This window comes from Peribacillus sp. NPDC056705, from assembly GCF_043656335.1.
The window spans coordinates 1-50499 of sequence record NZ_JBHTYI010000032.1 but is presented as its reverse complement, the minus strand read 5'-3'; the positions used below and the strand labels follow the sequence as shown (position 1 = coordinate 50499).

Here is a 50499-nt window from a genome sequence, read left to right as displayed (position 1 = left end):
ACTTTATTTTTTTATGAATAATTTCAATAATTACATGATTATGAAATAAATAAAAAAGGACGATTCATTTATTGAATCGTCCTTTTTTATAATCCAGACCGATATGCTGATGGTGTACACTCTTCAAGCAGTTTGAATTTGGCATTGAAATAAGTTTGATGTGAATAGCCGGCTAATTGTGAGATTTCCTCCAATGATAAATCCGTTTCCTTTAATAAACGTTTAGCTTCCCTAATTCGAACTTGATGCAGAGTATTTCGAAAAGACTCGCCGGATTCTGCCGCAAAACGACGGCTGAGTGTGCTTTTATTGATACGCAGAGTATCTGCACAACTCGCTAGATTCCACTGGGCGTCCCAATAGTTGGACTCAATCAGCTCCCTTGCTTTTTCGCTAAGTGTGCGTGCCCCTTCCTGTAATCGTCCATGATCCTGCAGAAGCATATGGGTGGTGAACGCATGCAGCTCTTTTACTATTTGATGGATGACAGGTTTATGTACAATTTGCTGAAATACATCATAGTATATTGCTTCTAGAGAAGCATTTTGCAAGTTGTATGATTTCATATGCCTACGAATCTGTGCGAGTACACTTGTAAGGCGGATACGAACGATTTCCGGGTCGGGGTATGGTCGTTCAAAAGTAAGGAATTCACGCTCAATCCAGTTCCTAATGGCTTTCGCATCCCGCCTTTCGAGCATTTCTATCCAAAGTCTTTGTTCAAGAGGAGTGAGGAATGGGTCCATCTCTTGAGGAGAAGTCTGTTGACTTTCGGCTAAAATGATATCATATCCATCGAAAAAGATTTGTCTCGTAAATTCACGTGTTTGCTGATACATCCTTTTTAAAGACTCATTTGCAGTTGCCGCTTTTATTATGATGGCAAGGGGCTCATCCATTCTTTCTTTCCAATGAGCAAGGAACGCTTGGTACTCTTCCTTATATACCTCATTTTCCTTTATTTCCTGGACACATAAAATAAAATCCGATAAAGCGAAGATTTGATTCTTCCCAGTAAAAGAATATCGTTGCAGTTCATCATAAACTAAAGGAAGGGTCCTGTTATCAGGTGTCAAAAAAGCGACCATGGTTATTCGACTTTCATGCCCCCGGTCTGTCAAGAAGAAATCCGGATATCCAATATCCAGAGCATGCCCATCATCTATTGTGTTTGTCGAAAGAACTGGGCCATTTCTCAATTGAAAACGCAATTGTTGGATATGTTTTACCAAATCCGCCGAAGAAAAAGGACGGAATAAAACATCTTCAGCACGAAAGCGTAAGGCTCGATAAGCCGTTTGAAAGATTCGCTCAGAGGAAATCCCTAACCATCGAATTCCCCTCCGCTTTAACGAAACACCCATTGCCTCACTTTCATCCGTCCAAATATCCATATCCAAAATAACGAATTCCGGTTGCTGATTGCGCATGCCCTTTTCAAATTCTTCAATCGTTTTCCATAAGATCAGTCTAACTCCCGTTAGGTGGGACTCCACTATCCAACGAATTCCTTGAGCCTCAATCTCATCTTTCGCCACCAAATGAATTTCCACATCATCACCTCATTTCCGCTGTTATTCCTGTAATGAATAAATTGAAGTCAGTACATGAAAAGAAAAGGACTCCCTTATCTTTTCGAACGCACTTATATCTCATCTCCATTCTAATCCCGCCGAAAACCACAAACAAGCCTTATTGGGCAGAACCTTCGATTTAGATTGAATTTTGACTTGCTCAACCGGTATTTTCATCCCATATATATGTACTTCCTATATGAAAATATAAAAAACATCATGGAAACCTTATGATTTCCAATGATGTTTCGTTTATAGTCACTTTTAATCTTCCATACTTTTACGACCTTTAAAATTCATTATTGACTTCAACTTCTTTTACGATGTTTTCATCTGAAGCACTTGTCAATTTTAATGATAATAGGGTGATGACACCCATCACAAGTAATCCGGATAAAATAAACATCCCTTGAGTGAATGCCACGGTTCCGAGAATCATCGGTCCTACAAAACCGCCTAAAGCCGCAAATGAATTGACTATGGCTATTCCAACTGGCGCAGTGGACTCAGTGAAGAAAAATGTCATATAGGCAAAGAAACATCCAGTGAACCCGTATAACCCGAATGATGTAATCGTTAACATAAGCACCATCATAAAGACACTATTTGAAAAACCGCACCCGATAAATCCGACAACTGCTATCATGAGGCAAACGAGCAAGTGTGATTTATGTTCATTGGTCCGATCTGAATTCCAGCCTACAAACATAATGGCAGGTATACCGACTAACGATGGAATCATCGCTAACCACCCAATTTCCAAATTCGTTGTGGCATTTTCCGATAAAGATTTTATGATGGTTGGCATCCAGAATGATAATCCATAGATTGATGTGTACCCTGCGAAATAAAAAAGGGCCAACTTCCAGATTTTCGTATCTTTCAGCATATCAAGCTTAGTAACTTTATTTATACTCGAGCTAACTTTTCTTTCCGCACTCAATTCCCCTTCAAGCCAATCACGTTCTTCCTTAGACAACCATTTAGCGTTGGCCGGTCTATTAGTTAAATAGAAAACAACAATGAATCCAATAATAATGGCCGGAATGCCTTCAAGGATGAACATCCATCTCCACCCTGCCATACCCAACCAGGAGATATTGTCAAGAATCCATGTCGATGCAGGCGCACCAATCAATCCGCCAATCGGCAGGGCTAAAAGCAAAACCGCTGTGGCCCTTCCCCTTTCGCGGGCCCTAAACCAATATGTTAAATACAAAATTATACCCGGAAAAAAACCAGCTTCGGCGACACCTAATAAAAAACGGAGAATATATAAGTGCATAGTTGTTTGCGCAAAACCTGTCAATATTACCACGAGTCCCCACGAAATCATTATGCGGGCAATCCATATCCGAGCTCCCACTTTATGCATGATCATGTTGCTTGGAACTTCAAAGAAGAAATAACCTATAAAAAAAATGCCAGAAAGCAATCCAAAAACTTCAGCGGATAAGGCTAATTCTGCATTCATTTGTAAAGCAGCATAGCCTAAATTGACCCTGTCCAAGTAAGCAATGATGTAAAGGAGCAAGATAAATGGAAGAATGCGTTTCATCGTTTTACTGATCGTTCTTTTCTCTATTTCACCACTGGAATGATTCATGATTATTACCTCCCTTTTCATGCTACTATCTCCCACAAAACAATCCGTTACCTCACATCTCTATTCCTGCATCCCGAATTCCTAGAACCATCAATTTATCCTTATACCACTTCCCTCCGTTTTACATATACTGAATCAAACAACATCTTTGTAAGCGCTTTCCAATTATACGAAATGAAATTAAGAAAGCGTTGTGATTATTGATGATCTACGTTAGATTAAATAGACCACCAATCATTTAACTAGACTGTAGTCTGATATTAAACCACGCAGGAATATTCTGTCAATTATCATGTGGAGGTTATTATGATTGAACACAGAAAGAAATAGCTTTGGGAGAAAAGACATTTCACAACTTATCACCCTTAGTCTGATGGGGATCATCTATCATTGGGGATTAAATAACTCAGAACAAGCTTGGAATCGCTATTCATACCGCTAACTAAAACAATCATTGATGGGCTGAAAAACTAAGAACTAATACATAAATCAAAAAGATTCATTTTCAAACACACTGTATGGTCAGGGTAACTCCATTAATCTATAAGTTCATACATTTGCATTATTTCAATTGAGTGTCAGACATATTAAACGAGGAGTCGAAAGCCAGATATCATGAAACAATTTTTCTTTATCATCCTATATGCACTATTATTTGGATTATCACTGCAGGCTTTTAATTTCAAGCTTCACCACCCTATTGCAGAAGATATCAGCCGTCTGATGCCAGTTAAAATGAAAGCGATAAAGGCAGAAGATAGTGAAAAAGCAATCAAAATGGTCGTTTTGGATGCCGAAAAAAACGATGATCCCATTTCCATTGCCGGAATGCAACATAGCCAAGGAGGTCAAACATTATATCCAAATGGGATCCTGCTCGATATGAAGCACTATGATAAAATACTTGATTTGGATGTAAAAGAAAAACGAATCACGGTCCAAAGCGGAGCAACCTGGGCTGCTCTTCAGGAATATATCAACCCATATGGACTTGCACTGAAGGTCAGTCAATCTCAAAACATTTTTACCATCGGGGGTTCTTTGAGCGTTAATGTCCATGGACGCGATATCCGTCATCATGCCTTGATAGAAACCGTGGAATCTTTTAGGTTGCTTAACTCAAAAGGCCAAATCCTTACAGTGAGCCGCGAAGAAAATTCGGAGCTCTTCCATTTGGTTATTGGCGGGTATGGTTTATTTGGAGTAATACTAGATGTAACACTCCACCTTACCGATGACGAACTTTATAAAATTAAAACTAAATCACTCCATTATGATGAATATACTTCGTACTTTAAAAGAGAAGTTCTTCAAAACGATGATGTTAAAATGCATCTTGCAAGAATATCTGTGGCCCCTGGCTCCTATTTGGATGAAATGTATGTAACGGATTATTATAGAGCAAATGACCAAACACAGCTATCTAACTACAATACTCTCAAACGGGAAACAATCATTGCCGTGCCTAAATTCTTTCTAGGTCTCTCACGTTATAATGACCGGGGTAAAGTAAGGTTTTGGGAAACTCAAAAAACCTACACGGCCAATATTGATGGTAACTTGGTTTCGAGGAATAATGTGATGCGGTCGGACTCTGCCTTTATGGATTACAGCAACCCCACCAAAACTGAAGTGCTGCAAGAATACTTCGTTCCGATTGATCAATTTGCTGATTATATCGATGATTTAAGAAAAACCTTATCTGATGAAAAAGATTTTAACTTATTAAATATTACAATTCGTTATGTGGAGCATAACGATGAATCACTCATGTCCTATGCCAAGGATGATATGTTCGCTCTTGTAATGCTCATCAATCAAGGGACGGATAACGAAAGTAAGGCAAATACGGAAAGGGTCATCCGAAACATGATAGATGTGACGCTTGACCATAACGGCAGCTACTATTTGCCCTATTATGGGTATCCAACCAAGACACAATTATTTGAAGCGTATCCGCATACTGAGGAATTCTTTCAATTAAAAAAGAAATATGATCCTGATAATCGCTTCATGAATCTTTTCTATGAGGAGTATCATCCATGAATTATAAATGTTTCGTTTTTTACCAAGGCACTGTGGGAATGGCTGCAAGCATGATTTTCCCTTTTTATATTTTGCTAATCAAAAATGTAGGCACCAGTTATTCACAATTCGGGTGGGCATATGGAATATTCTCACTGACTGCAGCACTTAGCTATCCTGTAATCGGAAAATTCACTGACAAAGCCGGTGACAAAGCATTTCTCCTTATCTATTCATGGGGGATGGCACTAATCCTTCTTGCCTTTCCTCTCGCATATGAAATTTGGCATGTCTATCTCCTGCAAATCATTATGGGGGTATTTGGGGCAGTACAAAAAAATACAGAAAAAACGGTGCTTGCAAGATATGTTACGAAGAAAACAGCGGGTGAGGAAATTGGAAACTACCATGTTTGGACATCCATCGGTGCTGCAGCTGCGGTGATTGCAACCGGATATTTAGTCGACTTTTTAACGATCGGCAGCATCTTTTACATTGCATCCTTAATGTTTGCCTGGAGTGGATTTATTTTAATGAAGATGGAAAACATCACACCACAGACGTTGGAGGAATGAATGAAAACACGCCATCCTTCTTGCCAAGACAGGAAACAGCAAAGCAACAGACCCTCTTAACTAAAAGATTGCCTGTTGCTTTGTTTTTTATAAAGTTTGACCCGCCTATGTAAAATCTCCTACTTTTGCAGAAAAGCACTCGGAAAATGATTTTAATATAAGTATATCTTATGAAAATACTAAGGGGTTAAAGCCCTAGTGAATATGGTGACACTCTCTTTGATAAAATCATCCAGTGATATGCTTGGAAAGTCTGCATTGGATTCTATCTCGTTCATATATGCACCAAAATGCATCATCATAAATGATAAGGCTTGCAATTCAGGATTGGACCGAATGACTTTTCCTTTTTCCGACATACCCCTTAAATAATTGGATAAGATCATCAATAATTGTTGGGGATGCTTTTGCATTTTTTCGTGTAAACTTGGCAAATTAGCTTGCTCTTTCATTCCAATTTGGATCAGTTTTCGGTTATGGTTCATAATTTCATGATACTTTCGACTGATCAGAAACAAGTCCTGGGACAAATCAAAAACGAGTTTCCCCTCAAAAAGGCTTCTCATCTCTTCAGCATAATGAAATCGGTCAAACGCGGTTTCAAGAAGGTTTTGTTTGCTGCCGAAATGGCGAAATAGCGTCTTTTCGCTTAAACCCGCCGCATCAGCTATTTCTTGGGTGGACACGCCATTGTATCCTCTTTCTGCCATAAGGTCTATGGCAGCGATCATAATTTTATCAGAAGTGTCTTGTTTTCTATTACCATTCATTTAAATACCCTCTATCATCAATCTCATGTCAGTATCTACTGACATAAATATATAATATGACATAGTCATTGTCAAGATATCGCGGAACAACGAAAAAAAGAGCCAATCAGGGTTGGCTCTCTGTAGAAATTTTTAGCATCTCACTCATTTATAAAATTTTATACGATCCTCAAGTGGTTTGAATTCTTTATCACCTGGTTGAGCTGCTGGATTTCCAAATGGCATTTGCGCAATCAGTTTCCAATTACTCGGAACATCCCATTCTTTTTTCACATCATCATCAATTAGTGGATTATAATGCTGTAAAGTTGCTCCCAATCCTTCTGCTTCAAGTGCTGTCCAAACAACTAATTGATGCATGCCTGATGTTTGTTGTGACCAGATTGGGAAGTTATCCGCATACGTTGCAAATTGTTCTTGAAGTGATTTCACAACAGATTCATCTTCAAAGAATAATATTGACCCATATCCCGCTTTAAAGGAATCCATTTTTTGTTGGGTGCCAGAGAAATCTCCCTCACCAACCGCTTTCCTTAAAGCTTGCGTCGTAATATCCCATAATTTATCATGGGCCGAGCCAGTCAAAACAACAAGGCGGGAAGATTGGGAATTAAAAGCCGATGGCGTGTGTTTTACCGCAAATTCAACAATCTCTTTAATTTTCTCATCCGATACTTGGATCTCTTTATTGATTCCATAATATGATCGTCTTTCTTTAATAGCCGTGTAAAAATCTTTTGTCATGATTCATTCCTCCAGAGCATGTTTTCTATTTCAAATGATTATTCCATTTTTCATTTCTACCTGTTTTAGTATGGGCATAAACCAATATATCATTCGCTAATGGTTATTCTTTAATGAATTCCTTTGTGCTTCTTACTGTTTCAATGGGACGGACCAACTTTTCGATTTGATCCCTTTTCGGTTCCAAGAACGGTGGTAAAGATAACTTTTCCCCGAGCGTTTCATACGGCTCATCCCCCATGAATCCTGGACCATCCGTGGCAAATTCGAATAATATTTGCGGCGCCACCCGTACATAAAGCGACTCAAAAAAGTGACGATCAACATAACCGGACGTATGAAATTGGAAGCTTTCCATTCGTTTGATCCATTCTTCCAGAACGGAACGGTCTTCAACACGGAAGGCTGTATGGTGAACAGTCCCAAAACCCTGCCGTGCCTGAGGAAGGATCGAATTATGCTCAACAATCACTTGTGCACCATTCCCACCTTCCCCTACTTCAAATAGGTGAAATGATCCTTCCTTGTCTATTTCATTGAATAATAGTACCTTTTCCATCATTTCTTTAAAATAATCGAAGTTGGCGATCCGAATGAAAATTGGCCCTAATCCTGTAATGGCATATTCGAGGGGAATCGGTCCTTTTTGCCAAGGAATCCCCGCTGCAACCCCTTTATTGTTTTCATCGGAAATCAATTGATATTGCTGATCATCAAAATCCACAAATGAAATGGTCTTTTTACCAAACTGTTCCTGAATTCCTTTATTACTTACTTCTAAACGGTCGAACCGCTTAACCCAATACTCCAATGCCGCATCATTCGGTACACGGAAGGATGTTTTTGAAATCTCATTTGTCCCATGCACTCCTTTGGGAATACCAGGAAAATCAAAGAATGTCATGTCAGTACCTGGACCGCCAACATCGTCGGCAAAAAACAGGTGATAGGTTTGGATATCATCTTGGTTAACTGTTTTCTTGACTAAACGCATGCCTAATATATTTGTGAAAAATTCATAGTTCTTTTCTGCACTACTAGTTATGGCCGTGACATGGTGAATACCTTTTAATCCATTCATAAATTATTCCTCCCATTAAAACGATCAATTTTTGGATGTTCAACATTTGAATTAATCCGCTATATTTTCCCTTCAAGAAGAGTGGCTATTCATTAAAGGGGTTGGAAAAGATTTTACATAATTTTTATTATCTTGAATTAATATATCTTTACTTAAAGATAATTTATCATGAATAAAATTCACTGTCAACAACTTATCTCAAATTAATATATCTCAAAGTCGAAATAACCTCTGTGAATTTTCATTTATTTCTATATATCTTTCGAAAGAATTATGGAAACAGAATATCCTTTCTAAAGCAAATGCCATTCCGAATATGGGTTACTATCTATAGGTATAAGTCGCAGCAATGACGATCAATCACTTTTCTTGCTAAATTGATTCAATACGAAAGCCCCCCAGGTAAAGAGAAAACCTTGGAGGGCTATTTCGGTTTGGTTCCTTATTTTACATGATGCAATTCCCCTTGTTTTCCGGATGAAGAGTCAGCACCATCGTTTTCTTTTGACTTCTTGGAAGAAAGATAAACCCCTGCGAAAATGATCAGCAGGCCAATAATTACATGAGGATTAATCGCTTCTCCAAGCAGGACATAGCCCCAAACCATAGCGCTTGCAGGAATAAGGTATGTAACCGTTGCGGCTAGCTCTGGGCTGCCATTTTTATTGATGTAGAAATAGATCAGCTGGCCGATCCCAGAGCCAAAGCACCCAAGACCGATTATGGAGAAAATCGTTAGCGGGTCCATCAACATCACTGGATTAATCGGCCCTGTTATAAGCATCCCGATCAAACCGATAATGGCACCCGTGAGCAGCGTAAATGCAGTAATGACCAATATGCTTGTACTGGAAAGAAATCTTTTCGTATATTGGCCGGCAAACCCATAACAGGTGGACGCTAGCAGCATTGTACCAATTCCAATGAACTCCTTGCCGAAAAGCTGACCGACTTGAAAATCCATCAATACTAAAATTCCCAAAAAACCGATAAGAATGCCCATCCATTGTCGGGCGGTTAAAACATAAGAAAAAATGATAAATCCAATGATCCCCGTCCAGATCGGGGTGGTTGCATTAAGAATCGATGCCGTGCTGCTGTTAATCTCTGTTTCACTTAAAGCTATTAAACCCCATGCTAATCCGCAATTGAAGATTCCGACAACGACCAGCGCTGTCCATGGTAATTTCCAGTTGATTTCACTGCGCTTCCACCATAAAATGGGAAGCAGAACAACAGCACCCGCCAAACAGCGGAGAAACACAATCCCCCAAATGCCCGCTGGCGGGAGCAGCCATTTCATGAAAACGAACGATAAACCCCATATCAAACTAAGACCGATTAAAGCCCCGTATAAACGAAGCATGATATTCCCCCTTCCTACTTTCTTATTATGACAAACATTGTTATGGACTTCATATAAAATCTTGCTATTTAAGTACTGAAAGTTATTTTCCGCCAAGGCAGCAGCATGTATCGTTCGAACAATCTTTTGCAATTGTAAAGAGCATGGCTAAACTAATCATTCATTGGCTTCCAAACCTGTGGCATTTTTATCCTGCCTTTATAAGGCTACCAGTCTGTTGGTCTCCTAGCGGTTGCAGGTCAATGAAAAGAGGAATCTTCAGTGCGATTTCTCCTATTATTTTAGCTCGGATACGTTTTAAGTTTATTTCATGTCTAAAAAAACTAAAAAAGCTGGAGAGCATTAAAGAAGGCAAGCCAGTCAATAGGCTTGCCTTAATCTGAAAAATGAGAAAGGACGTATTATTTCTTTTGGGGTAATACTTTCACACCGAATTCCTCTCCATCCATAAGCAGTCCAAAGCTTGTTTTACCTTAATTGACTACTATATTTTTACATTGGCATCAGAATTGACCATTATTTTCATGTTGGCTATGGCTACAGTTTCTCCGTTTTGTTTTTTTATTTCCTGGATGACTGTTACAACACCTTGATAGCCCTTTTCAAAAAGGTCAATCACCTTTAATTCTACATGTATCGTGTCCCCAATAAAGGTAGGGTTTATAAATCGAACTTTCTCCAAGCCGTAAAATGCAACAACGATTCCCGGTTCAAAATGAAATAAGCCGGTTGCAACCGAAAGTATAAGCATTCCGTGGGCTATCCGTTGCTTAAATTGTGTATTTGCTGCATACTCTTTATCAGTATGGAGGGGAAACCAGTCACCGCTAAATGCAGAAAACATTACTAAATCAGCCTCGGTTATAGTACGTCCTTTCGACATCCATGTTTCTCCGATTTCATATTGATGGAAATATTTATTAAACATTATTTCATCTCCTTTATTTGTGATCGAATTACAAGTCTGAATATTCAGATATTAAATACTGAAGACTATATAATTTAGTGATATTCCTTAAAATCAACACGAATAAAAACTTTTTTCATTTAGGAGACGTATTATTCCATATAAAAAGCGGGTAAAGCAAGAAATAGAAATGTTTTTTCCTATGTTCAACGGGAAATGGTTAAACGATGGCAAACAAGCTGAATATACCAATTACAAAGAATACAGCAAGTGTCTTTATAATGGTAATAACAAAAATGTCTTTATATGCCTGGCGATGTGTGAGTCCCGTAACAGCTAAAAGAGTTATTATAGCTCCGTTATGTGGCAAAGTATCAAATCCACCTGCTGACATAGAAATGACACGATGTAAAACTTCCAACGGAATGTCAAAATGAGCAGCAGTTTGTATATACGTATCCGCCATTAAGCTCAACGTAATGCTCATCCCACCAGATCCTGATCCAGTAATGCCACACAAAACATTTGTCATGATCGCCCCATTAATTAAAGGATTCGAAAACATTCCAGTGAGATAATCTTGTACCACAGAAAAGCCGGGTAAAGCTGCAATCACACCCCCAAAGCCATATTCGGTTGCCGTATTCATGGTTGCTAGCAATGCCCCACTAATGCCAATATTAATACTCGAATTGAAATTTAATTTGACAGCTTTAAAATTTAATAAGACGATTGCCATTATCCCGAGAATAAGAGCCATCTCCACAGACCAGACACCAATAACTTTAGACATATCGACAATACCATAATCTTTTAATCCAATCGTGGCAAAATCGAATCCTTTGGCATACCAAAGAGGAAAAGACTCAGTAAAAAACTTATTCATCACTCCGACTAGCACCAACGGAATAAAAGCAAGCCAGTCTTTTCTACTTAGAGCTTTTTCAGAATCCATTCCGAACTTATTAGTCGTTTCCAATGATATTGCAGAACTGGCTGCCAATTCTGCTTCGGCAGCTTCCTTATCAATAGCTTTATCGCCAATTCCAAAATACCCTTCACCATTTCTAGCTGCCTTATGTCGACAATGATTTAAGTATAATAGGCTTAAGGAAATGATAAATATTGCCCCAATAATCCCCAATGTCGGTGCAGCATAAATGTCTGTTTTAAAGAAACCAGTTGGAATGACATTCTGAATTTGTGGAGATCCTGGAAGTGAATCCATGGAAAAGGTAAATGCACTAACTGCGATTGTCGCAGGAATTAATCGCTTTGGAATATTAGCCTCGCGAAATAGCTGAGCAGCAAATGGATAGATGGCAAACACTGCAACAAACAAACTAACGCCGCTATATGTCAGGATTGCGCCCATTATCACAATGGCTAGAATGGCTTGTTTAGCCCCGATAAATCGGACAATTATTTTTGCTATGCTCTTTGCTACACCGCTTATTTCTACCAGTTTCCCAAAAATAGCACCTAGCAGAAAAACCGGGAAATATAATTTAACAAATTCAACCAACTTAACCATGAATATATTAGAGAAGAAAGGTAAAACATGTCCAGGATCCGTTAAAAATACAGCAAACAAAGCGCACAATGGTGCAAAAAGTATAACAGAAAATCCTCGATATGCTAGAAACATAAGTAATCCTAGTGAAATAATAATGATCATTACATCCAATTCGACTTCCCCCTTTTTCTCCAAATATATATGTTATCATTTGTTGCTGGTTTGAATGCTTTTCCCCAAGACTTATTGGGCATGATAGGACAGTTTTCCAGTGCACATTTAGTAAAGAACCCTAATTAATTTCCCGAGTGAATCCTTAAACGACTTTGTATATTAACAAAGATGAGTTACTTTAGAATCTGCCATTTTTACGATCACGGCATCAGGATCTTTTTCAAAAATCGGACTTGCCACTGGTTTGGTCATGAGGCTTACTGATCAATGAAGTTTGGCTCCCTTTTATTGATAAAGGCTTCAACTCCTTCCTTTACGTCTCTAGTCTGAAAAACATGACCAAAATTTTCAGCTTCAATCACAAGTCCATCTTCAAGTGTTTGTTCATAACCAAAATCAATAGAATGCTTTGCAAAAGTTAAAGATTGGAAAGAATAATTGCAAATACATTTTGCAATTTCCATTGCTTTTTCTAAAGATTCACCCTTTGGCACAACATGATTAACAAGCCCTATTTGTTTGGCATCTTCTGCATTCAGTGGCTCTCCAGTAAAGATCATTTCTTTTGCTTTGGCCTTACCTATCAGTCTAGGAAGTCTTTGAGTTCCCCCTGCACCTGGAAACAATCCCAATTTAACTTCAGGGAGCCCAATCCTAATATGTTCCTCCGCAATTCGAATATCACAACTTAAAGCAAGTTCACATCCTCCACCTAGTGCTAATCCGTTGATTGCAGCAATAGTTGGTCTTGATAACCGTTCAATTTTATTAAGTGGTTCCTGAAGCCAAAGTGATTTCCCCTTTCCTTCTTCCACTCCTTTTCCAATCCATGCTGGAAAATCTTTAATGTCTCCTCCAGCAACAAAAGCTCTTTCTCCTTCACCGGTAAGTATAATGACCTTAACGTTGTAATCGCTTTCAATTTCATCCACCACAAGATTCAATTGTTCTATAACATCTGCGCTTAATACATTAACTGGTGGATTATCAATAATAATCGTTGCAATATTCCTCTGTTTCGACCATGAAACTACTTGGTCCTTCTTCTTCATCGGCTTTCCTCCTAAACCTAAAGTGTACTTGTGGGTTCCAAATACTCTGGCATTATTGAAAAACGGGAATCTGTGGGTGACCCCAGATATCTGTGCTAGAATTCTTTGTGGTTATGTGATTTTAAAACAAAGTGAAATAATGTATTAACAAAGCCTTTTTCAACCTTCCATAAATCCCTTATTTATCCATACCGCTAAATTGTTTACGAAGAATAAACTTTTGGACCTTTCCGGATGGGGTACGTGGTATTTCATCAACAAATGTGACCTTTCTAGGTTTTTTATAGCTAGCAAGATGTTCCTTACAGTAATTAACAACATCTTCCTCCGTAAGTTTGGCTCCTTCTTTTTTAACAATAACAGCACATACAGCCTCAATATATTTGGGATCAGGAATACCAATTATAGAAACTTCCTTCACTTCCTCATGGCGGTATAAGACATCTTCAATTTCCGCTGAGTAAATGTTTTCACCACCGCTCCGAATCATATCTTTTTTTCTGCCTGCAATTGATAGATACCCATCATGATCGAACTTTCCCAGGTCTCCTGTTTTACACCACCCATTCACGAATGTTTCCATTGTGGCATCTGGTTTCCTCCAATACCCCTCAGAAACCGCTGGACTCTTAATAGCGATTTCACCAATTTCACCAACTGGCAAAGGCGTTCCATCCTCATCGATAATATTTATTTCTGTAAGTGGCATCGGCTTCCCAACGGTATGGCCTTTTGTAAAAGCATCCTTTGGTTCAAGCGAAGCCGCAATTGGCTGTCCTTCAGTTAACCCGTAAACTTGAACAACTCCAATTTGAGGAAACCTCTTTTTTAATTGTTCCAGTGCCCATGGCATTAGCGGGTCACCACCTGTATAAATGGTTTTTAAAGATTTCAGCTCATACTTTTCAATTTCAGGCAAATTTAGCATTTCATAAATCATGAAAGGGAATAAAAAAGAATCGGTCACATTTTCCTCTTCAATAACGGAAAGGATTCTTCCAATCTCGAATTCTTGGCTTTTTGTAATTATTACCCTTCCGCCCATCAGTAGAATGGGAAGTGCGATATCTTCCATCGCCCCAACATGGTATAGAGGTCCTGTCGTCATCGCAACTTCTTGCCCTGTAAATTTCCATTTCAGTGCTTGTATCGTGGAAAACCAGAAAGTTGTATCATGTGTCCAAATCGCACCTTTAGGTCTTCCCGTTGTTCCTGATGTGTACATAAGCATGACTGGATCGTTTAATTTAATGTTATCGACTTTGACCTCATCTACCGAACCACTTTCTAATACACTCCATGACTCAGACCATCCTGGGGTTGGGCCATTTCTATGAGGAAGACAAAAATAACGCTCAACAGAAACATGATTACTAATTGATTTCAGCTGATTGGCTAAGTTAGAATGGAAGCACAATATTTTTGTCTGTGAATCATTTAATGCATACTCAAGCTCTGCACTTGAAAGCCTAAAATTAAGTCGAACTGCAATTGCACCGATTTTCGCAATGGCAAAATATAGACTAAAATATTCGAGACAGTTGGAAAGTAAAATACCGACACGATCGCCTTTACGCACTCCAATTTCGTAAAGCCTGTTTGCATACGCATTTGATATAAGGTGGAGATCCATGTACGTCATCGACTTTCCTGCTTCTTCTTGTATTGCTATTTTTCTAGGATTTATATTATTTAAATCATTCGCCATTTTTCTTGTGATAATACCGACATCCAATGAAATTCCTCCTTTTAAGGCCGCTAAATTCATTAATGTTCAAATCAATTCTCAAACTTCAAAACATTCCCTCTTACATGCCTTTAAATTGTCCACTCGCCTTTATCGTTTTCTTTCCTCCTTTCTTCTAATTTTGAATGCAAGATTCATTCCAAAACGAAAAAAAACCCTTACAGACTTACTGTCCTTAATAATCGAGGAAAAGTCGATGGCTTATTTTCTGATTTTCCGGAAAATAACCAAGAAAAAATCAACTGAAGTAAGATCAGCTGATTTTTCATTCATTGTTTTTCATAATTTATAGCCTTGTTTCTCCTGTAATGTGAACTATATCAACATTAATACGGAAATTAAAAAATAAATCCGGAATTTCGGAATAAATTCTGAAATCCCGGATTTATTTTTATTGGTCAGAAATCTTATATTTTCTAATTTTATCGTAAAGGGTAGAATTCCCTATCCCGAGAGCTTCCGCAACCCTTTTTTTATCAAACTTAAACCTCCTTAACGCTTTTTCGATTTCCTTCTTTTCTGTTTCCTCTACACAATCCTTTAAACTTAATTCTTTCATATTCACATTATGAAGTTTAAGATACTCAGGTAAAGCATCCTTTCCCATTACCTCTTCATTAGATAGGTGAACACCTGCATCAATTACATTCTCTAGTTCTCTGATATTCCCTGGCCAGTTATATTGCTCTATTAATGAAATCACCTCTGGGTGTATGGAGGTTACTCGTTTTCCTATTCGAGCTGTGATTTTATTGAAAAAATAATCAACAAGTAAAGGGATATCTTCCATTCTATCTCTTAAAGGAGGAATAAATAATTGGACAGCGTTAATTCTATAAAATAAGTCTTCACGAAATAGCTTTTCTTCAACCAATTTTTCTAAAGGGCGATTTGTTGCAGCAATCACTCGAACATTTAGTTTTTTTGGGTAAAGCGAACCTATAGGCTCAAACTCTTTCTCCTGAAGGACCCTTAATAACTTGACTTGCATTTGCTGAGGCATATCACCAATTTCGTCAAGGAAAACCGTTCCACCATCAGCAAATTGAAACTTTCCTATTTTACCTCCCTTTTTTGCCCCTGTAAAGGCACCTTCTTCATAACCGAAAAGTTCAGATTCTAACAAGTGTTCGGGAATTGAACTACAATTTATTTTCACAAGCGGTTTGTCGCTTCTTCCACTTAGCTGATGAATGCTATGTGCTATTATTTCCTTGCCTGTACCGCTTTCTCCTCTAATTAGAACAGAGATATCACCTCTAGCCAACCTTTTCACACGTTCTTTTAACTGTTGTATTTCTTGAGAATTTCCAATTAAGTTATGTAAGGAATATTTCACTCCATTTGTAACACCTATTTCATTTTTGTATAAATTATGTTTTGTCAGGATCTCCTTAATGTGACTATTCATTTTATTCCAATCATCAAGATCACGAAACATGATTGTCCCGATTGCACCAATTATTTCATTATTCTCAATGATAGGAATGCGATTTGCGATTACAAAATCACCACGAAGAAAATGTATATCAGCAATCTCGGATTTACCTATTTGCACTACAAGGTGTAGCCTTGTATTTTCAATTATATTCGTCACATGCTCACCAATCACTGTGTCGCGTTCAACATTTAAAAATTCACAATATTTATTGCTAATGTATTGAATTTTCCCATTACTATCGACAATTACAATTCCATAATATGTACTCTCAAACACCATATCTAATAGTTTATTATTGGATAATTGTCCAGTATTCATCTTAAGCTCCTTTAACTAAAATCCCTTTACCATATAATACCACGCATTTCAAATGGCGTTTCAATGATTTTTTTATTCATGCGTACTTTTTGGCCAAGTTCACGGACATCCTTGGCGATTTACTTAATTGTTTTTTCATCTGTATGATCCATTACAGGAACAAACAAAGCATCCCTCCAGATGGGGGATGCTTTGTTTGTTCTATTTTAAGATTCGTTCAATAGGCAACAAGGTCCCTCAGTGCCTTTTCCACTTTTTCAGGATTCACCATGAAGGATTTCTCCAATGATGGTGAATATGGCATCGCTGGGACATCCGGGCCTGCAAGTCTCATGATTGGGGCATCGAGATCGAAGAGGCAGTTTTCTGCAATGATCGCCGATACTTCACTGATGATGCTTCCTTCCTTATTATCTTCAGTAACCAATAGTACTTTTCCTGTTTTAGATGCAGCTTCCATAATGGCTTCTTGATCTAATGGATAAACGGTTCGTAAATCAAGAATATGAACGGATATGCCATCACTGGCCAGCCTTTCAGCTGCCTGGAGCGCAAAATGAACACAAAGGCCGTAAGTAATCACTGTAACGTCATCGCCTTCACGTTTTACATCCGCTTTACCAATCGGTAAAACATAATCATCATTCGGAACTTCTTCTTTAATAAGGCGATAGGCACGTTTATGTTCAAAGAAAAGGACCGGATCTTCATCGCGAATGGCTGCTTTCAATAAACCTTTCACGTCGTAGGGTGTAGAGGGCATGACAATTTTAAGTCCCGGTTGATTGGCAAAAATGGCTTCAACGGATTGTGAATGGTATAACGCCCCATGTACACCCCCGCCGTATGGAGCTCTGATGACGATAGGGCAATGCCAGTCATTATTGGAGCGATAACGGATTTTTGCAGCTTCCGAAATGATTTGGTTGATTGCGGGCATGATAAAATCAGCGAATTGCATTTCCGCAATCGGCCTCATCCCATACATGGCCGCGCCGATGCCGACTCCTGCGATTGCGGATTCAGCAAGCGGGGTATCAATGACACGCTGTTCCCCGAATTGTTCGTATAACCCTGATGTCGCTTTAAACACACCGCCCTTTACCCCTACGTCCTCACCTAATACAAATACACGGGGATCACGTTCCATTTCTTCCCGCATCGCCATTATCACGGCATCTATATAAGATATCACTGCCATCTTCTTTCCTCCTTACTTACCTGCGTAAACGTAATTTGAGAGCGTGTCTTCATTTGCAAATGGAGCATTTTCCGCATAATCCGTCGCTTCGTTCACAACTTCCATTATTTCCTCGTTCATTTGTTTCTCCATTTGATCATCCATGATTCCAGCTTCTTTTAAATAGGCACCGAAAGTGATGATCGAATCTATTTTTTTGGCCTCCGACACTTCATCAGACGACCTGTATTGACTATCATCATCATCGCTTGAGTGTGGCGTTAGCCTGTATGAAACCGTTTCGATTAAGCTTGGTCCTTCACCACGCCTGCCTCTATCGGCCGCTTCTTTCACCACCCGGTATACTTCGATCGGGTCATTTCCATCCACTGTCACCCCTGGCATGCCATAACCAATGGCCCGGTCTGACACTTTCCCGCAAGCCAATTGCTTTTCAATCGGTACGGAAATGGCATACTGATTATTCTCGCACATCAAGATAACCGGAAGTTTATGTACACCTGCGAAATTCGCTCCTTCATGGAAATCGCCTTGGTTTGATGAGCCCTCTCCGAATGTAACGAATGAAACAATATCTTTTCCTTCCATTTTTCCAGCGAGTGCAATCCCCACTGCATGTGGCACTTGGGTGGTAACTGGCGAAGATCCCGTCACGATGCGATTCTTTTTTTGCCCAAAATGCCCAGGCATTTGACGCCCGCCCGAATTTGGATCTTCTGCTTTTGCAAAACTGGATAACATTAAATCCCTTGCGGTCATCCCAAACGCAAGAACCACACCGAGATCCCGGTAATAAGGAAGGACATAATCCTTTTCACGGTTCAATGCAAATGCAGCTCCCACTTGAGCTGCTTCCTGCCCTTGGCAAGAAACGACAAAAGGAATTTTTCCAGATCTGTTCAACAGCCACATCCTTTCATCTATACGTCTTGCCAATAACATTATCCTATACATCTCAAGCACCTGCTCATCACTTAGACCTGCCCGTAGATGACGGTTATCAACCATATGTCATCATCCCTCCTAAAAATCAAAACATTTTTCTGTTAATACAAACTTAAATCCGGTTATTTATCTAAGGGAGAAAAATCTCGTTTATGTATGCATGCTTGCCATATAATACCCTCAAATGCGTTATCATCTAGTATTATTACCTGGTACTAACTCAATGCAATATTATCCTACCACTTTTTATCTCAAATTTCCAACTAATTTCACTCTGTTAAAAGGACATTTTGATGTCTACTGAATCAAGTACATGAATAAACGAGTGTTTTCACGCGAAAACACTGATAATCGGCAAGACCACTCAGATTTTTACTGGGGTTTAATGTACGACCAAAGTCTAGGTAAACACTGAAATCATTTGATCGTTTTTTTTGTTGACTATGCGGAAGAATAGCTGTAAATTAAAATGATTCATAAAATTAAATGTTCAAAATGGAACAGTTCATAACAGAAAGAATGGTGATGTTGAGTGGAGAATGAAAAACAAATGCGTTCCGTACAACTATTGCGTTCATTTTGGAACGTGCAGAAAAATATTATGCGGTTCGTTCAAAAGACAGCCGCAGAAAATGGATTAACAGTTCCTCAATATTCCATTTTGATGACCATTACCCTTTACAAAGAGACCACTCAAAAAAATGTCGGGGAGAAAACATTTCTTCCAAAAAGCACCCTTAGCCAAGCGGTCGATGGTCTCGTTCGGTCAGGCATGCTCCATCGTGAGCATGTGGAGGGCAACCGGCGTGAGATTCAGTTGTCAATCACCGATCAGGGGAAAAATTTATTAAAAACGATTCATTTTCACGAAGGAAGCATTCACCAAGTCTTTCAAACGGCCATTGAAATGCTTTCCGAAGAACAGTTTGAAGAGCTGCTAGAAACGAATCTTCAAATTTCAAACTTTTTAGAAGCACAAGCTACCGAACAGGGAGAGTGTTCAAAATGATGAAAATACTGAAACATTTATCCGTTTATAAGTGGATTATTTCAGCAGTTATCGGTCTGGTTTTTATTCAATCCATGTCGGACCTTTTTTTGCCTACACTAATGGCTGATATTATTGACAAAGGCGTCGTCCGAGGAGACACTCCCTACATTTGGAAAATCGGTGGTTTGATGCTGTTGGTTTCCGCACTTGGCGCTTGTGCATCCATAATCGCAAGTTACTATTCGTCCAAAGCGGCAATGGGAATGGGACGCGATCTCCGCCTGAGAGTCTTTGATCATGTTGAAAAATTTTCGTTACAAGAATTTGATGAAGTCGGTACGGCGTCATTGATCACACGGACGACCAATGATATAACGCAAGTCCAGCAAGTGGTTATCATGATGCTTCGTATGGTTATCAGTGCACCTATCATGTTAATCGGCGGAGTGATCATGGCTGTATCCATGGATGCAAAATTATCGCTTGTCATTGTTGTCACAATGCCTTTATTGATTGGCTCGATTTTGCTTATTCTATATAAAGGTGTACCGCTCTTTCAAACAGTGCAAAAACGATTAGACCGGTTGAACCTTGTATTACGTGAAAATTTAACTGGCATTCGCGTCATTCGAGCCTTCAATCGTGAAACACAAGAGAAAGAACGTCTAAAGAAAGCGAATAAAGAATTGACGGATGTCTCGATCAAAGTCAATAAAATCATGGCCTTCATGATGCCTGTAATGATGCTTGTAATGAACTTGACGGTTGTTGGCATCATTTGGTTTGGTGGAGTTCGTATTGATAACGGCGGTATGCAGATCGGGGACTTAATGGCATTTATCCAATATGTTATGCAAATCATGTTCGCTCTCGTTATGGCATCCATGATGTTCGTTATGATTCCACGAGCGGCCGTATCGGCAACAAGGATAAACGAAGTCCTTGACATGAAACCTTCATTCCTGGATGAGGGGACAGAAAAGGCAGATCGTGAACACGGTACAATTGAATTTGATCATGTGACGTTCAGTTACCCAGGAGCAGAAGAACCTGCATTATCGGATATTAGTTTTTCTGCAAGTCCTGGTGAAATCACCGCAATAATCGGCGGAACAGGCTCAGGGAAAACAACGCTCGTCAATTTGATCCCTCGCTTCTATGATATTTCAAGTGGAACGATTCGCGTCAATGGTGTTGATATTCGTCAGTCATCACAAGAAGAAGTTCGTTCAAAAATTGGCTTTGTACCACAAAAGGCCGTCCTCTTTACAGGTACGATTGCTGAAAACATTCGCTTTGGAAAACAAACAGCCACACAAGATGAAGTTGAGCATGCTGCTCGGATCGCGCAAGCGGAAGATTTTATCAGCAACCTGAAAGACGGCTATCAGGCAGAAATCGAACAAGGCGGTTCAAACCTATCAGGCGGGCAAAAACAGCGGCTTTCGATTGCGCGGGCACTCATTCGGAAACCCGATATTTATATATTCGATGATAGTTTTTCTGCACTTGACTTCAAGACGGATGCCAACCTTCGCGCAGCCTTGAAAGAAGAAACGAAAAATTCGACAGTACTACTCGTTGCCCAGCGTGTCAGTACGGTGGTTGACGCTGATCGAATCATTGTGTTAGACGAAGGACACATTGTAGGTATGGGAACACACCAAGAGTTGCTAAGTACAAACGACATATACCGTGAAATCGCCTTATCACAGCTCACGGAGGAGGAAATTGCATGAGTAATCAAAAAAAACCTCAAAGCGGCGGTCATGCTGGGCATGGTCCTGGTGGCGGTAACATGATGATGATGGGTCAAAAAGCAAAAGATTTTAAAGGAACACTTAGACGTCTTTTGACCTATTTAAAACCTCGGCGCAACAAATTGATTGCCGTGTTCTTTGCTGCAATCATGAGTACGATTTTTATGATTGTCGGACCAAAAATCATGGGAACGGCAATTACGGAATTATTCGAAGGAGCATACGGGAAATTCCAAGGAGTACCAGGAGCAGCCATTAACTTTGATAAGATTGGCCATATCCTTCTACTCCTTGCTGGACTGTATGTCTTAAGCAGCCTTTTCAACTATGTACAACAATACATTATGTCAAGTGTTGCACAAGATACGGTATATGATCTTCGAGAAGATGTTAACGAAAAACTCGAGAAACTTCCACTCAAATATTTTGAAGGACGTCCAAACGGAGAAACACTTAGCCGAATGACAAATGATATTGATACAATCGGGAGCACCCTTCAGCAAAGCTTAACGCAGTTCATCACATCAATCGTAACGATTTTGGGGATTATCATCATGATGCTTTCAATTAGCCCGTTATTGACATTAATCTCGATAGTCAGCTTACCTTTATCAATATTTGCAATCCGGCCTATTTTAAAAAAATCCCAAAAGCACTTTGCCGATCAACAACGTAAACTCGGACAATTAAATGGGCACATTGAAGAGATGTATACCGGCCATCAAGTCGTTAAAGCCTTCGGACATGAAAAACAGGCGAGTGCCCAGTTTACTGCGGTTAATGAAGAATTGTATAAAGCGGCAAGCAGAGCACAGTTTATATCCGGTATCATCATGCCCCTGATGTTCTTTATCGGAAATTTGAGCTATGTCCTCATCAGTGTTGTCGGAGGAATATTGGTAACTCAACGTTCGATTTCAATTGGTGATATTCAAGCATTCATCACTTATTCAAAGCAGTTCACCCAGCCAATCACACAAACGGCTAACATCGCAAACATTATTCAGTCAACGGTTGCAGCAGCTGAGCGTGTTTTTGAACTACTTGATGAAGAAGAGGAAATGAAAGAACAAACCACAGCTCACATAAAAAGGGCAAACGGTGCTGTCTCTTTCGAACATGTGGACTTTGGATATGGGGAAGAAATGTTAATTGAAGATATGAACATCGATGTCTTGTCTGGACAGACGGTCGCAATTGTTGGACCGACTGGTGCTGGAAAAACGACCATGATAAATCTCTTGATGAGATTTTACGAACTCAATGGCGGAAAGATTACTATCGATGGTCTTGATACACGGAGTATGTCCCGTAGTGATCTTCGAAAGAGCTTTGGTATGGTTCTTCAAGATACTTGGCTCTTTAATGGCACGATTAAAGAAAATATCGCTTATGGCAAAAATGGAGCAACTGATGAAGAAATTTTCGCAGCTGCTCGTACGGCACATGCAAACCATTTCATTCGGACACTGCCAGATGGTTATGAGACAGTCTTAAACGAAGAAGCTTCGAACATCTCACAAGGCCAAAAGCAGCTTTTGACAATCGCACGAGCTGTTCTAGCAGATCCACCAATCATGATATTGGATGAAGCGACGTCTAGTGTGGACACGCGGACCGAAGTCTTTATCCAAAAAGCCATGAACCGACTGATGGAAGGAAGAACGAGCTTTGTCATTGCCCATCGGCTCTCAACGATTAAGGATGCAGATTTGATTCTTGTTATGGATCAAGGAAAAGTGATAGAGAAGGGAACGCATTCTGACCTTTTAAGGGTGAATGGTTTCTACGCAGATCTTTACAATAGTCAGTTTACTGAAAATGCAGCTGGATAATAAGAAAGAGGCTCAATTACCAATCGGAATTGAGCCTCTCTCTTTATAAATCTATCAACAACCGTTCCGTTGATGCTAACCAATTAGACATCCATGAGTCAGGGATAACTTATAAGCTGCATCAATATCCCCTTTTATTTCCCTTTTTCACAAATTCCCAATCTACCTCAATATTTTTTCTGACCCTTTGAAGAAGATGCAACATCGTCTCCGTTTCCTCCAAAGAAAATCCAGATAATGCAATCTTGTCGGTATACTCTCCTTCTTTTTTCAAAAAGGGATAGACCTTTTCACCTTTATCAGTAGCATAAAGCTTTTTAATTTTTTTGTTGCCCTCATCATTTTTCTTTTCAATAAAACCTTGAATTTCAAGTTTTTTAATGGCACGAGCCGCTGTCGTTCGGTCAACCTTTATCATTTCTGCTAACTTTTCCTGAATGATTCCTGGATTTTCACATATTCGGACAAGATACAAATATTGCCCTTTTGTAAGGTCAAATTCTTTAAATTCAATATTACTTATAGAGTCCAATGCCCTTGCTATCATTCCAATTTCACGGAGTATTTCTTTCATTCAAAGTGCCCCTAACTTTTTTGTTGTATTTACAACAAAAATAATTTCGTTTATACTAAAAAAGAATATACATTTATTATGACTTGTCTTATTACATAAATCTAGAAAAGGAATGAAGAACATTGGAATCAAAAAGAATTACTACAGAAAATGATTTAAAAATAGCCTTTCAGATCAGAAAAGAAGTATTTGTTGAGGAACAAGGTTTCCAATTAGAAACTGAATTTGATGAATTTGATGCACTTCATGCTTCTTCTGAACACATATTAGTCTATTATAATGAAAAACCAGTCGGAACTGGAAGGTTAAGAGTTGTTGATGGTTTAGGTAAATTGGAGAGAATTTGCATCTTGGAGCCTTACCGTAAATTTGGCCTTGGAAAAATAATAATTAAAACGTTAGAAGAGATTGCAAAGGAAAAGGAACTATCCAAGGTTAAATTACATGGACAAACACAGGCAGAGGGTTTTTATAAAAAACTCGGCTATCAGACTTCATCCGATGTCTTTATGGAAGATGGCGGTCCACATCTTTTAATGATAAAAGAATTAATATAGTGTTAAATGTGAGTAAAACAAACATTACCCTGTATTTGATGGGAAGATACTATTAATCTTAGGAAACAATCAGACCTTGGAACATCATCACCATTTGATGCTCTTTTGGTCGATTTTTCCCACACGATACTTTTAAATTCGCTTTTAAAAAGAAAAAAACCAAAATTCATGGGTCTACTACCTGCTTTACTAACAAGTTAAACATTCTTTTGACTCTTCCTGCAAGGATCAGGTTTATACTCAGCAGCAAAAGTTCTGCGTCTTTCACAGTCATTGGGGAAGTGATATTTTTCATTTTGGCGAGGACAATTTTTTAACACTCCAACATTGGTCATTAGGAATAAGCACGAACAAGCCCTTAATAACCCGAAATGTTATTAAGGGCTTGAAATTTATTACACAACGGGTGCTGTTTCATGAACAAGCGGGTGAAGTGCCTGAGTTTCATCCATGTAAATAAAAGCATCATATCTTTCTGACATTACAGAAGGTACATAGTTTCCATATTGTTCATATTCCGGTTTGTATACAACTCCAATCGCCCGATGTCCAATCCTATCTTGGAATAGCTGCCGATTTTCATCGGTGAAAATGAGCAACTTATCATAAGCCCCCGAAAGGTGCATTGCCTCCTCCCAGCTTCCATTCATTGCAGGGGGTAGTGTTTTTATTTCAAGATCCACACCCCACTCATCTGCTGCAATGACAGTTCCCGTATAGGTTCCGAAACCTGTGATAAATACATCTTCAGCTGGGTTTTGTTCACGAATGACCTGCCCTACGTTAATCATCCCGGAATCTCTCATATCAGTAGCGCTGGCATCCCCAACATGGGTATTATGTTCCCATACAATCGCCTTTCCTTTTGAACCGTAAAAATCCATTATTTCATTTAGCACATCCACCATATGCATATCTCGGATATTCCATGATTTATCATCATGAACGACCATTGTCCTGTAATAATTTTCTGCATTATACGCTACTAATGCATTCACTTGAAGGTTCAAATTCAATTCTTCATGATTGGGGTATTTTTCTTTTTTCCGTTGAATAGTTGTCAGTAATTTGGCTACTTCCTCTATACAGTCTTCTGAAAAAATGCCTGCGGAAACTGCGTACTCTTCATTATTCCGATTGAATGGTTCAAAACATGTGAACGCCCGTCTTGCAGCCTCGAGGTCAGGTGAATCAATTTGTTTTAAGTAATGGATAACTTCATCCATAGATTCCCAAAGACTGTAAATATCTATCCCATAAAATCCAACTTTCGTTTGATTTTGTCCAGACTCATTGTATTCTTTCATCCATTCAATCAGGTCGATCATTTCCTCGTTTGCCCACATCCAGGTCGGCCAGCGGTCAAAAATCTTAAGCACATCCCTCGCCGAATTAAATACTTGGTCATAGCCTTTAACATACCTATTGATTGCCTGGCATGCGGGCCAATCGCCTTCAACGGCTACAAAGGTGAACCCTTTTTCTTGAATCAGTTTTTTTGTTATTTCAACTCTGGCCGTGTAAAACTCGGATGTTCCATGCGATGCCTCACCTAGCAATACAAATTTTGAATTTTTAACTTGTTGAACGAGCTTATTCCAATCTGCTTCACTTTTAAGCATGACTGATTGTTCGATTATTGACTGAACCAGATTATGATGCACTGTTTTTCCCCCTTGTTCTCGACCATTAGCGTTTGTACTCAGCATTGTAAGAATTTGATCCTGCGTGTACGGACAGTAAAGTATCAGCGTACCCCACTAGACGATTTATAAGTTCATCACAAATAGAATATACCAGCTGAAAATTTTCCACCTCAAATAGAACAGGATCATCCAGAATGACCGTCGTGTTAACGAACATATCTTTGTTTCCATATAGATTGTAGTGAACTATAGCCTTTCCAGCAGCTCCTTCAGTAACTGGATCATTAAAGCCGGGAATGAAAACAAACCATTCTTCAGCAGTAGCTGATCTGAAGTTTTTTGTGAAAGACATTCGCTCGGTTACCTTCATGATCTTTTTTTGCTCTTCCGGATTTATATCCTTGACCTTGTTCATTCCATTGCCACCTTAATAACCTTCCGTTATATATTTTCCTTAAGGTACCCATCCTATAAATAATTATTATGAAATAGTCGAACACGGAAACTGAAAAAAAAGGTCATTATATACATGAAGCTTGACCTTTAATAACAGCCGATAATCATGGGACTGCTGCATATAAAAATTATTATTGGGGTATCAAAAGAGGGAAGATAATATCCTGGATTGGGTTGGACTGGTCTGGAGTGGAGGAGTTGCTCATGGAAAAGATGAATCGGGGAATTTTAACGGCGCTGTCAGCAATCGGGATTGCGCAAGGGCTGAAAATTTTTACACATTATAAGCTGACGGGAAAGTGGGACTTGAAGCAGGCTTTCACAACAGGTGGAATGCCTAGTTCGCACTCCGCCGGTGTGGCCGCACTGGCATCATATGTGGCAGCGAATAAAGGCTGGCTGCATACGGAAACAGCGCTTGCCACAGTGTTTGGCGTGATTGTGATGTATGATGCTCAAGGGATTAGGCGCCATACAGGGGAAATTGCCAAGCTTGTGAATGATCTTGAAGATAATATGGCGAAATTTTCGGGAGAGTTTCCGAGCTTTGAGTATGTGGAGCGTGAGAAAGAACTGAATGAACTGCTCGGACATCAGCCTGTGGAAGTTGGAGCAGGTGCGTTGCTTGGAGTGGTACTTGGGCTTATTTCGGCTAAATTGGAGGATGGCAAGCCCTCTAGAATCAAAGGCTGATTACGTCGTGCAAGCTTTGATATTCCAGATCTTGAAGTAAGGTATGTAAGGAACAAGGTAAAGAAGATCAACATATATATAGATGTTTTTAACATGAAAATATCTAAAAAAATATCTCAGTAAGGAAAAATTACAATCAAAATATGTCTATGTTATTAACATAGACAAGACTAATAATTTATTCTGTTTTACTTATAGAAGTTTCAACTAAATTGTCTTAAGATGACCCGTTTATTCGTATCTCTCTCATAGGTGTACTATTGATATTTATTAAAGTGACACTGTTTCTTCGACTAAGATTAACTTTAGTTGAAGAAACAGCATTAAAGGATCTCCACATTGAAGATCCTTTTTTCATTAACGATAAAATCGATCTCTTAAGTAAGCTTGCAAAGTTTTTCGCCAAACCACTTCCGTTCTGCGATTATTGTTTCACTAACACACCTTTGATTCAATAAGAAAATAAAAAAACAAGATTTTTTTGTTTTAGTCTTTCACTTTTTTTGTTTCATTTAGGTCTTGTAGCTCTAATTTTTTCACTTTCACCTAGCTCACGAGAAAACTCTTCATCAACACGATCCGGTTCTATTTTTAAGTTTTCGGGAGTTTGAGGTAAAGCCTTTTTGCTGCTAGATGGTTTATGGTTGTTTGATCTTCCCATTATATTTCCTCCTAACGAATTTTAATCTTTATTAGTATGGCTAAGAACCACATTTATATATCTTTAGATTTGCTCATGAACGAACATTTTTATCTTAAGAACAGTTTTTTTGAATAGCTCCTTCTTATACTTAACGCACGCACCTGAGTGTTGAATAAGAAATCCTTTTCTTTGATGCAGATTGTCTTCAAACTACACTGCCTCTACTTCACATCATTTTAAAGATTCATGCAAGATTTACAAAATAACTACAGTCTATTCGTCACAAAAGTTCATTTATTTGTTTCATAAGCTCTTTAAATTTCTTGTCGAGTTCTGTGTACGCTTCTTCTTTGGTTTCCTTTTTTACTTGTTCCAGAAAATCAAAATATAAGAGGACAATCAGATGATATAACGTCCGATACCATTTATAAATTTTCTCATTTTTTTATCCCCCCTCCTATAACGCTTCTTGTACCTCTATTTCCATCTCCAATAAGGCGTAACTCAAGCTTTTCCCATGCGTATCCATACCGAGTGATATTGTAACTCCGCCAAGCAAAGCTTGATGGCAAACGAACTGAAGTGCAGCGATATTTGGAACCTCATATCTAAAAATTTCACCAACAACAATGTCCTTAAAATGTTGTTTTACTCTCTGTATTGTTACTTCTTTGCATAAAAGGGAATAGTCTTTTTCATGATATGGAATAAGCGAAAGCATCAATATATTCCCTTTATCACCGGCACGACTGTGGGCAAGCTCATATAGTTTTCTCTTCATGCAGTACACTCTCCTTTATTACAACACGCACTTCAATTTCTTCACGAGGAAGTAGAGAAGAAACAATTCCTAAAACTTCGTGTGTATACTTTCTTGCCCCTCCTCCACCGGCTGGGCCATTTGTGTAAAGAGATTCAACCTCTTCACCAATTTTAGCGGCTTCGCTTAGACTTTGTGCTTTAGCTGCGACTCTTAGTCGGACTTCGTATGGTTCATTCCATTGCCCAAACGTATTCCGGTGTGTGGATGAAACACCGATATAATCAATCCGCAACTCATCAAAACTCTTCTCAAGTCTCGTTCTCATAATGTCTCCAGCTAGTTGTGCCCGTCCCCATGCATTTGAACCTGCATATGAAATTTCTCCTTCCCCTATAAACCCTGCATGGTAACCGACGCTTACTTTTAACGTTTCCGGCCGTTTCTTTCCTTTCCCTCCTGTTACTTCAATTCGATTCGGTCCTGCCTCTCGAAGCTTTACTGACATGAAGTCTGCAATTACATCAGGTGTAATGTATTCGTTCGGATTTGTGACTTCATATAAAAGCTGTTCTTTCGCCGTCATTAGATTGATAACTCCACCTGTATTTGAAACTTTTGTAATCAAGGCAGAACCGTCTGCTCGAACCTCCGCATACGGAAATCCTAAGTTCTCCAAGTGTGGAACATCCTTTTTCCCAGGATCTGCGTAATAACCACCAGCAATTTGACCTCCGCATTCCAAAAGGTGGCCAATAATGGTTCCTTTTGCAATCAAATCTGTCTCGTCAACCGACCAGCCGAAGTGGTGAACCATTGGCGCTAAAAATAAAGATGGATCCGCCACTCTCCCGGTCAGAATAATGTCTGCTTCTTTTTCTAACGCAGGTAAAATAGCTTCAACACCAAGATAGGCATTTGCCGATAAAATTGGGCCATATGAATTTAGAGGCTTATTTGTTTCCATAGTCTGTGCATCTGTTTCCAGGAATGACGATACATCATCCCCTGTCACAGCCGCCACTTTGATAGAAAGACCTAGTCGTTGGGCAATTTCAATTACTTTTTCAGCACCACTGACCGGGTTGGCTGCTCCCATATTTGTAATTAAGCGCACACCATTTTGAATGAGTGTTGGAAGTAATAGCTCCATACGCTTTTCAAGCAGCGGATCATAGCCCAATGAAGAATTCTCTTTTTTTCGCTTATGCGCCAGCGCGATTGTCCGTTCAGCCAAACATTCCAACACTAGATAATCCAAATTCCCTTTTTCTGCAAGGAGCAGTGCGGGTTCCAACCGATCACCTGAAAATCCTGCACCTGATCCGATTCTAATCAACATAATCACCTCAAATAATAGTAATAGCTCCTGTTAGCAGGGCTACAATAGTCATGATAATTGTTGTTCCAAATGCCCATTTAAAAATAAAACGCTGATGATCCCCTAAATCAACGCCTGTCATTCCTATAAGAATAAACGTAGAGGCTGTTAATGGACTTAATGGGAAGCCGGTTGTCATTTGCCCCAGTATAGCTGCCCGGCCAACTTCGATGGGATCAATTCCAAAAGTAGAAGCGGTTTGACTAATGATAGGTAAAACTCCAAAATAGTAAGCATCCGGTGTAAAAACTAAACTTAGAGGCATGCTTGTTATAGCTGTCAAAATAGGTATGTAGCCCGCCATCGCTTCAGGAATAACCGACACCATTGAAAGCGCCATAGCATCAATCATTTTTGTTCCGGTCAAAATACCGGTAAAAATCCCCGCCGCAAAAATCATGGTCGAAACCATTACAACATTGTTTGCATGACTTGTGATACGCTCCATCTGTTGTTTTTGGTTTGGGTAATTCACCAATAAAGCAATTGCAAAAGCAATAATAAATAAAGTAGGTAGTGGAAGCCATACTTTGATTAAAGCGATGAGAAGAATCAGCGTCAAAATAAGATTGAACCAAAAAAGTTGGGGTCGCTTAAATTCTAACGTCGTTGCCGCTAATTCTTGAAAAGCTATGTTGTCCTTTTCCCCCATATCTATAATCCCTAATCTTTCCCTTTCTCTTTTTCCAAGCAAATAGGATGAAAACAACACCCATAGGACACCTGCAACCATAGCAGGTAGAATAGGATTAAATAGTTGAGCAGAAGTGACATTCAAAGTTGCCATCGCCCTTGCAGTTGGACCGCCCCAAGGTGCAAGATTCATGACACCTGCGCCCAAAGCCACTACACCTGCTAAAATGAGAGGGTTCATCTTCAATCTCTTATAAAGAGGAAGTAGGGCGGAAATAGTAATCATAAAAGTAGAAGCACCATCCCCATCCAAGGATACAAGCATCGTGATAACAGCCGTGCCCACCACCACTTTTAAGGGATCTCCTTTCACGATAAGAAGCATCTTGGATACGATTGGATCAAACAAACCCGTGTCCATCATCAGTCCAAAATATAAAACAGCAAAAGCCACCATAATTCCCGTAGGAGCAACCTTTACGATACCAGCTAACATCATTTCTCCTATCCCCAAGCCAAATCCGCCAATCAAAGAGAAAACGATTGGCACCAACACCAGAGCGATTAAGACTGATAAACGTTTTGTCATAATGAGGTAAAGGAAAACCCCTATTGTCAAGAAACCTAAAATAGCTAACATATAATCCCTCCCAATGAGTCGTAAATTGAATGTTTACTGACATAGTTCAGATGAAATTTTTTCCCCACGAGGCATATTTACCAAGGATTTCATTGCCCTTTCTATAAGAATTTTGCTGTGCACTATACTTTTGCAAGAACCATGCCTAAACAATATTTAAATTATTATTGCAGTTTGATTTTCTTAGGTGTTTGTTCACTCTAATGCTGATTTATCAGTTATTTAAGTACTCATTTAAAAATTTTAAAAACAAAAAAAAGAAAGCACTTTGTTGCTAGCGCTTTCATTTATAGTGGATTCAAATTCTAATTTTTTAGAAAATATCTCTAAGATTCTCAAATAAATTACTTTATCCCCTAATTCTATAGCCTTGGTTGATTTCTAATTTTTTAGAAATCAATGGATATTATTCTAATTTTTTAGAAATCACTTTAAATAATACGGTATTTTTTCATTTTATTATATAAGGTGGCCAAGGACACCCCTAGAGAATTTGCGGTCTTTTTTCTTCCTTCCATATCATTTCCAAACCGCCCCAAAATTTCTTGGATGAATTTTGATTCTGCTTCTTCCGTTATATCCCTTAGTGTTTGACCGTTTGGTTTTAGAGTAGAATCTAAGCGATTCAATTCGAGCTTCATCAATACATCAGGTAGGTGTTGGATCTTTATCTCCATACCTTCTGCCATACAAGTTGCATAGTCAATCACATTTCTCAATTCCCGAACATTGCCAGGCCATTCATATGACCGTAAAAATTCTAAAGTTTGTTCGTCAATAGTGTACATAGAATCCTCCTTAACAGATGGAGTTAATGACGAACGAAGCAATGAATGAACCAGTTCAGGGATATCCTCTCTTCGTTCTCGAAGAGGTGCTATCTTTAAGCCTATAACATTAAGTCTATAAAACAAATCTCCGCGAAAATGATTTTTATTTACAAGCTGTTGTAGATCACGATGTGTAGCGGCAATAATCCTGACATCAATATTTCGCTCTTCTGTTTCTCCTACTCTTCTGATCTTACTTTCTTGTAACACCCTAAGTAACTTAGCCTGAAGATCATATGACATATCACCAATTTCATCCAAAAAGAGCGTACCCTGGTCTGCCATTTCAAATAAGCCGATTTTACCGCCTTTTTTTGCATTGGTAAAAGCCCCATCTCCATAACCGAATAACTCACTTTCTAATAAAGAAGGTGGAATTGACGCACAATTAACTGGAATAAAAGGCTTATTACCACGATGGCTTTTATGATGAATAGCCTGTGCGAATAACTCTTTTCCTGTCCCGCTCTCGCCGATAATTAAAATTGGAAAGTTGGAATCGGAAACCCGTTTTGCCACATACACAACGTCCTTCAACCCGCCATCTTTTCCAATGATGTCATCAAAAGTGTATTTTACTTGATAAAGCGAATTCATCTGCTTTTTAAGCTGCCGGACTTTCTCGTTTTGTTTTTGAAGTTCAATTGACAATTTATGAACTTCAGTTAAACTTTTGCAGACGGACACAGCGCCAACAACCTGTTCATTGAGAATAATTGGAGCCATATCGACCACATATTCTCGGTCTTTTGTCTTTCGGTAGACTCCAACACGACACCGACAATCTTTTAGTGTTTTTGTAAGTTGCGCTCCGGGCCGATATTTTACCAGTGGCTTCCCTATGATTTCAGCAGTAACACCTGTAATACGTGTATATTCAGGATTGATCATCCTTACATACCCATTATGATCAATCACTAAAACACCATCATTGATTGATTCTATAATTGCTTTCCACCAGCCTATGCTATTTTCACTAATTGAAGCATTGTTTTTATTATTTGATTGCTCTTTCAAGGAAATAACTCCTTTCACGGCTTATAGTCCATATTTCACCTTTTTTCATCTGGATCATTTCTTTATTTTTATCTCTAAACTGCCCATTCGTAATAATTTTCTTTGTGGTTTTTATGTGTCGCTTGGCATGTCTGGAGAGGTTAGTTGCTGCAACGACGTTGTGCGTCTACTTATCATTGTGTGCAACCTTATTGACTACCTATGTTTTCAAATCGTTTTATCTTAGTGTACGAGTATGCATAAATAGGCATTTAAGGATTTGACTTGGAGCGCCTGGGGGGACGATTGTCTTGAAAGACTGAAGAAGCCGTTATTTCATGAAACAGCCAATCCTATCATAAAGTCCAATCAATGTGTACGTTGAATATTATAGATTTACTTTAAATATTGTCTCAACTAAATCAGCCATTTTTCTACCCTAAAACTACGTTGAACCCGGTGGTAAATCCTATTATAGCTAATCTGGTTTTAATAGAAAGTTTTGACTGGCGTTTTAATACGGTTCAAAATCAACTAACTCAATGATATAGAAGCGAAAATGACCTAAGCCTCTCTGCTTCTTAGAAAGGCTTAGGTCACTTTAAGTGCAAAATCAATTCTTCCGAGACATTTTCATTGCGAATGAGTACATATCCGATCGGAATAACCCTTTATAATATTCTACTAAGTTACCATCAGAATCAAAAATCATTCGTTCTGTAATCAGCAAGCACATCGTTTCGGCTATTCCTAAATGTTCTGCATCTTCTTTTGTTGGAAAGCCGCAGGTTATGATTTGTTCCGCTTCACAAAAGTCAATGTTTAGATCACCTTCAAGTGCATCATACAATACGGTTGTACTTAAATCGAATTTCGTCAATTTTTTTCCTAGGTCCAATGAATAATAATGCAATTCTATGGCTATTGGGACATCCCCCTGCAACCGCAGCCTTTTAATATGGTAAGATTCATCATCAAACCCATTTGCATCAGCTATATTTTCAGGTGTCATTACACGGCCATGATCCAGTAGTTCAATTCCCATGCTTTTAGTGGTTTCCGTAAAACTTATCATCTTAAGCCATTCTTGTACAGGTTTAAGGGAAACGAACGTTCCCTTCCCATGCCTTTTTTCCAATATCCCCTCACGAACCAGGATGGATACGGCTTCCCGTACAGTGCTTCTGCTGACAGAATACATATCCATGAGTTCCCTTTCACTCGGGATTTTATCTTTATAATAACCTTCCAAAATCTGATTTTCCAATATGGTTTTCAATTGCGCATGTAAAGGGATTGGATTTTTAAAGTCTAACTCCATAAAATTTCCTCCAAACAGAAAAAGACATCATAATGTTCGTATCAGTTCTTATATTATTGTAAACCAAATAATTATAATATTCAAACATGCCGACGGTCGATTTTTCCTTAAATTAGGATTTTACTATTTTTCTACTCCTTCTTTTCCAATAAAACGTTTCTTTAGATGTAAAAAACCTGAATAGTTTTATGTATTCAGGGCTTATCCTATATGCAACCTTCATCACGTTTTAGGCATATTTAATGGGCAAAAATAGAAAAGCTTATCTATTAGACGATAAAGTACGAGATTATCGAAAGCAACAAAGAAGTAATGGTCATGGCTAAAAGAGGACGCATGGCTTTTGTCCGCAGTGCCTGCAGGCTAACATTGAGTCCAAGACCGATCATGGCCATTGTCAATATAAATGTAGTCGTTTTGGAAATACCATCCATTACTAGAGGTGACACTGTAATATACGTTCCAAACACATAACTTCCTATTAAACTCATGATTATAAAACCAACGAGGAACCATGGAAAATCAATTTTGGCATCATGGCCCATTTTCCCGGATGAGCGTTTTTTCATCCAAAACATAAAAATGAAACATAATGGGATAAGTAAAAAGACACGGCCCAATTTTGCAAGAAGTGCAATCGCTAGCGCATCTTCACCCGCCGGTGCTCCCGCCAAAGCAACATGTGCGATTTCATGAAGACTGATCCCAGACCAAATTCCATAATCCAAAGCTGATAGCGGAAGGACCGGACGTAAAAGTGTATAAACAATGGAGAAAAGTGTTCCCATTAACGCGATTATCCCGACGCCTATGGCTGTATCTTCTTCCTTTGCTTTCACGATAGGAGATATTGCCGCGATGGCTGCTGCACCGCATATTCCGGTTCCTACAGCAAGAAGAAGGGAAATGGAGGCATCTGCCTTAAACCACTTTGCAATCAGGACCATCACGACTATTGCAAAAGTCACTGTTCCTATGTCACGTACCAACAATGGCAGACCCTGATTGAAAATCACATCGATATTTAATTTCAACCCGTATAAAATAATGGCAAAACGCAAAAGTTTTTTTGCGGAAAATTCAATTCCCGTCCGGAACTTTTCTGGATATCCCGCAATTTGACGATAAATCACGGCAATGATGATCGAGCAAGCAAGTGGACCGATTCGATTGAATCCTGCAATCTTGGACAGCCCCAAGCCTAAGAGGGCAATAAAAAAGGTGAAAGCGATACCGCTCAGCCACAAGACCACCCTGTTTTGAAGCAATTTTTGCTGCTGTTGCGGTGTTTCTTCCAGTGGCTCATATTTTTCTAATTCCATATATTCCTTCCCCCTTTCCAGATAAACTAAAGCCCAGATTACGAATCATTCCAACCTTTCAATCGTTTGAAAAAAATCGGTTTCTTCTATATTGGTAGGTGAATTCCCTTTTATAAAACACTCGGATTTCTTTAAAAAAGGCAAGCTTGGATTTTGATTCCCCCACAATTCAGGAACGGTCAGGGTCTGGGAACGATGGGACCTTAAGGCACGGATCTTTTTCTGTAAAGTCCCTGCTATATTCACTCTTGTGATACTGTTCATCCCGTTTTCCTTTATCCATTCATCATAAAAAGCATGCCAAAGGACAAAGTATAGACTATGAACCTTAAAAGCTGGAAATACTGAATCTGGATAATAATCGGGATCACCGGATTTTAGAAAAGCAAATTCGGCAGCACGGCCTATCGCACAATGATCTGGATGCCCCCCATATTTCCCGTGGAATGTTACTAGTGCATCCGGTTGAACTTCACGAATCAACTTTACGATTCTCTCAGCCAATAAATCGAAGCTTTCAAATTCAATCGTTTTATCCCTTACGTTTAAAAATCGCAGGTCGCTTATCCCCAATTCTTCACAAGCTCTTTTTAACTCCTCTACCCTTAGTTCAGGCAATGCCTCCCTTGTTGTAATGATGGGATTTCCCATGCGCCTGCCCATTTCGCCTTTTGTCGCACAAAGTAATGTAATATGAACACCTCGCTCAGACATTTTGGCAATGGTGCCTCCACACAGGAATGACTCATCATCGGGATGTGCAAGAACCACCAATAACCTATGTTGTGATTGCATATTTCCTCCTACTTCGGATTCTCCAGTTTTCCCCCTGTTAGACCCACCATGAAAAAATGGACATGGATGTCATAACGGTTAGACATGTCATGCCCATCTTCACTTTTCGTCTATATATAGTCCCTAAAGCTCAATCATCCATTTTTATTAGCATAATTCATATAAAACGGATTTAACCGTTTCTATGACAAAGCGTAGATCTTCAACGGTCGAAGATAAAGGCGGTGCAATGATCAATACGTTTCCATATCCAGGAACTGTATCACCATTACGGCCGATGATAAGACCCTTTTCCTTGCAAGCCCCGATTATTTTACCCATGAACGCATCGGAAACAGGCGTTTTTGTCTTTTTATCTTCCACTAATTCAATGCCATATAAAAACCCAACTCCCCGAACTTCCCCTACTTTATCCAAGGCTTTCAGTTCAAAGAGCTCACTTAGTGTCGATTCACTAAGCTCAGATACACGTTGAACGATTTTTTCATTTTCCAAGATTTCAATGTTCTTTAGCGCAACTGCGCAAGATGCAGGGTGGCCTCCATATGTTGACACATGCCTGAAATGATTTAAATTTCCGTTCTCTTTGAATTTCTCGTAAATCCTGGAATTCACCGCCGTTGCTCCAAGGGGAAGATAACCGCTGGTCAAACCCTTTGCCATTGTAACAATATCCGGCTGAACTCCATCGGAGTGCATGAACCCAAACATCTTTCCGGTTCTTCCAAAACCTGAAACCACTTCATCCACAATTAAAAGAACATCATGCTTCTTACAGATTTCCGAAACCCTCGTTAAGTATTCTTTGGAAGGAATAAGGACCCCTCCACCAGAGATGAATGGTTCAAGAATCACACCAGCTACCGTTTCAGCCCCTTCAAAGTTAATGACCTGATCGATATATTCAGCTGCAAGCAAATCGGAATTTTCAACGTTTTCCCCAAACAGACTCCGATAACTGTACGGCGGTGGCACATGCAGGAAACCTGGAACCGCAGGATCATATTTCACTCTCCGATTTGCCTGTGCAGTTGCGCTTAGTGCGCCAAAAGTATTGCCATGATAAGCTCTGTACCTAGAGATGAATTTGTATTTACCCTGATTGCCATTTTGGGAATGATATTGCCTGGCTATTTTAAAAGCTGTCTCATTCGCCTCAGAGCCGCTGTTCGTAAAAAACGTTGTATAGGAGCCCTTTAAATGTTCACTTATTTTTGCAGATAATTCGATTGCCGGCTTATGACTTAACGTCAAAGGGAAATAAGATAAGTTAATCATTTGTTCATAGGCTGCCTGCGCAATCTCTTTTCGCCCGTGACCCAGGTTCAAGCACCATAAACCGGAAACCCCATCTAGATATTTATCACCTTTAGTATCCGTGAACCATGAGCCGGATCCTTCTGTAGCCATCATGGGAGCATCCTTCTCATTATAGCGATGCATCGCATGCCATAAATGGTCTTTATCCATTTGAACAAGGTCTTTCGTTTCAGTTTCCATCTTCACAATTGAAACCCCCTTATTATTCATTGAACACAATTAAGTTAAGTTCCCATGCTGTTACAGACCTTTTTAGAGCGAATTGGTGATGGTGCGATGACCAAAATTTCATCAAGTCATCGCACCTGTCATATCACCTCACACCATTATTTATCCCAGTTTTTATGATCTAAATGAGAATATTTTTCTAATAATCTAGTAGGCATCTTTAGTGCATCTTTTCTAAATGGTGGAGCTAATTGTGTTCCATCCACTTGTATATCAATGACCGTCGGTTTATTTGATTTTATTGCTTCTTCAATGACTGCGCCTAACTCCTCAGGTTTTTCCACTCTAAAACCAACAGCACCCATTGATCGGGCAACTTCCGCGAAATCAGGATTTTGGATATCCGCCCCTACAAAACGATTATTATAGAAATCAACCTGATTCTTTTTCTCTGCACACCATGCATTATTATTGAACACACATGCTATGACCGGTATGTTTTCTTCAACGGCCGTACTTACTTCATGTAAGCTCATGCCCCACGCGCCATCTCCAACAATGGCTAAAACAGGCGTGTTCGGTTCAGCTAACTTGGCACCAAGTGCAGATGGGTAAGCAAATCCCGTGTTCCCGAATGTAAGCGCAGCGATATGCCTTCGGCTCTGATTGAATTTTAAGTAAGCGTTTGCAGTTGACGATACATTACCGATATCTGTTGTAACGATAGCATTTTCAGGCAATACTTTAGTCAATTCCAAAAGGGCTCGACGCGGATTGATCGGGGTTCCATCGATCATCGCAAGTTTCACCAATTCTTCTTCCCATTTTTGTTTTTCATTCGTAACTTCGACCATCCGCTTTTTTTCTTGCTTTAGGTTAGGATTACTGGCCTTCAACCGTTTCAGGATTTCATGGCTCGCTTCACGGGCATCTCCGATGATCCCAACTTCCACAGGGTGTGTCCTCGCTATTTGCCTTGGATTAATATCTATTTGGATGATTTGTGCATCTTTAGGGAAATAATCGATGTCATAGCATGGTAACGTTCCAAAAACCGATAATCTTGTACCGACTGCCAATATGACATCCGCTTTCTTTAGTGTATTCATGGCTGCCTTTGATCCCATGTAACCGATTGGGCCGACTGACAATGGATGATCTGCAGGAAATGCATCATTATGCATATAGGAGACAGCCACCGGAGCTGTTAAATATTCTGCAATATTCTTAATTTCCTCGATGCCATCTGAATCAACCGTTCCCCTACCGGAAATAATGACAGGATACTCAGCCTGAGCTAAAATTTCTGCCGCTCTATCCAAAGATGCAGAAGATCCGCAGCCCCTTTCATCTACGCGATATTGGTGTGGTTGAAGTATTTGATCTTCCACTTCACCATAGAAGTAATCACGGGGGATATCGAATAAAACCGGTCCCCTTTCGGCATAGGCAATCCGAAATGCTGTCCTAAGGCAATCAGCGACCCGGCCTGGGTGTGTCACTCTAACCGTTTCCTTAGTGATGGCCTTGAAGATGGAAACCTGATCACATTCTTGGAATCCATCCCATCCAACCGTTGGTGTACCAGCAGAAGGTGATATGACCACCATTGGAGTATGAGCTTGATTGGCCGCTGCAACAGAGGTGACCATATTCGTCATTCCAGGTCCGTTTTGCCCGATGACAACTCCTGCCACACCAGAGACACGGCAATAGGCATCTTCCATATGTGCTGCACTTTGTTCATGGCGGACACCAATGAAACGGATGCCTGCAGTTGGCAATAAATCAAGCATATCCATGAAAGCAGATCCCAGAATTCCCGAGATATGTTTAACTCCCTCGGCCACTAATGTCTCAACGATGGCTTCACTTGGTGTCATTTTAACTTTCGTTCCTCTTAACATTTTTGTTTCGACCATAGCACATTCTCCTTAATTATAGTTATTTCTGATAATGACGTTGCGACGTCCGTACCAGTTATAAGATGTATATTACTACCATTGGATGAAACAGTCAATAAATAAATTGAATATTTTGAATTTATTTAAAAACTTTAATCATCATAGTCATTAACTCATGTATTTGAATCTTCCTTAACCAATAAATATATCCTTTTTTTCTGTCAATCTGTAGTTGATCCGATCGATGATTTCCAATAAATCACCTATTTCATCAATTACGAAATCAGCTCCTGCATTCCAAAAACGATTTTCTGCATGTTTCATCCGTTTTTGCCGTTCATATGGGTCCATTTCGTTGATTTCCGCTTCTGAAAGGCCGATTTCACTGCCGCTTTTCAATACGGCAACAGTCCACATTCCCGCAGAGATGCCTTCTTTGATATCACTGATCGTATCGCCGACTTTAACGATTTTGCTGAGTGGATACACTTCGAGATTCATCGCCGTCTTAAAGCACATCCAAGGAGCAGGCCTTCCCGCAGGCACCTCGTTAGACGCAACAATGGAATCTGGTTGATAGCCCCATTTTTCCGCCTCTTGTTTAACAACATCAATCATTTCCCGAGTATACCCTGTCGTCGAACCGATTTTTATTCCTTGCTGCCTTAAACGGCTGATTAATTCAATTACGCCTGGTATTGGCTTGGCGTTTTCCTTGAGAACCTTAAAAAGCAAATCCTCAAAGTCCCTATACAATGATTTTAGATCTCTTTCGTCCGGTTCTTTCCCAAATTTAGCAATCCATAAATTGGAGATTCGTTTCATTTTCAGGAGTTCCATAATATGATCCATTTTCAATAAACCCATAGGTTCCCTTGCTTCCTTAATCGTAATATCTATTCCCCTTATCCTGAATATCTCGACAAATGCTTGGACCGGCGCAAAACAACCATAATCCACCGTCGTTCCTGCCCAATCAAAGATCACTGCCTGAACCACTTTGCATTCTTTCGCACTTTCCAACCTATGTTCCCCTCCTTATCCTTACCTCCTTTAAAATCACCAAACTTGCTAAACCCGTAAATACCCCACTGGTGATGACCTGGGTATAAAGAGAATTCATTTCACTTTTTCCAAAAATAACTGTAAATCTTCTTTAGTAGCCTCAGAGAGACGTTTCATTTTTTCAAGGTCCTTATCCGCATTCCCGGACTCCCCAATTAATGGGTAAAGGTTTTTCTCAATCCGTTCATACCAATCGGGGTATTCATCTTCCACTTGCTTTTCTATCGAATCCCATGTAGAACTGATCTCTTTTCCCATTTCTTGAATTTTCCCTGAATCCGCCTCCGTACTTATTTCTGATTCCAATCCTTTTATGGATTGAATCACATCGCCGACACCTTTTTTAATAACCTCTGCATTTTGGGTTTCACCCGTATTTGCATCCGGATTTTCATTCAAGACTGGACTTTTTTCTTGTTGAGCCTCGTCCGGTTCACTTGAATTGTTGCAGCCTGACAGCAACATGGCCCCAAGGATAACCCCACTAGTCATTACACGGAAACCATTCAACATAATCCCTCCTTCATGATTTAAAAGACAGATGGCGCCAAGCACCTGTTGGCACAACTCTCTTTTTCTATGGGAGTCATATTCTAGCTGTTTAGTGATTGAAGAATTTTGTCTGAGGAGTTCCATAGAAGTAAACGAAGCATTTCCTTAAAATGGTATAGAGTAAAAGCTATAATTTTTCAGAATTAGGGGAACCAGAAACAATATTTAATTCATTCTCCATATACTTCGCCTTTTTTCGCCGAAGGAAAAAGAATGAACAGATAACGATCAAGCTAAATAGCATGGTAAAGATAAACTGTGGACGTTGCGAATCGATAAATGCCATTAATATCAAAACGGAAACCATGGAAAGTATGGTTACATAAGTCAAATAAGGGAATAACCACATTTTGATCTTGAAAATTCCGGGATTTTCTTTCTCCATTCTCTTCCTTAATCTGAGATGGGAAACCGCAATGGCCAGATAAACCAGAATTCCGACTCCACCCGAGGAATTCACTAAAAAGAAAAAGATTTTATCAGGTGAGACATAACTGAAAATGGTGCTGATAAAGGAAAATAATGTAGAGCCGATTACAGCAAATATAGGGACACCGTTCTTGCTCACTTTTGAAAATAACTTTGGAGCATCACCCTTTTGTGCAAGTGAAAATAACATGCGTGAACTCGTATATAACCCCGAATTCAAACAGGAAAGCAGTGCAATGAGAATCACTATATTCATGATCAGGGCAGCAGAAGGGATTCCCATCATTTCAAGTACGGCAACAAATGGACTTTTCAGCAAAGAAGCCGAATTCCAAGGTAATAGCGTCACTAGAATAGCTATGGACCCTATATAGAAAATCAGGATTCGCCATACCACACTATTCAATGCACTTCTAACCGACTTAACCGGATCACTCGTCTCACCCGCGGCAATCGCTGGAATCTCCACTCCAACAAATGCATGAAAAACAATTGCGACGCCAACTAGTACAGAACTTAACCCGTTCGGAATAAAACCGCCAAAATTCAGAAGATTGGAAGCACCAGGTGGTTTTATCGTTGGGATTAACCCTAATATCACTGCCACACCCAGGCACAAAAATAGGATGATACTGATTATTTTAATGATTGAAAACCAGTATTCGAACTCACCAAACGATTTTACTGAAAAAATATTCGTCAGTTTCAATAAGATAATCAAAGATAGACTTATGACCCAGACGGGAACGGAAGGAAGCCAGCTGTGTATGATTGCAGCCCCCGCTGTTGCTTCCAAAGCAATGACGATAACCCAAAAGAACCAATATAACCAACCTGTTGTAAAACCGGCCCATTCACCAATCCCCTCTCTTGCATAAACGGCAAAAGATCCAGTATTGGGATTCACTGTGGCCATTTCCCCAAGCATCCTCATGACTAGAACAACGATCAAGCCTGCCAAAACATATGATAATATCGCCCCGGGGCCCGTTTGACCGATAATGATACCGCTTCCTACGAATAAACCAGCGCCTATGACACCACTTAAGGATATCATTGTTAAATGTCTTTGTTTCAGGCCTGGTTTCAGTTCTTCCTGTTGATGTTTCATACCCTCCACCAACTTTCAATATTTTGTGGAATCAACTAAAATAATCGCTACTTGCATGTAATAACAAGGCTTTTTCAACTGCCTGTCCTTTACACTTTCACAAAGATAGTGGGAACTTGGAAACTTGGCATTTTAAAAACAACACAGGAGATGACGCTATGAACTTAAGATTCTATATCATTATTCCCCCTTCCTTAAGGCTATTTTGACAATCGAAAGAGATATAACATCACTACGTCATGATGTTAGGACCACTTACTATGTGTATAATACACTCTGATTTTTTTAAAGTCAATTTAAAAATCAGAATATTTAGATAACAAAATGAAAATTTTCAAATAAAAAGATTCCCATTAATACTGCAAACCTCTAATACTTTTCATTTTACTTCTTTCACCTTGGAGGATTCATCTAACACACTTTCCGTTGCAAATTTAACGGTATTCTGCTTTCTATCCAGCATTTTCTTTAGAAGGTATGAAAAAAGCAATGTAAACGCAATTCCCTTAACGATCGATGTATAACCGTAAACAAGAAGGCCTAATATCAGTACGATAAGATTGATAATCCTTATTGTCGCTGCAATATCTATTTTTTCATTTTTATGATGTAAAATTAAGGCGATCACGTCAAAGCCAACAGTGGAGGCATTTGCTGTTATACATAAATAATATCCTATCGCTATCAAAATCGACGAAATGATAATCACTAACGCGATATTCATATCGAAATCAATCTTCAATGAATAAAAAAGATTAAAAAAGGCCATATAGCTTAGCGAACTTACGATCGACTTAAAAAAGTACTCTTTCCCTAGAAAAACTAAACAGATGATTAACAGTAAACCTGTAACGAAATTGGCTAGCATGGCAATGTTATAACCCGATAATGCATTCAATAATAATGCCGAGCTAGTTACCCCGCCATTGATAATTTCATTGGGAACGATTAAATAAGCATAGGCAAAGGTCATGGAAATGTTTCCTGCGATAATTTTCACTATATCCTTCATAAACTTCTCACCATCCCGTTCGATATTCTGATAATGCTTTCCCCCCCTAAATATATATTTATACTTGAACCATAAGATACACATTCACCTCTTACAACAATTTATTCGAAGCTTTTCCCTTTCGATATTTTTGAATGATTTTACGTAGTATGCATTTGGGGGTTCAAGATTACAATAATTCGCTAACCAGAATCCTCTCTCCTTCTTATAAAGAAAATAAAACATCCCCCTTAAAAATTGAAAATGCTCATTTTCACTATTTTTCTGTACAACTTAACGCTGTTCAGAAGCCTTTAAGTATCCTGAGTACATTCAAATAAATGATTTAAATTTCCAAAGGGTTATATAAGGAGAAGGCCATTTTATTCTCCTTTCAGTAGAATTAGTCCGATATCAAAAAAACTGGCTAAGAAAACTGTTTACGTATGCAGAAAAATGTATGTTCCCTCCTGATTAGTCCCACCAATTATTATTCCGCAATAAAAAAGTTGAGGAATATGCCCCTCAACTTTTTAGTGTTCAATGACTATTTCCCAAGAAATGTTTCTTAGGTTGTGGATTAGCCATTTCATGTAACAGGTAATGCCGTCTCATCTTTCATTAGCCTTTTTCGGTAAACCATATTGGACAGCTGTACACTTACTTCATAAAGCACAAGCAAAGGGACGATGACCAAAATGTCCGAAATTATATCTGGAGGCGTAATCAGGACCGAGATGACAACCAGGACGAAATAAGAAATCTTACGAGACTTTTTCAACACTGTTGGATTGATGATGCCTAATCTGGTCAGGAACATGACCACAAGCGGCATCTCGAATAAAATCCCGAAAGGTAAGATCAAATTAATCATGAACCGAAAATACTTTTCCGCTGTGAACATCATCTCGAACTGCCCGGCCGATAGGGAAGTGAGGAAACCCAGCACGATTGGAAACAACACAAAATATCCAAATGCGATACCTGTGATGAATAGAATGAAGAGCCCGGGTATGAACCGAAATGTAACTCTTCTCTCTTCCGGTTTCAGCGCTGGAGCCACAAAGCGCCATAACTGATAGGCTGCTAGCGGAATCGTTGCAGCTATTGCACAAACCGCAGCGATGATCATGTATACCCATAGGATCTCACTTGGTCCGAGCACAGCAAGCTTTCCATCCAAATCCTTAATGAGCAGTTCATAAATATCCTGTACGAATATGAAACTCACTATGAAAAAAGCCAGAAAACCTATCAGCGTTTTAATGATTCTGCTTCGGAGCTCTTCCATATGTTCAATAACTTGTAAATCCTTACTTTCCACCTTCACTCCTCCTTTTTAGATATTTTCTTGCACGATTGCAAATAGCACTTCCCCTCGAACTCTTTTCATGAAAAGAAGCAGGCGAGTCTTTCCGCCCGCTATATTTCATTTACTTCACCCTTCTTTTTTTACAGCTCTTAATGCGGCTTTATTCTCGTTTTCATCCTCTTTTTCTGAATCATTCACCAATCCTTTTGTTGCACTTTTGAATTCGGACAATGTCCGGCCAAAGGCACGGCCGATTTCCGGCAGCTTGGACGGTCCAAAAATAATCAGTGCAATTACGAGGACAATCACCAAACCTGGTATTCCTATATTTGAAAGCATTCTTATTCACTCCTCTGATTTCCTCATTTTTCTTCGCTATATTCTTGTCAAGCATCATTATCGTTCGCTATCAATTAATCATTTTCCCTTGCTTTTTCATTCTTTGTTTTTCATGTGCGCGATTATGGGCACGTGTCCGATCTTCCTCGACTTCGTTCGTTTTTTGTACACCTTCCATAACCGCTGCTGATGCAACCTTTCGCAGCCCTGTTTGATCCTTATCAAAAACAAAGGATGCTCTTGTCGATATGTCCGCACCTGGTTCTGTCACGAATGGGACCACTCGGTAATCCGCCTTCCATTGTTCTGGGGTTACTTTGCATCGGACATATCCCCGGTAATCATTAAAGAACTTTATATGTGGATTCTGACTTAGTATTTTATCCGTATCCGCACGCTTATCCGCTCCATTTCCACCAGATGTGATGGAGGTTCCGACAAACTCCACACCGAATATCTTTGAATTTGGATCATCGAAATCCGCCTTTAAGTTGGCTGCCCAGCTTGCATGTACATCACCCGTCAACACGACCAGATTTTCCAGGTTGTTTCTTTTGATTACATCAATTAAACGATCGCGTGCAGCCGGGTATCCATCCCAGGAATCCATGCTGAATTTGGGAGCGGTTGGTGTTCCATAATTCCTTTGTGCAAAGAAAATCTGCTGAGGCAAAACGTTCCACTTCGTATTTGATCTTGATAGATTGTCAGTTAACCACTGTTCCTGCTCTGGACCTAGCAATGTCCGTTTCGGATCAAGTGACTCTGGCGTTTGCGGGGAACTTCCATCGCCGTTTGCCTGATCATCCCGGTATTGACGGGAGTCCAATACAAAGAAAGAGGCCAGGTCGCCATATGTGAAATTTCTGTATAACCGCATATCCGCTCCCTTAGGCAAAGATGATTTACGAAGGGGCATATGCTCATAGTAAGCTTGATAGGCGGCGGCCCTTCTCTTGATGAATGCTTCTACCGATTGTCCTTTTTCCGGGATGACATTTGCATAATTGTTTTCAACTTCATGATCATCCCAAGTCACGACCCATGGGAATGCAGCGTGTGCCGCTTTTAAATGGGTATCAGAGCGGTATTGTGCGTACCTATTTCGATAATCCTCAAGCGTGATGATCTCCGGACCACTATGTACACGTACATTACCTGAAGAAGAAACATATTCATTTGGTCCATATTCATATATATAATCGCCAAGGTGAAAGACAATATCCAGATCTTCTTTTGCCAAATGTTTATAGGCCGTATAATAACCATGCTCAAATTGCTGGCATGAAACAAACGCGAATGACAAGCTCGATACACTTGAACCTATTGGCGGAAGTGTTTTCGTTTTCCCAGTCTGACTTACTTCCCCTCCGCTTTTAAAACGGTAAAAATAGACCATATCAGGTTTTAACCCGCTTACTTCCACATGAACGGAGTGGCCAAGTTCCGGCCTGGCTATTTCCTTGCCTTGCTGGACAATCTTTCTGAAATTCTCATCCTTTGCCACTTCCCATTTAACGGAAATGGCTTCTTTTGGCATTCCTCCGCCATTCAACGGATCAGGTGCCAACCTTGTCCATAAAACGACACTGTCAGAAAGCGGATCACCTGAAGCTACACCGAGAGTAAATGGATAATCACTGAATTTCGGGGCAGCATTCACTTCAATCCCGCCCATTGATTGGGCAAGGGCAAGACCTAATGAAAGTCCGGCAAGCTTACTTGCTCCCTGGATAAAGTTTCGGCGGTCCATATTCTTGCCTAATTCGCTCCAATTCTTAATTAAATCATCCATTGCTCTTTCATTATTCATTGATCTTTCCCTCCTATTATTTGAATCTGGTTCAAGTATAGTATGGCCCTTTTAAAGGTATATGAATAAATGTAAATCAACAAATTTCCAATTAGGGATTTTCATGCAGGACTTATGGATCTCTTTAAACATTAAAGAAGATTTAATTCACTCATACATTTACATAGCCCTACAAACTTTCACATATAACGACAGTCTTTTTGCCTATTTTTTCTTCATGAATCATTTATTTAATCGTTACAAATAACTGCCATGGGTTATTTTTACAATGAAAAATCTTTAATAAACTTATAATCTGTTTATGTAAGTCTAATGAAGTCTGCGAATTAGTAGAATAAAAGCAAGGTCCGGAATCAAACTAACGAATGCTCCAACATTTTATGAGTAATCACTCACTTTTCATTTAAAATCATCCTAATTTATGTAATAATGGTTTCATAATAAAAAATGAAAGTACTTGAGGGATTCTGCATTGGAGAGTATGGAAGAATTAAATGAAAAAATTGAGATATTGAGGAAAGAGTTAATATCTACAGGAATGATTTATGGTTTTACAGCCCCAACAACATTATATAAAAGCCAGGAACTAGATGAACTGTTGAATTTACTTGGACATGAAAAAGAACCGAAGGGTTTTCAATATATCTAAAACAGGAATAAAACCTAGTTTGGATTTCCTACTAATACTTCCTGGAATCACTACAACTCATGAACTGTCACCCGGAGTTATTTTGGATTATTTTTAATCGTCACTGTGCAGTTCTGCAGCATATTTCTCTTACCTCTTATACTTTTCTGGACTCGTGGACTAATTTTTCTGTAATATGCGCCAAATCATTAGATAATTGTTAACATCAACACTCTTCCTAATTAAAAAGCATCCAACATGAATGGACGCCTCAGACTGTAGACAAACTCGATGAAAATCGAATATGTCTACAATTTTTTTTGCTTGTACAAACCCGTTCCAATCAACTATTTTTAAAAATTTGGATAATACTCCTTTTGCCTACAGTCTGTATTGTTTTAAAATATCTCTATTAAAACTTAAGATGATGAGTTTGTTTTCAAACATGATTCTATTCAGCGAGACCAACTGGGAATAATTACTTTAGACCCGCTGGTGCCAGCGAACCATTAAGTTCGTAAAATGGAGACTGCCATTGATTTCTCATTCATTATGATTTAGTGAAAGACATGTAATTCAGAGAAAGGACGCCCGAGTATTAATCCAGTTAGGTTTTAAGGGGGCTTTCATTGAACAGTATGGGACTGCTTCAAAAAAAAGAGACAATGAGGAAAGTATTAATAAATAAATACGGCATTGAAACAATGGATCACTTCACTAAAAACTATACATATAAACCAGAAACCGGAAAAACCATCGGAAAACTAGGGAAATGAAACTGGCTGTTTTTTCGTCCGGAATTTCCCCAATTTCATAAGTTTAGCGTTTTCTAAGCATTCATTTTCCTATATCTTACGGTCATATCAACGAGTGTCAATAATAAAACAAACCATAACATAGGATTATCCAAAGAGATTCCTACATTAGATTTTCCGCCCATTACCGTTAATACTCCTATTAGCATTAACATATAAAAAATAAATACTGCTTCTCCAATTAATGAATTTACACAATCTTTTTCAGTCTTTCGATTAATGACAATATAGACAACCGCTAATGAGACCATTCCAATTGTCAGTGCAGTTTTAGGAATGTCTTTGAGAACGAGATGAGGGAAATAATCAAAAATCATTAGAAAAGAAAATAATAAAAAGATACCTATTCTCAATAATATTTTCAAATTCATCATATTCCCCATTTCCTCGATTTATTATTTCCCAAACCAGTAATTGCATTGGAAATATTGAACTGATTTAGGTGATGTGTAATTACTTTTGCCATAATGAACCACTGTCGCATGATAATTTCTTTTCTTTTCTGCAGTGCTATATGAACTTGATACCCAAGAACCCACGTAAGTTGGACTAATTTTGGACCAGCTATTTAACTTTACAAAAAGCCAATTAGCGAATACACTATCTGTCAGTTTTTTAGGAATCTTTTTCATCATATATGCAAAAATTAGATTTTTGGCTTCATTTACACCGGTATTTTTGTAGGTTCTATAAATAGGAGCTATTTCAGTTTTTGTTGATCCACCTGAAATAGGTCCATATTCAGTTATACCACCAGAGTTAAGTGTATTAATACTCATAACTTCATTATATAGATTTTCAATCTCTTGCTCCGTTAAAATTGTATTACTTATTATTTCTAGTTCATTAAAAGAATAGGCATGTTCGTTTACTTTTTGTTGTGTCGATGTCTCGTTGCTAACTTCTATATTTGCAAAGGAAGGAGCTACAAAACTAAATAAAATAATCAACGATAATGAAAAGGCAAATATATTTTTCATAATATTCCATTCCCCTTCTAGTAGATTTTTCCTACATTTAAGAAAAAAATTCTCTCATAGAAGATGCTGTTTATGGAGTGATCTAAGTAGAGGCTGAAGGACAAAGGTTTAAGGCTGAAGGCTGAGGCGAGAACAATTCCGATTTCTATATCTGTTTAAAAATCCTCTCCTTTCCATGGTTAGGTATTATCTACCAC

Annotated in this window: 44 protein-coding genes; 9 read left to right on the top strand and 35 right to left on the bottom strand. The window is 39.1% G+C overall.

Annotated elements, in window-relative coordinates; genetic code table 11:
- Positions 1-86: 86 nt before the first annotated feature.
- Entirely contained in the window at positions 87-1553 is a 1467-nt protein-coding gene (locus ACFRAK_RS23590; protein ID WP_394572609.1) for a helix-turn-helix transcriptional regulator, read from the bottom strand.
- A gap of 310 nt (positions 1554-1863) precedes the next feature.
- Positions 1864-3180, bottom strand: a complete 1317-nt coding sequence (locus ACFRAK_RS23585; RefSeq protein ID WP_394572608.1) for an MFS transporter — start codon at positions 3178-3180, stop codon at positions 1864-1866.
- A 615-nt stretch (positions 3181-3795) separates the two neighbouring features.
- Between ACFRAK_RS23585 and ACFRAK_RS23580 the strand changes: the two genes are divergently transcribed.
- Together ACFRAK_RS23580 and ACFRAK_RS23575 are read left to right on the top strand one after the other, a co-directional pair.
- The gene (locus ACFRAK_RS23580) at positions 3796-5226 is read left to right on the top strand and encodes an FAD-binding protein (RefSeq protein ID WP_394572607.1); all 1431 of its coding nucleotides are present in this window, start codon (positions 3796-3798) and stop codon (positions 5224-5226) included.
- Positions 5223-5780, top strand: a complete 558-nt coding sequence (locus ACFRAK_RS23575) for an MFS transporter (RefSeq protein WP_394572606.1) — start codon at positions 5223-5225, stop codon at positions 5778-5780. The genes ACFRAK_RS23580 and ACFRAK_RS23575 overlap by 4 nt, the downstream gene beginning before the upstream one ends.
- A 179-nt stretch (positions 5781-5959) precedes the next feature.
- Here the strand turns inward: ACFRAK_RS23575 and ACFRAK_RS23570 are convergent, their stop codons facing one another.
- From ACFRAK_RS23570 to ACFRAK_RS23520, 11 genes are all read right to left on the bottom strand, one after another.
- Positions 5960-6550, bottom strand: coding sequence for a TetR/AcrR family transcriptional regulator (locus ACFRAK_RS23570; protein ID WP_394572605.1), 591 nt, complete (start codon positions 6548-6550; stop codon positions 5960-5962).
- Positions 6551-6694: 144 nt separating this feature from the next.
- Entirely contained in the window at positions 6695-7294 is a 600-nt protein-coding gene (locus tag ACFRAK_RS23565) for a nitroreductase family protein (protein ID WP_260287964.1), read from the bottom strand.
- Positions 7295-7397: 103 nt separating this feature from the next.
- Positions 7398-8375, bottom strand: a complete 978-nt coding sequence (locus ACFRAK_RS23560) for a ring-cleaving dioxygenase (RefSeq protein ID WP_387707812.1) — start codon at positions 8373-8375, stop codon at positions 7398-7400.
- Between the two features lie 442 nt (positions 8376-8817).
- The gene (locus ACFRAK_RS23555; RefSeq protein ID WP_387595692.1) at positions 8818-9741 is read right to left on the bottom strand and encodes a DMT family transporter; all 924 of its coding nucleotides are present in this window, start codon (positions 9739-9741) and stop codon (positions 8818-8820) included.
- Between the two features lie 484 nt (positions 9742-10225).
- Positions 10226-10669: a MaoC/PaaZ C-terminal domain-containing protein gene (locus tag ACFRAK_RS23550; RefSeq protein WP_260287967.1), complete on the bottom strand. Its 444-nt coding sequence runs from the start codon at positions 10667-10669 to the stop codon at positions 10226-10228.
- Between the two features lie 199 nt (positions 10670-10868).
- On the bottom strand, positions 10869-12335 hold the full coding sequence (locus ACFRAK_RS23545) for a GntP family permease (protein WP_387595687.1): 1467 nt from the start codon (positions 12333-12335) through the stop codon (positions 10869-10871).
- Between the two features lie 260 nt (positions 12336-12595).
- On the bottom strand, positions 12596-13390 hold the full coding sequence (locus tag ACFRAK_RS23540) for an enoyl-CoA hydratase/isomerase family protein (protein WP_394572604.1): 795 nt from the start codon (positions 13388-13390) through the stop codon (positions 12596-12598).
- A gap of 178 nt (positions 13391-13568) precedes the next feature.
- The gene (locus tag ACFRAK_RS23535; RefSeq protein WP_394572603.1) at positions 13569-15125 is read right to left on the bottom strand and encodes an acyl-CoA synthetase; all 1557 of its coding nucleotides are present in this window, start codon (positions 15123-15125) and stop codon (positions 13569-13571) included.
- A 403-nt stretch (positions 15126-15528) separates the two neighbouring features.
- Complete coding sequence (locus ACFRAK_RS23530; RefSeq protein WP_394572602.1) at positions 15529-16896, bottom strand: sigma-54 interaction domain-containing protein; 1368 nt, start codon at positions 16894-16896, stop codon at positions 15529-15531.
- Between the two features lie 217 nt (positions 16897-17113).
- On the bottom strand, positions 17114-18097 hold the full coding sequence (locus tag ACFRAK_RS23525) for an alpha-ketoacid dehydrogenase subunit beta (protein ID WP_387595675.1): 984 nt from the start codon (positions 18095-18097) through the stop codon (positions 17114-17116).
- A gap of 12 nt (positions 18098-18109) precedes the next feature.
- Positions 18110-19105 carry a thiamine pyrophosphate-dependent dehydrogenase E1 component subunit alpha gene (locus tag ACFRAK_RS23520; RefSeq protein ID WP_394572601.1) on the bottom strand — a complete coding sequence of 332 codons (996 nt, stop codon included), beginning with the start codon at positions 19103-19105 and terminating at the stop codon, positions 18110-18112.
- Positions 19106-19574: 469 nt separating this feature from the next.
- Here ACFRAK_RS23520 and ACFRAK_RS23515 point away from each other — a divergent pair, with 469 nt between their 5' ends.
- Genes ACFRAK_RS23515 through ACFRAK_RS23505 form a run of 3 tightly spaced genes read left to right on the top strand, consistent with a single transcriptional unit; the run spans position 19575 to position 23628 of the window.
- Complete coding sequence (locus tag ACFRAK_RS23515) at positions 19575-20051, top strand: MarR family winged helix-turn-helix transcriptional regulator (protein ID WP_387595669.1); 477 nt, start codon at positions 19575-19577, stop codon at positions 20049-20051.
- Complete coding sequence (locus tag ACFRAK_RS23510) at positions 20048-21772, top strand: ABC transporter ATP-binding protein (protein WP_394572600.1); 1725 nt, start codon at positions 20048-20050, stop codon at positions 21770-21772. Before ACFRAK_RS23515 ends, ACFRAK_RS23510 begins: the two co-directional genes overlap by 4 nt.
- Positions 21769-23628 carry an ABC transporter ATP-binding protein gene (locus tag ACFRAK_RS23505; RefSeq protein WP_394572599.1) on the top strand — a complete coding sequence of 620 codons (1860 nt, stop codon included), beginning with the start codon at positions 21769-21771 and terminating at the stop codon, positions 23626-23628. Before ACFRAK_RS23510 ends, ACFRAK_RS23505 begins: the two co-directional genes overlap by 4 nt.
- A gap of 121 nt (positions 23629-23749) precedes the next feature.
- On the opposite strand, the gene ACFRAK_RS23500 is transcribed toward ACFRAK_RS23505, so the two are convergent.
- Positions 23750-24202 carry a MarR family winged helix-turn-helix transcriptional regulator gene (locus ACFRAK_RS23500; protein ID WP_387595660.1) on the bottom strand — a complete coding sequence of 151 codons (453 nt, stop codon included), beginning with the start codon at positions 24200-24202 and terminating at the stop codon, positions 23750-23752.
- Between the two features lie 122 nt (positions 24203-24324).
- Here ACFRAK_RS23500 and ACFRAK_RS23495 point away from each other — a divergent pair, with 122 nt between their 5' ends.
- Entirely contained in the window at positions 24325-24759 is a 435-nt protein-coding gene (locus ACFRAK_RS23495) for a GNAT family N-acetyltransferase (protein WP_387595657.1), read from the top strand.
- Between the two features lie 395 nt (positions 24760-25154).
- On the opposite strand, the gene ACFRAK_RS23490 is transcribed toward ACFRAK_RS23495, so the two are convergent.
- Both ACFRAK_RS23490 and ACFRAK_RS23485 read right to left on the bottom strand, forming a co-directional pair.
- Positions 25155-26423, bottom strand: a complete 1269-nt coding sequence (locus ACFRAK_RS23490) for an erythromycin esterase family protein (protein ID WP_394572598.1) — start codon at positions 26421-26423, stop codon at positions 25155-25157.
- 25 nt (positions 26424-26448) lie between these two features.
- Positions 26449-26820: a hypothetical protein gene (locus ACFRAK_RS23485; protein ID WP_394572597.1), complete on the bottom strand. Its 372-nt coding sequence runs from the start codon at positions 26818-26820 to the stop codon at positions 26449-26451.
- A 245-nt stretch (positions 26821-27065) separates the two neighbouring features.
- Between ACFRAK_RS23485 and ACFRAK_RS23480 the strand changes: the two genes are divergently transcribed.
- A complete protein-coding gene (locus ACFRAK_RS23480) occupies positions 27066-27554 on the top strand; it encodes a divergent PAP2 family protein (protein ID WP_192204449.1) in 489 nt (162 codons plus the stop codon).
- A gap of 508 nt (positions 27555-28062) precedes the next feature.
- On the opposite strand, the gene ACFRAK_RS23475 is transcribed toward ACFRAK_RS23480, so the two are convergent.
- The 17 genes from ACFRAK_RS23475 to ACFRAK_RS23395 all read right to left on the bottom strand — a co-directional run bounded on the left by ACFRAK_RS23475 (position 28063) and on the right by ACFRAK_RS23395 (position 47879).
- Entirely contained in the window at positions 28063-28215 is a 153-nt protein-coding gene (locus tag ACFRAK_RS23475; protein WP_387595645.1) for a YfhD family protein, read from the bottom strand.
- Between the two features lie 439 nt (positions 28216-28654).
- Entirely contained in the window at positions 28655-28978 is a 324-nt protein-coding gene (locus ACFRAK_RS23470; protein WP_394572596.1) for an AtuA-related protein, read from the bottom strand.
- The gene (locus tag ACFRAK_RS23465) at positions 28959-30299 is read right to left on the bottom strand and encodes an acyclic terpene utilization AtuA family protein (protein ID WP_394572595.1); all 1341 of its coding nucleotides are present in this window, start codon (positions 30297-30299) and stop codon (positions 28959-28961) included. The genes ACFRAK_RS23470 and ACFRAK_RS23465 overlap by 20 nt, the downstream gene beginning before the upstream one ends.
- A gap of 7 nt (positions 30300-30306) precedes the next feature.
- A complete protein-coding gene (locus ACFRAK_RS23460) occupies positions 30307-31611 on the bottom strand; it encodes a CitMHS family transporter (RefSeq protein WP_394572594.1) in 1305 nt (434 codons plus the stop codon).
- A gap of 431 nt (positions 31612-32042) precedes the next feature.
- Positions 32043-33458, bottom strand: a complete 1416-nt coding sequence (locus ACFRAK_RS23455) for a sigma-54 interaction domain-containing protein (RefSeq protein ID WP_394572593.1) — start codon at positions 33456-33458, stop codon at positions 32043-32045.
- 592 nt (positions 33459-34050) lie between these two features.
- A complete protein-coding gene (locus tag ACFRAK_RS23450; RefSeq protein ID WP_192204444.1) occupies positions 34051-34758 on the bottom strand; it encodes a GntR family transcriptional regulator in 708 nt (235 codons plus the stop codon).
- A gap of 269 nt (positions 34759-35027) precedes the next feature.
- Positions 35028-36080 carry a YeiH family protein gene (locus ACFRAK_RS23445; protein ID WP_387595631.1) on the bottom strand — a complete coding sequence of 351 codons (1053 nt, stop codon included), beginning with the start codon at positions 36078-36080 and terminating at the stop codon, positions 35028-35030.
- Between the two features lie 45 nt (positions 36081-36125).
- Positions 36126-36875 (bottom strand): PIG-L family deacetylase, encoded by a 750-nt coding sequence (locus ACFRAK_RS23440; RefSeq protein ID WP_394572592.1) that lies wholly within the window; start codon positions 36873-36875, stop codon positions 36126-36128.
- 147 nt (positions 36876-37022) lie between these two features.
- On the bottom strand, positions 37023-38375 hold the full coding sequence (locus ACFRAK_RS23435) for an aminotransferase (RefSeq protein WP_394572611.1): 1353 nt from the start codon (positions 38373-38375) through the stop codon (positions 37023-37025).
- 146 nt (positions 38376-38521) lie between these two features.
- Positions 38522-40285 carry a sulfoacetaldehyde acetyltransferase gene (gene xsc / locus ACFRAK_RS23430; protein ID WP_394572591.1) on the bottom strand — a complete coding sequence of 588 codons (1764 nt, stop codon included), beginning with the start codon at positions 40283-40285 and terminating at the stop codon, positions 38522-38524.
- Positions 40286-40459: 174 nt separating this feature from the next.
- Positions 40460-41290: a phosphonoacetaldehyde hydrolase gene (phnX, locus tag ACFRAK_RS23425; protein ID WP_394572589.1), complete on the bottom strand. Its 831-nt coding sequence runs from the start codon at positions 41288-41290 to the stop codon at positions 40460-40462.
- Positions 41291-41386: 96 nt separating this feature from the next.
- Complete coding sequence (locus ACFRAK_RS23420) at positions 41387-41845, bottom strand: hypothetical protein (RefSeq protein ID WP_260287988.1); 459 nt, start codon at positions 41843-41845, stop codon at positions 41387-41389.
- 166 nt (positions 41846-42011) lie between these two features.
- Positions 42012-43424, bottom strand: a complete 1413-nt coding sequence (locus ACFRAK_RS23415) for an amino acid permease (RefSeq protein WP_394572588.1) — start codon at positions 43422-43424, stop codon at positions 42012-42014.
- 379 nt (positions 43425-43803) lie between these two features.
- Entirely contained in the window at positions 43804-44436 is a 633-nt protein-coding gene (locus ACFRAK_RS23410; RefSeq protein WP_394572586.1) for a YitT family protein, read from the bottom strand.
- Between the two features lie 568 nt (positions 44437-45004).
- A complete protein-coding gene (gene tatC, locus ACFRAK_RS23405) occupies positions 45005-45706 on the bottom strand; it encodes a twin-arginine translocase subunit TatC (RefSeq protein WP_394572610.1) in 702 nt (233 codons plus the stop codon).
- Positions 45707-45853: 147 nt separating this feature from the next.
- Positions 45854-46066 carry a twin-arginine translocase TatA/TatE family subunit gene (locus tag ACFRAK_RS23400; protein ID WP_063233420.1) on the bottom strand — a complete coding sequence of 71 codons (213 nt, stop codon included), beginning with the start codon at positions 46064-46066 and terminating at the stop codon, positions 45854-45856.
- Positions 46067-46136: 70 nt separating this feature from the next.
- A complete protein-coding gene (locus ACFRAK_RS23395) occupies positions 46137-47879 on the bottom strand; it encodes an alkaline phosphatase D family protein (protein ID WP_394572585.1) in 1743 nt (580 codons plus the stop codon).
- A 481-nt stretch (positions 47880-48360) separates the two neighbouring features.
- Between ACFRAK_RS23395 and ACFRAK_RS23390 the strand changes: the two genes are divergently transcribed.
- Together ACFRAK_RS23390 and ACFRAK_RS23385 are read left to right on the top strand one after the other, a co-directional pair.
- On the top strand, positions 48361-48528 hold the full coding sequence (locus ACFRAK_RS23390) for a Spo0E family sporulation regulatory protein-aspartic acid phosphatase (protein ID WP_387595611.1): 168 nt from the start codon (positions 48361-48363) through the stop codon (positions 48526-48528).
- 608 nt (positions 48529-49136) lie between these two features.
- A complete protein-coding gene (locus ACFRAK_RS23385; RefSeq protein WP_394572584.1) occupies positions 49137-49283 on the top strand; it encodes a hypothetical protein in 147 nt (48 codons plus the stop codon).
- Between the two features lie 53 nt (positions 49284-49336).
- Here ACFRAK_RS23385 and ACFRAK_RS23380 read toward each other — a convergent pair whose 3' ends face one another.
- Together ACFRAK_RS23380 and ACFRAK_RS23375 are read right to left on the bottom strand one after the other, a co-directional pair.
- Complete coding sequence (locus tag ACFRAK_RS23380) at positions 49337-49696, bottom strand: hypothetical protein (RefSeq protein WP_387595608.1); 360 nt, start codon at positions 49694-49696, stop codon at positions 49337-49339.
- 21 nt (positions 49697-49717) lie between these two features.
- Positions 49718-50302 (bottom strand): hypothetical protein, encoded by a 585-nt coding sequence (locus ACFRAK_RS23375; protein WP_394572583.1) that lies wholly within the window; start codon positions 50300-50302, stop codon positions 49718-49720.
- Positions 50303-50499: the final 197 nt, after the last annotated feature.

Bases quoted from the DNA above. Each gene is read 5' to 3' on its own strand.
- ACFRAK_RS23585 (WP_394572608.1), bottom strand. From the start codon at position 3,180: ATGAATCATTCCAGTGGTGAAATAGAGAAAAGAACGATCAGTAAAACG.
- ACFRAK_RS23580 (WP_394572607.1), top strand. From the start codon at position 3,796: ATGAAACAATTTTTCTTTATCATCCTATATGCACTATTATTTGGATTA.
- ACFRAK_RS23575 (WP_394572606.1), top strand. From the start codon at position 5,223: ATGAATTATAAATGTTTCGTTTTTTACCAAGGCACTGTGGGAATGGCT.
- ACFRAK_RS23570 (WP_394572605.1), bottom strand. From the start codon at position 6,550: ATGAATGGTAATAGAAAACAAGACACTTCTGATAAAATTATGATCGCT.
- ACFRAK_RS23565 (WP_260287964.1), bottom strand. From the start codon at position 7,294: ATGACAAAAGATTTTTACACGGCTATTAAAGAAAGACGATCATATTAT.
- ACFRAK_RS23560 (WP_387707812.1), bottom strand. From the start codon at position 8,375: ATGAATGGATTAAAAGGTATTCACCATGTCACGGCCATAACTAGTAGT.
- ACFRAK_RS23555 (WP_387595692.1), bottom strand. From the start codon at position 9,741: ATGCTTCGTTTATACGGGGCTTTAATCGGTCTTAGTTTGATATGGGGT.
- ACFRAK_RS23550 (WP_260287967.1), bottom strand. From the start codon at position 10,669: ATGTTTAATAAATATTTCCATCAATATGAAATCGGAGAAACATGGATG.
- ACFRAK_RS23540 (WP_394572604.1), bottom strand. From the start codon at position 13,390: ATGAAGAAGAAGGACCAAGTAGTTTCATGGTCGAAACAGAGGAATATT.
- ACFRAK_RS23530 (WP_394572602.1), bottom strand. From the start codon at position 16,896: ATGAATACTGGACAATTATCCAATAATAAACTATTAGATATGGTGTTT.
- ACFRAK_RS23525 (WP_387595675.1), bottom strand. From the start codon at position 18,097: ATGGCAGTGATATCTTATATAGATGCCGTGATAATGGCGATGCGGGAA.
- ACFRAK_RS23520 (WP_394572601.1), bottom strand. From the start codon at position 19,105: ATGGTTGATAACCGTCATCTACGGGCAGGTCTAAGTGATGAGCAGGTG.
- ACFRAK_RS23510 (WP_394572600.1), top strand. From the start codon at position 20,048: ATGATGAAAATACTGAAACATTTATCCGTTTATAAGTGGATTATTTCA.
- ACFRAK_RS23505 (WP_394572599.1), top strand. From the start codon at position 21,769: ATGAGTAATCAAAAAAAACCTCAAAGCGGCGGTCATGCTGGGCATGGT.
- ACFRAK_RS23500 (WP_387595660.1), bottom strand. From the start codon at position 24,202: ATGAAAGAAATACTCCGTGAAATTGGAATGATAGCAAGGGCATTGGAC.
- ACFRAK_RS23485 (WP_394572597.1), bottom strand. From the start codon at position 26,820: ATGAACAAGGTCAAGGATATAAATCCGGAAGAGCAAAAAAAGATCATG.
- ACFRAK_RS23480 (WP_192204449.1), top strand. From the start codon at position 27,066: ATGGAAAAGATGAATCGGGGAATTTTAACGGCGCTGTCAGCAATCGGG.
- ACFRAK_RS23475 (WP_387595645.1), bottom strand. From the start codon at position 28,215: ATGGGAAGATCAAACAACCATAAACCATCTAGCAGCAAAAAGGCTTTA.
- ACFRAK_RS23470 (WP_394572596.1), bottom strand. From the start codon at position 28,978: ATGAAGAGAAAACTATATGAGCTTGCCCACAGTCGTGCCGGTGATAAA.
- ACFRAK_RS23465 (WP_394572595.1), bottom strand. From the start codon at position 30,299: ATGTTGATTAGAATCGGATCAGGTGCAGGATTTTCAGGTGATCGGTTG.
- ACFRAK_RS23460 (WP_394572594.1), bottom strand. From the start codon at position 31,611: ATGTTAGCTATTTTAGGTTTCTTGACAATAGGGGTTTTCCTTTACCTC.
- ACFRAK_RS23450 (WP_192204444.1), bottom strand. From the start codon at position 34,758: ATGGAGTTAGACTTTAAAAATCCAATCCCTTTACATGCGCAATTGAAA.
- ACFRAK_RS23445 (WP_387595631.1), bottom strand. From the start codon at position 36,080: ATGGAATTAGAAAAATATGAGCCACTGGAAGAAACACCGCAACAGCAG.
- ACFRAK_RS23440 (WP_394572592.1), bottom strand. From the start codon at position 36,875: ATGCAATCACAACATAGGTTATTGGTGGTTCTTGCACATCCCGATGAT.
- ACFRAK_RS23435 (WP_394572611.1), bottom strand. From the start codon at position 38,375: ATGGAAACTGAAACGAAAGACCTTGTTCAAATGGATAAAGACCATTTA.
- xsc (WP_394572591.1), bottom strand. From the start codon at position 40,285: ATGGTCGAAACAAAAATGTTAAGAGGAACGAAAGTTAAAATGACACCA.
- ACFRAK_RS23420 (WP_260287988.1), bottom strand. From the start codon at position 41,845: ATGTTGAATGGTTTCCGTGTAATGACTAGTGGGGTTATCCTTGGGGCC.
- ACFRAK_RS23415 (WP_394572588.1), bottom strand. From the start codon at position 43,424: ATGAAACATCAACAGGAAGAACTGAAACCAGGCCTGAAACAAAGACAT.
- ACFRAK_RS23410 (WP_394572586.1), bottom strand. From the start codon at position 44,436: ATGAAGGATATAGTGAAAATTATCGCAGGAAACATTTCCATGACCTTT.
- tatC (WP_394572610.1), bottom strand. From the start codon at position 45,706: ATGGAAGAGCTCCGAAGCAGAATCATTAAAACGCTGATAGGTTTTCTG.
- ACFRAK_RS23400 (WP_063233420.1), bottom strand. From the start codon at position 46,066: ATGCTTTCAAATATAGGAATACCAGGTTTGGTGATTGTCCTCGTAATT.
- ACFRAK_RS23395 (WP_394572585.1), bottom strand. From the start codon at position 47,879: ATGAATAATGAAAGAGCAATGGATGATTTAATTAAGAATTGGAGCGAA.
- ACFRAK_RS23390 (WP_387595611.1), top strand. From the start codon at position 48,361: ATGGAAGAATTAAATGAAAAAATTGAGATATTGAGGAAAGAGTTAATA.
- ACFRAK_RS23380 (WP_387595608.1), bottom strand. From the start codon at position 49,696: ATGATGAATTTGAAAATATTATTGAGAATAGGTATCTTTTTATTATTT.
- ACFRAK_RS23375 (WP_394572583.1), bottom strand. From the start codon at position 50,302: ATGAAAAATATATTTGCCTTTTCATTATCGTTGATTATTTTATTTAGT.